Raw genomic sequence first — 57,671 nt, 5'->3', positions numbered from 1 at the left:
TAAACCTGCAGGGCCAGCACCAATAACAGCAACACGTTTGTTCACTTTTACTACGTCTGATAAGTCAGGTTTCCACCCTTGTGCAAAGGCAGTGTCGGTAATATATTTTTCGATATTACCAATAGTAACCGCACCAAAATCTTCGTTTAATGTACAGGCAGACTCACAGAGTCTATCTTGTGGACAAACACGGCCACACATTTCTGGTAAGCTATTTGTTTGATGACATAAGTCAGCAGCTTCAAAGATCTTACCTTCGGTAACCAACTCTAACCATTGTGGAATATAATTGTGAACAGGGCATTGCCACTCACAATAAGGATTACCACAATCTAAACAACGATCTGCTTGGCCAGCACTTTGGTCAGTACTCAATGGCTGATAGATTTCAACAAAATTTATTTTACGTTGTTCAATCGCTTTTTTAGGCGGATCGATGCGTTTAACATCGATAAACTGATAAACATTTTTACTCATACTGTTTTCCCTTAATTCGCATTCTCGACACGACTACTGTGCTTGAACGCGAAGTTCAGCAGATGAACGACTACGATGACCTAATAAGGTTTTAACATCGGTTGCCGTAGGTTTAACTAATTTAAATCGTGGTGCGTAAGCATCAAAGTCAGCTAATATTTCTTGAGCGCGTGCACTACCTGTTTCATCAAAATGTTGGTTAATAATACCGCGTAAATGTTCTTGATGAATAGTCAGATCACTTATTGGTAATAATTCGATAGATTCGCTATTTAAGCGGACATCTAAATCACCTGATTCATCAAACACATAAGCAAAACCACCTGTCATACCGGCACCAAAGTTTACACCAACTTGCCCAAGAATGGTCACTATGCCACCCGTCATGTATTCACAAGCATGATCACCAGTGCCTTCAATTACAGCATGAGCACCCGAGTTACGCACCGCAAAGCGCTCACCCGCACGGCCACAGCCATAAAGTCTGCCACCGGTTGCGCCATATAAACAAGTATTACCCATAATCATGGTTTTATGACTTAAATACTCAACACCTTTAGGTGGCTTGATGGTTAGCTTACCGCCAGTCATTCCTTTACCAACGTAATCATTGGCATCACCGGTCAGGGTCATTTCTAAGCCACCGGCATTCCAAACACCAAAACTTTGGCCAGCTGTGCCATTAAGATAAATTTTAATAGGAGATGACGCCATCCCTTGGTCACCATGATGACGAGCAATTTCACCCGATAATGATGCACCGACAGAACGATCAGTGTTTTGTATAGAAAAGCGGAACTCACCGCCTGCGCTATGCGAAACAGCATCAGTACAAGCCGCCAATATTTCTTTATTTAATACGCCTTTGTCAAAGGGCTCATTTCCTTCTGTTTGATAAAGAGCCGTATCAGCACCTGCTACAACAGGCGCAATAATAGGTGATAAATCTAATTTTTGCTGCTTAGCTGTTAAACCTGTCAATTGAACGAGTAGGTCGGTTCGACCAATTATCGCTGTTAAGCTTTCGACTCCTAAACGGGCTAAAATTTCACGTACCTCTTGGGCAATAAACTTAAAGTAGTTCATTACTTGCTCAGGTAAACCTTTAAAGAATTTTTCACGTAAAACATCGTCTTGTGTTGCAACACCTGTAGCACAATTATTTAAATGACAGATACGTAAGAATTTACAGCCCAGAGTGACCATAGGCGCGGTACCAAAACCAAAGCTTTCTGCGCCTAAAATTGCCGCTTTAACAATATCGATACCAGTTTTTAATCCGCCGTCAACTTGTAAACGTACTTTATGACGCAAACCGTTAGTCACTAATGACTGGTGTGCTTCGGCTAAACCTAACTCCCATGGACAACCGGCATACTTAACCGAACTCAATGGACTAGCTGCAGTACCGCCGTCGTAACCTGAAATGGTAATAAAATCGGCGTAAGCTTTAGCAACACCAGAAGCAATAGTGCCAACACCAGGTCCTGAAACCAGTTTTACTGAAATAACCGCTTTAGGGTTAACTTGTTTTAAATCGAAAATAAGCTGAGCTAAATCTTCAATTGAATAAATATCATGATGTGGTGGTGGAGAAATCAAGGTCACACCGGGTACTGAAAAGCGCAACTTAGCAATTAACGGTGAAACCTTATCACCGGGTAATTGACCACCTTCGCCGGGTTTTGCACCTTGAGCGACTTTTATTTGTAGTACATCGGCATTAACTAAGTAATGCGGTGTCACCCCAAATCGGCCAGAAGCAATTTGTTTGATACGTGAATTTTTTACGGTACCAAAGCGGCGTTCGTCTTCACCTCCTTCACCTGAATTTGAATAACCGCCTAAACGATTCATGGCAATTGCCAATGCTTCATGAGCTTCAGGGCTTAATGCACCAATAGACATAGCGGCACTATCAAAGCGTTTAAACATTTCAGTATCAGGTTCTACTTTGCTGATATCTATGGCTTGGGTATCTTCTTTAAAGCCCAATAAATCACGTAACGTTGCCACTGGGCGATTATTTACTTGATCGGCAAACAGGCGGTAATCTGCATAATCGCCAGATTGAACTGCTTTTTGTAAGTAAGTTACGACATCAGGGTTATAAGCGTGGTATTCACCGCCATGTACATACTTAAGTAAGCCGCCGTGATTGACTTTTTGATGAGCTAAAAAGGCTTTACGAGCAAGATTAATATTGTCTTGTTCTATGTCTGAAAAATCAGCGCCTTGAATACGACTTGGTAAATCAGGGAAGCATATTTGCATGATATTTTGATGCAAACCAATCACTTCAAACAAACCTGCACAACGGTAGCTGGCGATTGTTGAAATACCCATCTTAGATAATATTTTCAACAAGCCTTTATTAATGCCATCACGATAGTTCATTACAGCTTGACGCGCCGTTAACTCAATTTGTCCTTGTTCAACTAATTGCTCAATTGTCTCAAAAGCAAGGTAAGGATAAACAGCGGTAGCGCCTAAACCTAGTAACACAGCAAAGTGATGTGAATCTCTTGCCGATGCCGTTTCAACAATTATATTTGAGTCACAACGTAATTGTGTTTCAACTAAGCGTTGTTGTACTGCGCCAACTGCCATCGCTGCAGGTATAGGTAAAAACCCTTTATCAATTTGACGGTCTGAAAGTATTAAAATAACGGTGTTTTTATCACGAACTAATGTTTCGGCTTCATCACATAAACGAATAATAGCCGCTTCTAAACCTTCTTCTGTGCGGTAATTTAAGTTCAGAGTGTCGCTGCGGTAATGCTCTGGGGCAAGTTCACGTAGCTGCTTTAATCCGGTATACATTAAGATAGGTGTTGCAAACAAAATTCTGTCGGCATGGCCTGTTGTTTCGTTAAAAACATTATGTTCACGACCAATGCAGGTACCCAGCGACATAACATAGCGTTCACGTAATGGATCTATGGGGGGATTTGTTACCTGAGCAAATTGCTGGCGGAAATAATCATAAATTGTACGAGGTTGGCTTGAAAGTACTGCCATAGGGGTGTCATCGCCCATAGAACCCGTTGCTTCCATGCCATTTTCAGCCAATGTTTTTACAATTTGATGAATTTCTTCGTAACTGTAATTAAACATTTTATGGTATTGCGATAGGCCTTTATCATCAAAAATACGCTTACCAATAAGTTCGGCATCGAGTTGATGAAAGGGCACTAAACGGCGGATGTTTTTATCCAACCATTCACGGTAAGGGTGGCGAACTTTTAGTTCTTCATCAATATCGGTAGAAGTGAATATTTTGCCGGTGTAAGTATCAATGGCAAGCATTTCACCTGGGCCAACACGACCTTTTTCGACCACTTCATCTTCACCGTAATCCCAAATACCTACTTCAGAGGCAAGGGTGATAAAGCCATCACGAGTAATAACATAACGAGCAGGACGTAAGCCGTTTCTGTCTAAATTACAGGCAACATGGCGACCATTGGTAACTACAACGCCGGCTGGGCCGTCCCATGGTTCCATATGCATAGAATTAAATTCGTAAAACGCTTTTAAGTCTTCATCCATTAACGGACTATTTTGCCAAGCAGGTGGCATTAACAAACGCATACCTCGGTATAAATCCATACCGCCAGCAAGGAATAATTCAAGCATGTTATCTAGTGATGATGAGTCAGAACCACTTTCATTAACAAAAGGCGCAGCATCTTGAAGATCGGGTAATAAAGGTGATTTAAAGATGTGGGTACGGGCACGACTCCACTGTCGGTTACCTTTAATTGTATTAATTTCACCGTTATGAGCCAAATAACGAAAAGGCTGTGCTAAATGCCATTGTGGAGAAGTATTGGTTGAAAAACGTTGATGAAAAACACAAATGGCCGTTTGCATGCGAATATCAGCAAGGTCTAAATAAAAGTTAGGTAAGTCTACCGGCATCATTAAGCCTTTATAGATAGTTACCAAGCACGACAAACTTGCCACATAAAAAACGCTATCTTCAATGCGTTTTTCTGCACGACGACGTGCCATAAATAAACGGCGTTCTAAATCTCGATTTCTCCAGCCCGGAGGAGCATCAACAAAAACCTGCTCTATTTGCGGCATGTTATTGACAGCGGTCTCACCTAGCATAGAAGTATCAGTAGGCACTATGCGCCAGCCAATAAGTGTTAGGGTTTCACGCGCTAACTCTTCTTCAAGAATCTTTTTACTTAAAGCGGCTTGAATAGGGTCAGGATTGAGGAAAATCATACCTACAGCGTATTTTTTGCCAAGCTTCCAGTTGTTTTCTTCGGCAATAGCTCGAAAGAAGGTATCAGGTTTTTGCATCAACAAGCCACAACCGTCACCTGTTTTACCATCAGCAGCAATACCGCCACGATGTTGCATGCGATCAAGGGCATGAATTGCCGTTTTTACTAGTTTATGACTTGCTTCACCTTGTTGGTGAGCAATTAAGCCGAATCCGCAGTTGTCTTTTTGAACGCTGTGATCGTAAAGCATGATGTTATTTTCTCCTCAGGAAATAACCACTTGAGCACAGAGAACATGTTAAAGGAATAAAGTTATACAAATAATGCATAAATACTCTGTTTTCACTCAGGTGGAACCCTTCACATTAAACACTTATCGATAAAAGGTCAATCAAAATAGAGTATTTGCTCGTAGTTTTTGTACATTAGTGTAACTATATGTTTTTATTGGTTATTGCTTGTGTAGGTTGGTTTTGTTGATTTAATCGCCTATTTTTTAAGCTGTTATCAATAGCTTTTAGCGAGTTGAGAATGATTTTTGTTTACTTTGTTGTAATTTAATTACATTTTTATTTTTATGACGAGATATGACGAGATATGCTAATTTTAGCTGTTATTCATCTTTTATTCATTGATGTATGTACAAGATGGTGGAGAATACGGTGAAAATTCATCAATAAAAAAGCCAGTAATTACTGGCTTTAATACTAACTTACTTTTTGTAATTGAATATCAATAGCTTAGGGTTGGTAGCCACCCTCAATGCCTTTAGTCGTAATACTTACCGCATCGTGGGCATGTAAAGATTCAAGGTGGTTGATACGTAGCCAAAAGTCGTCATATCCAGCAGTATTATTCATTGCGTGTTGTAAACGACGAGCGGCGTCTTCACAAAACATTAAGTTTTGACCATTCAGTAGCGCAAATTCTTGTTCATCTTCTCTTTTTACTGCGGCTTGAACGGGTGTCTTTAAACAGCCTTCAATAATATCGACTAATGCAGTAATAGGGAATTCACTAATGTTGGCATTTAACTTTACTTTTAATTCAGCAACTGAGCGTTGACTATGAGGTGTAGCAACAATACCTTCAGTTGTACCCAGCCACTCATGAATTGAGTCTAAATCGGCTTCTTGGCCATTAAACTTCTCTTTAAAAGCTTTTTGGATTAACTGTCGAGCAAGGGCGGCAGAACAAGGACAAGTTGATGAATATCTAACATCAACTGCTAGCTCTATATCGAGTTTACCTTTATTTAAGCGACCGGTTAATGTTACTGGGTATGCTTTCCAGCCTTGCTTACCACTGATTAATGATTTTCTTCTTAAGTGATAGTCGAAGCGGAACTGCACTTTAGCATTATCGCTAAGATCGTGGTGACTACTGATAAAACCACTGAGTAAAGTGACCAAGCTTTGAAAGTCTAAAGTATTACTGGTTGAAAGTTCATCAAGCAGTAAATACAAGCGAGACATATGAATGCCTTTTGCTTGTGGTTCTTTTAAGTTTACAAACGCGTCAATAAAAGTAGAAACCATTCGCTCATTCTCACCTTGCGAAGCAACCATCATCGGCATTTCTATATTACTCATTCCAACCCAATCTAGGGTACCTTCGGTTTGAGCTGTGGTGTGGTTGGCGATATCAGGCATTAATGTGGACATTTCTACTCCAGTATTTCTAACACGCTATGTAAAGGGCTTTTTGAAACTTCAGTACATAACAAACTTATTAAGGGCGCGTATTCTAACGTATATTTCCTTGTAGATATAGCGACAGTTCTTTTTTAAGTTACTGAGCAAGATAACTTATTGAAACGCTCTGTATTCATATGGTTTTATGCTTTTAAAATGACTTTGAAGTAATCTAGATGAAAGGCATTTGTTTAATGACATCGGCGTTGATATTGTTACAATGAAGAAAATTACGCCACGATAATTATAATTTAAGGTAGGTTTTGTGAATTATACCGAACAGTTAGATGTTAATTTATTAGATGGATACTTGGATAGCTTAGGACAAGATATTGTGCAACAGATGTTGGACTTATATATTGAGCAATCAAAGACCTATATTGAAGACATTATCGATTCGATTGCACAAGAGTCACAAGTATTATGGCAAGAACGTTGCCATAAAATGAAAGGTGCAACTGGCAGTGTTGGTTTGTTAACCGCTCATGCTAAGTTGGTGGCAATTGAAAAATTACCCGGGCAATGGCCAGAAAAATCAGCCTTTATCTCTGAGTTGAATGAGATAAATAAAAATGCCGTTACTGCTTTTAAAGTATGGTTAGACTCAAAATAACCATGATTTAAGACAATTAAAAAAGGGGAAGCAATTATTGCTTCCCCTTTTTTAATTATTTATTGTTAAAGCGCGCTTAATCTACAGAGCCAATAAAACGATATCCTTCACCGTGAATGGTATTAATTAATTCAGCAGCGTCAGGTACCGATTCAAAATGTTTGCGTAAACGCCTAATCGTTACATCAACGGTACGGTCATTTGAGCGAAGGTCACGCCCGGTCATTTCTTTAATCAATTGCTGGCGAGTAACAATTTGGCCCGTGTTTTCAATTAATAAACGTAGAGCGCGATATTCGCCGCGAGGTATAGATAAAACTTGCCCGTCAGGTGCGGTCATTTTTCTTGAATTACCATCGAGTGACCATTTATTGAAAGTGATCACTGCTTTTTCAATTTCATTCTTTGTCTGACCAATTCGGTTAAGAATGTTTCGAGCTCGAATTGTTAATTCACGTGGATTAAATGGTTTTGTTAAATAGTCATCAGCACCAATTTCTAAACCAAGTATCTTATCTATATCACTATCACGACCGGTAAGAAATATTAACCCTAGCTCGTTGTTGCTGGTTAATTCTCTTGCCAATAATAAGCCATTTTTACCCGGAAGGTTAATATCCATGATGACTAAATTAATGGTGTTTTTTTGTAATTGAGTATCCATGCTCTCACCGTCTGTAGCCTCTGATACTTGATAGCCTTCTGCTTCAAACAAGTTACGTAGGTTAAAGCGTGTAACATCTTCGTCTTCTACGATAAGTATGTGAGGTTTTTGCATGTTTTTTTTTCCATTCTTTATGTATTTAGCAATAATGTTTACGGTATGTTAGTTATAGCTGAAAATTATATTAACGCTATGTTACTAATGCTTATTTTGTTAATTATTTATACAATTATTAGTATGGTATAGAACCACTAACTAAAAAACAATCAAGTTTGTTAGTTTCTTCTTATTCAACAAATATTTATCAGCACAGCTTTAATCTTCTTTAATGACTTGTGTTGGGATAATAATTTTGAAATTAACCCCTTTTTCAATTTCACTAATAAAGGATATTTTTCCACCTAGTGCTTGTGTGACTAAATTATACACCAGATGTAAGCCCAAGCCACTGCCACCCGAACCCCTTTTTGTGGTGGTGAAAGGCTCAAAAATTTTATTCATAATAGAAGGCTCAATACCCCTACCGTCGTCCTGATAGTCAATAGTAAGCATATCGCTAGAAATACTAGTCTGTATGGTAATTACACCATGGTCTCTGTCATCAAAGCCATGATTAATAGAATTTTGTATTAAATTAATAATTATTTGATTGATAGGACCGGGTTTGCTTTTTATGACGAGTTCGCTTGGACAGTCCACATTAATAATAAAAGGTAACTTTTTAATTTGTGGGGCTAACGTTAATAATATGTCGTCAAACAAATTTTTGATATTGAATGTTCGTGCTTCTTCACTTGATTGGTCAACAGCAACTTTTTTGAAACTGGCAATTAATTCTGCAGCGCGCTTCAAGTTACGGTAAATAATTGCGGTATTTTCTTCACCTTCAACAAGAAACTTTTTCAATTGACTTGATTTTAAGGTTTTATCATCAAAAGCTTTTTTTATTTCTAATAAGCGATCCGATAATAATGTTGAAGCTGTAACGCCTAAACCTATCGGTGTATTTACTTCATGAGCAACACCGGCAACCATATCGCCTAACGAAGCCATTTTCTCACTTTCAACAAGTTGCCCTTGAAACTGATGCAATTTTTCTAATGTTGAAAGTAATTCATTATTGGAATCCTTCAAGGCTTGGGTACGTTTATTGACTTTATTTTCAAGATCTTTGTTTTGCTGATAAGTGAGTTGCTTGGCATCGGAGAGTTTAGCAAGTTGTGTTTCAGCTCTATTGAGTACGATGTTTATGTTGCGCGCTAGAATATCGAGCTCTTTAAAAGGCATTTGTTCAATGCGTAAATTGAACTGTTTATGTTTCGAAATATCTTGTACTTTATTTGCCATATCTGACATAGGAATGGTAATAAAGCGGTTGAGTATTATTGTTATTAAAAGCGTCACTAAAATAAGCATGAAAATAATGACGCTATAACGCAAGAACATGTTGTTTGTTATACGTTTAATATAGTCAGTACCAACTTGTATATAAACGTAGCCAACTTTTTTATCTTGCTGGGTAATGGGTACCATAAGCTCTATAATATAAGTACTTATCTTTACCGAAGATAACTCCATTATTCTATCTGTTTTTTCAAGTATAGGTGAGCTCATACTTTTATTATAGTTCGCAAAAAACACTATGCCTTCAGGCTCAGGGGATACTTTATAAATATGAACGTGATTAATATAAGGGACAGATTTAAGCATGGATAAATAATGATCAGTTAACAGCGTTTTATCATTAACAAGATTGGTGCTGCTGGCATTAGCGATAAGCTCGGCCCAATATTTTGTATTAGTCGCTGCGTCTTCTTTTGTATCTTCAATAAATGAATTAGCGATGATAAAAGAAGAAAGAGTAACAAACAATACAATGAAACCGATGATCATAATCATCAGTTTTTTCTTTAATGAGTGAATGCGTTTCATTTTTTCCATATATTTATAGTAACTTAAATTTTATATTGAGCAATTAAATTGAACAATGATAAAGAGAAAAGCCCTTTTGCTTAGCTAAAACTTGTGTTCTTCCAATCGCCTCTTCCATGATGGGTTGATAACGGAGAAAACTATTTGCCACCACAGTGACTTGTCCTTTCGGTTTTAAATGGGGTTTTATTTTTGAAAGGAATGTCTCTGTTGCTTGATAATTGGTTTTAAGGCCCTGATGAAAGGGTGGATTTGAAATAACGTAATCGTACTTACCTTTTACATCTGACAAGCTATCTGATGGAAAAACGTGACCAGTTAAATTATTTAATTTCAATGTTGCTTGCGCTGAATATAATGCTAAGGCACTGACATCAAGTAAGTGTAACTTAATCTCAGGAAAAACTTTACCCAAGTAACTGGCTATGACTCCGGCACCACAGCCAAAATCGAGTAGCTCGCCGGTAATTTTCTTTGGTAAATTTTCCAACAATACCTGAGTGCCAATGTCGAGGCCGTTTTGACTGAATACACCAGGCAAGGCAACCACATCTACACTTGTGTCTTTAATCATAAAAGAATATGGCTTTAGCCAGTTGTCTAAGATAAAAGACTCTTGCGTCGCAAGTATATTGCTTGCGAATAATAAGCAATGGCGAGCAGCATCAATTTTTGCACAATCGCCAAGCTGTTGTTCGGTCAACTTTGCTAATGACTTAATACCGCTTTTATTCTCACCGACAACCAAAACTAAACATTCATTTGCTATCGAGTCTTTTATCATCGCGAGCATAAAAGTTAACTCGGCCTTACTTTTAGGAAACTGAATAATCACTAAGTCGTGGGCAGTCTTACTTTGATAATAGACATTAAATACCGCAGTCATTTGAGTGAGGTCTAATCGTTTGGCTTGTAAATGTGATTGATAATTCGTGTTATAACATGTCATCACTGCTTGAGGGTGAAGTGCATGGTATTCTTCAAAAAAATCGTCAATAGGTAAGTTGATAAATAATGGCGCTTTTGCTTTTAGTAAATCGGGATTACGCAGCAATAATTGATTGATGTTATCTAACAAAGTTATTCTCAAATAATTGGGTTATGGCATTCATAAATATATAACTTATACCCTAAATTAATTAACGGTATTTTATACGCTTAACGAAAAGATATGTTTATAATAGCCGCTATTCTACGTGAATATTATTATCATGTCAGAAAGGCGAATAATAAATTTGCAAATCACCATATAAAATTCAGGGAGTGGGTTATTTTTACTAAATTTTTTACTTGGTTTAAAGTGAAACTAATACGCAGTGATAAGCGTGCATGGTTATTAAAATTTCGCTATTTTACCGTCCCTAACTGGTTTAGAAAAACACCTGTCGCTGAAGTTTACTTAGCACTTAATGACCCTTATAGCTTTATGCTGATTCAAGTGTTACCAGAGCTAGAGCAACGTTTCAATATTCAATTTAAATTGTTCTTAGTCTATGAAAGTGTTCCAGGGGTAACTATCGATCCCAAATTAATGCGCACTTGGGCAATAAAAGATGCCAACTTTATTGCTGATCAATATCAATTGAAAAAAATAACGCAACGACCGACTCAAGAATCACTCTTTACTGGTCAGCAAATGTGGCAGTTGCGACCTAAAACACTCGATAATGCTTGGCAACTCTTTCAACAGACTTGGTCGAATGATTTTGATTACTACTATCATGCTTCTACACCGGTAATAAATTATCAAATTAAAAATTTAATACGTTTAGTTAAACAAGGGCATTACTTACCTTCGTCTATTTTTATTGCGGGGCAATGGTTTGTTGGTATTGATAGGCTTGAGCATCTAGAAAAACGTTTGGCTGACTTTGGTTTAGCAAAAGATGACAGTGTTGCTGTTTATCAAAAAAATAAATTAGTCTTTGCTGAGCAACAAGTGAAAGATAATGCAGCTGACATCGCTGACATCGCTGACACGAAAATATTAGAAGCCTTTATTTCATTACGAAGCCCTTATTCTTACATTGGTTTATTACAAGCAGAAAAGTTAAGTCAGCATTATCAGATCCCTTTAAAGATAAAGCCGTTATTACCTTTGATTATGCGGGGGTTAACCACGACAGAAAATAAAGAACGTTATGCTGTTTTTGATGCCAGTCGTGAAGCTAAAAAACTTAATATTCCTTTTACCGGTATTGCAGATCCTTTAGGGCAAGGTATTTTTAATGCTTTTCAAATTTTTTCGTATGCAGAACAACAAAATAAAGAACTCGATTTTATTAAGTCTGCGTTTAAGGCCATTTATGTTGACGGTTTAGACTTATCAAATAAATCGGTAATCGAATCTTTATGTCAGCAGCATAAAATCAATTATCTACAAGCGTTAGAATATAATAATGAACATGACTGGCAACAATGGTCTGATACCAACCAAAGTACTTTAGATGGCATGGGGTTATGGGGAGCGCCTTGTTTTCGATTTCAAAATGTTATTTGTTGGGGGCAAGACCGCTTGGCACAAATTGAACAAGCGATCATTGTTTCATAAGATATAATATATCCGTATTATCTTCATTTAGAGCACTATTGACTCAACATTAGAATAAATGTTCTAATGTTGTTGTCCTGAATTCAATAAAGTTTTGTTTTTTCAAACAAGCGAAACTTATGATAAAGGGCCAGAAGAGGAGCATTAACCAGGTAGTTATCATAAAGAGATCAAGCTCTAATGATTGGTAACGAGGGGGATTAATGCCGAGGTAAGTAATTTTTTGATAATTTACTTATCGGTTGTTTGGGTTGAATCCTAACAATTGTCACCAACTTGGTGGGGAGCTTCTGGCCTTTGTAAAGCCTAATGCTCTTCACATAAGTGATTGTTATCTTGGTTATTACAAACGCCTAAAAGTTCTCCGAACGAACAGAGTTCGAGAGAAATGAATCAAATAAAACTATCAAAAAAAATTAGCTTAACAGCTAACCCAACGCTTCATCATACTATTTTATGGACCGCATTAATTACGCCATTACTTGATGATGGTCAAATCGATTTTCCAAGCCTCAAACAATTAGCTATTAGTCAGTCTGACGCCGGTAATGGTATTGTCTTGCTAGGTAGTACAGGAGAGGGCCTGGCCTTAACATCGCAAGAGCAAGTTAAGATTGTTGAATTCGTTTGCCAATTATCACTAAGCGCACCTTTAATGGTTGCTGTTGGCGGTTATCAGTTAACCGAGCAAATTAATTGGATAACAGCTTGTAATAAATTACCTATTTCAGCCTACTTACTTGGTAGTCCCATTTACGCAAAGCCGGGTGTGATAGGTCAAACGCAATGGTTTAGTGCTTTACTTGATGCCGCCAACTTCCCCTGTATGTTATATAACGTCCCCTCTCGTAGCGGTGTTTCTATTGCTATTGAAACTTTACAGGCGGTGCAAAATCATCAGCATTGTTGGGCGTTAAAAGAAGCCAGTGGCGATTTAAATCAGGTACTCGCCTATCGCCAGTATTGTCCAGATATAGCCCTATATAGTGGTGAAGACGCCATGATGCCTTACTTAGCACAAGCAGGTGTAAAAGGGTTAGTTTCGGTTTGTAGTAATGTCTGGCCGGCAGCGACTCATCAATACGTCGAGCTATCACTAGCTGGTGAGACTCAAGGTTTATTTCCACTTTGGCAAAATGCGGTCGATGAGCTTTTTCAGGTGGCAAGTCCCATACCCGTAAAAGTATTAATGCACCAAAATAAAATGATCAACACTCCCTTTTTACGTGCGCCGTTAACCCATTTAGAACTTAACGACTGCAACTCGCTGTTAGCATCAGATAAATTAATTAATCAATGGCTTGAAACTCAAGCTAAGTGATCCCTTTAAGTATTAACATGAGAATTTAAAATGAATTGGCAAGAAACATTAACACAATTAGAAGCAGGTACTGTTCGTGCGGCAAATCAAGATGAAGCAGGAAATTGGCAGGCCAATGTAGCCGTAAAAGAAGCTATATTATCAGCATTTAAAGCGGGCGAAAACATTGCTTTTGATGGCATTTATAAGGGGTTTGTCGATAAACATAATTTACCTGCGCGTGAGTTTACCGCTGACGATAAAGTGCGATTAGTACCGGGTGGTTCTTCAGTTCGCCGTGGTGCGCATGTTGCTCCTGGTGTCATTATTATGCCACCCGCTTACATTAATGTTGGGGCTTTTGTTGATACAGGTACTATGATTGATAGCCATGCATTAATTGGCTCGTGCGCCCAAATAGGTAAAAATGTTCATGTTTCTGCCGCTGTTCAAATTGGTGGTGTTTTAGAACCGGTTGGTGCAAGCCCTGTTATTATCGAAGATGGTGCCTTTCTAAGTGCTGGTGTGGTCATTGTCGAAGGTATTGTTGTTAAAAAAGGGGCTGTTTTAGCGCCAGGTGTCTCACTTTCAGCGTCAGTGCCTGTTTACGATTGTGTGAATGAAGTGATGCTTGAAAAAGGTGCTGATATTCCTGAACGTGCTGTAGTGGTGCCAGGAACACGTCCGGTTTCAGGGGCGTGGGCGAAAACGCACGGTTTAAATATGGCTTGTGCATTAATCGTTAAATATCGCGATGAAAAAAGTAATGCCTCGTTAGAGCTCGAGTCTATTTTACGTTAAGCCCTCTAAGGTAAAGCAGGAATATCATGTCTGAGTTAGTAAATACTACCTATTGTTTTGATTCTCCTTCGGCGCTTGAATTAAGCGCTGAGTTAACAAAGCAACAACCTGAAAGTAGCCAGCAAGAAGGTTACTTTGTTTATCATCTTGATGCGCTTAAAGCCCATTTAGCCGAACTACAACGCCAAGACGTCATTAAGTTATGGTTTGCGGTAAAAGCGAACCCGTTATCTAACATCATTAAAACCTTAGACGATGCGGGTTTTAATTTTGATGTGGCGAGCAGTGGCGAATTAAATCAAGTCTTAAAGCAAGGTATTACACCCGAACGTATCTTAAATACCGGTCCGGCAAAATCAAAAGCACAAATAACGTCGTTCATTAAACAAGGGGTTAATATTTTTGTTGCTGAAAGTTTGAATCAATTAACTTGGTTAAATGAAGCAGCTATTGAGCATGATGTTAAGCCAAGAGTGCTGTTGCGGGTTCAGTTGCAATGGCCAGAGGGTGAAAAAAACCCTTTAGGGGGAAATTGCCTAACACCATTTGGTTTGTCGATAGAGCAGTGGCAAAGCATTAAAGTCGTTAACTTTCCTGGTATTGAGTTGTGTGGTTTACATATTTTTCAATGGGGCAATATGCTCAGTAATGAAAAAATGTTCTCGCTGTGGTCACAAATGGTTGCACCATTAAAAGGTTTAGCTGATGACATAGGTATGCCATTAAAAATCTTAGATTTAGGTGGCGGTTTAGGTATTGATTATTTACAGCAAGGCAAAACACTTTCTTGGCAGAAAATTATTGCTGATCTGGCGATCATAAAGCAGCAGGCAGGTGCCGAAGAGTTATGGTTAGAATTGGGCCGTTTTGCGGTTGCTGAGTGTGGTTATTATGTGGTCCCCGTTGTTGATAGAAAAATGAATTATGGTCAAGAGCAGTTAGTCTTAGCCGCAGGTATTAATCATTTGTTAAGACCGGCGATAACCGAACAGCCTTTTCCTGTCAATTTACTACGAGAGTCTACACGCGAAAAACAGTTGTTTGATATTCATGGTCCGCTATGTACCAGTATGGACAAATTGGGTAAGTTGCCTTTGCCTGATGACGTATCTGTTGGCGATCAACTGGTATTTGGCTATTGCGGTGCTTACGGTTTTACTGAAAGTATGCCATTTTTTCTTTGTCACCATATCGCTGCTGAATACGTGTTTAGTCAAGGGACGTTGGTTGAAGTCAGAGCAGCACAACCAGCGGATTGGTATTTAAGATAGCGATAAATACTTCAGCTTAATGTTTAAGATAAAGTGAACAAAATGAATGAAATAAAAAAAGAAGTTATGCATGTTGGTGAAATGGCGAGCGGCGCAGCACTTACCGTTCCTGTTTATCGTATAAAAGGACGTACTGATGCACCCAGTGTTTATATTCAAGCGAATATGCATGGCGCTGAAGTGCAAGGTAATGCGGTTATTTTTCAACTATTAGAATTATTGAAAAACACAAAAATAAATGGCGATATTACCTTAGTACCTTATGCCAACCCTGTGGGGTGTAATCATAAAAATGGTGAATATACCCTTGGCAGATTTGATCCTATCACCGGAGTGAATTGGAATCGGATGTATCACTTTGATGAAAGCATCATCAAGCCGTTTGTTCGTGAATGTATTGGCAAAAAAAATCAAGTTATTGAAGCCAATTTTAAAAAGCTAATGATTGAAAGTATTGAAGAAAAACTTAACCATAATATTTATGGGCTAACGACCGGACAACGCATTGCTTATCAATTACAGCGCTTGGCTCATCAAGCTGACTACGTTTTAGACTTACATACCGGGCCTATTTCAAGTAAACATTTATACTGCCCTGAATATGCGCAAGAAAGCGCTCAGTACTTTGATATTCCACATACATTATTAATTCCTAATGACTTTGATGGTGCCTTAGATGAAGCAACCTTCTGCCCTTGGTGGTCATTACAAGACGCTTTTGCTGAATTAGGTATCGAGTTTTCGATTAGTTCAGCGTCTATTAACAAAGAAAGCTTTACCGTTGAATTAGGCTCGCAAGAACAGATTGATCTTGATGTAGCCTTAGAAGATGCTAAAAGTATTATGAATTATTTACAGCATAAAAACGTCATCAACACCACTGAATACCGACCTAAAACGATGACACGTTATGGATGTTATTTAAAAAACTACAAAGCCTTTTATTCGCCAATGGGAGGGATGGTCGATTACTTGGCTGAATTTGGTCAACCATTAGCTGCAGGTGAACCGCTGGCGAGAATTTTACGCATGGATAATTATGGTGACGGCGATCCATTGCACTATATTTCACTGGATAAAAAAGTCATTCCTATTTTACATTTTGCCTCGGCGAGTGTGAATCAAGGTACAGAATTATATAAAGTGTTTAGTGAGTATTTTGAGTTTTAATACTGTGTGAATTAGCCTTGATTTATAAATAAGGTATTGACAATACTACTGTTGCCAATACCTTTGAACTACTTGTTTGTTTGCTCTTTTTGGCGAGATTGTTCGATACTCGCGCTAAGTTCTTTGGCTAAAGATTGGACTTCGGGTATAAAATCTTGCATTAACTGTTGTGAAAGTATGATTGAGTCTTGAATAATTAAAGGCATTTTTTTCGTCATACTTCTGCCAATATCTGAACGATAAAATGTTATTAACCCTTGTATTTCTGCTTCGGTAAAATTGCGGCTGTAAATGTCTATCATTGGCTCTTTAAAGCTATGCCAATTCATTTTCTCATGAAGAAGGGCATTTACTTTATCCATATATTTATCAAAATGAACTTTCTCTTTGTTCGAAATATTCATTTTTTTCGACATACCTTCAAACATTAGCGTAACTTGACTTTGCATACTCTCTATCATTTTTGAAACTTCAGTTAATTCCATTAATTTTTCAATCGATGCCCTTGATGATAAGTCGTTAGCTTTACTAGTAAAACTAAGCATAAGTACCAATAGCAGCATGGTGATTCTTCTCATTATTATTCCTTTAATTTTTAATAGAGTGAGTATTGATCATAATACTTGTTGATTATATTGCAACATTTTCATTACATTTGTAGCAACAAAATGATGAGTCGTAGAGTGACTGAAAATCATCACTAGATTACCATCGACTTCTGATTATGGTTAAAATTGGAAGGTAATAAATTTGATTTAACGCATTTATGAAGCATAGGAATCAAATTAGTCATTAAATCGTCACTTAGTAAGCCATAAGCATATTTATTAAAGACAATTTTGTGGTATAAATAATGCTCTTAATAAATTCTAAACGATTAATAAAGGACTAATGGTGAATTTTAAACGGATGTTTTTCTACTATATTATACTCGTTGTTTTTTTGCCTCTTACTATACAAGCGGCTGAAAAAAAATGGGTTTATACCGTTGTAGAAGGCGATAGCTTATGGAGTATCAGCCAAGAATATCTTGAAGAAACAGCTTTTTATCAAAAACTTCAAAAACTTAATGGAATCACATATCCTAAAAAATTACAGCCCAATACCTTAATAGAAGTACCTATGTCGTGGATAAAAAGCTATCCAACCTATGCGACAATAACGGCTATTTCGGGCAAAAGTACCTTCTTTAAACAAGGTGAAACGCAAGTCACTAAACTCGGCTCAATATTGAGCTTTGGTGATATATTAACTGTTGATGCTAATTCTAGTGTCAGCCTCACGCTTGTTGATGGCTCTGTGCTTACTCTTCTTGAAAAAAGTAAATTGTCTTTTGAGTCTTTAATAAGTTATGGCAAAACAGGAATGGCGGATACGCAACTAAAACTTCACCAAGGTAAAGTTGAAACACAGGCAAAAAAATCAAAGGGACCAGGGTCTCGTTTAGATATATCTACAGCTTCAGCCATAAGCTCAGTGCGAGGCACGGTTTATAGAGTTGCACATTCCTCGCAAGATCATAATTCACTTATTGAGGTATTAGAGGGCGAGGTCGAAGTTAACGCACAAATGCAAAGTGAATATATAGCGAAAGGGTTTGCCAGTAAAGTAGCGAAAGGACAGGTTCCTAGTAAACCGATAATGCTATTGAATGCCCCACGTTTTATCAGCACAAAAAACCGCTTTGAAGGTGAGGAGGTAAATTTTGACTGGGAAAATGTTAAGGATGCAATAGCATACAAAGTGCAAATTTCATCTAATAATACTTTTACAGATATTGTTTGGCAGCAACATCAATCTCAAACAGTTGCTACGCTCGCAAAAATCGTAGATGGCGATTACTTTATTAGAGTTAGTGCGCTTAGTCTTTCAAATATAGAAGGGTTCGCTCGAAGTACTTCATTTTCTGTTAATAATAAGCCATTACCTCCAGCCATTAGTGAAGTAGATAGCTTTTTTGATGCTGGTACTCGTGAACTTACTTGGGCTTATGCGAAAGAATTATCAGGTTCGCTTTTACAAATCGCCTCGGATAGTAATTTTGACAATGTTATTATTTTAACAAATTTGTCTGAAAGCTCATTTATTATTCCTAATACACTTCCTTTTGGGAAATACTATTGGCGGGTGGCTGGCGTTGATCATAAAGGTCGAGGACCTTTTTCGAAGGGCAATGATTTTTTATGGCAGGCATTATTATCTCCTGTGCAATGGAGTTATCAGCATAAAACTGATCAGTTAGTCGTTGATTGGTCAGCACTTAAGGTCGATGAGTCAGTACAGATACAGGTTGCTGATGAGTCTGATTTTATGGCTAATACCCAGGTTCTTGAATCGGTAGTAAAAACGCTTTCAATACCTATACCCAACGACAGAGATATCTATATACGTTCGCGTGTTATCAATAAAAAATTAAATGTTCATGGAGAGTGGAGCGACGTGAAGACTATCAGTAATAATGATGATAACGCGCTTATATCGTTTGCTTTTTTAGCGCTTTTTATTCTTTTGTAATAGGTCATGATTAGCATTATGTTTAGGCTACTATTTAAAGACAAAAATTTAATGGCAATGCTGCTCATTAGCTTCCTTTTCATATTTTTTTATACGCCAGAAAATGTGTTAAACACCTTGTTTTATGATGTTGTGCTTAAGCAAAAGCAAGTTAAAGAAAATCATGCTGTTATTATTGCTATCGATGATAAAAGTATTCAAACAATAGGCCGTTGGCCTTGGCCACGTAAAGTTCACGCTCAACTAGTCGATAAATTAGCGTCTGCAAAACCTGCCGCTATTGGTTTTGATATCTTATTTGTCGATCCGGACCTAGCCGAGCCAACATCAGATGTCACATTTGCTAAAGCTATCGCCAATACGGCTAATATTGTTTTGCCTTTATCCCCTAATTTTGAAGAAAATGCTAGCGCTCATGAGCTTTTGCCATCGACGATTTTTTTAACAAACAAGGTAGTATTAGGTCACAATGATTTTGAATTAGACACCGATGGTGTTATGCGCAAAGTCTATTTATATGCCGGTTGGCAGCAGGCTAAATGGCCTAGTTTTGCATTATCTCTTGCTCAAATTATGCAGCCTAATAAATTTATTGCTCCCGATAAAGTTTCAAAAGGAAACTTTTGGACAAGACAAAAACCAATAAATATCGCTTTTAATAGCATAGATATCCCCACTTTATCTTATAGCGATGTGCTCAGTGGTGATGTTGACAACACTATATTTAACCATAAAGTTATATTGATTGGAGTTACCGCATCAGGACTTGGAGAGCGCTTTACTACACCGACATCTATGTCTCACCAACGACTTTCTGGTGTTGAAATTAATGGACATATTGTTAATGCTCTACTCTCAGATGCAACGATTACTTTAATACCAAACCTTGGTCAGTATGCTTTTGCAGCGATAATCGTTTTACTCGCGATTCTCTGTTTATCTTTATTGAACTCTGCTTTTGTCTTAACAAGTCTAGCCGGACTAATTATTGCTACCTTTGTTATCGCAACAGGGAGCTTGCTCGTCTATAACCTATGGCTAGATCCGCTGTTGCCCATTGGCTTACTTTTGTTAATTATTTTGTATTTATTGTTTTTTAAAGTGAAATTTTATAAAAATAATTTGCTACAACTCAATCAAAAAATATATACGGATAACGCAACACAACTACCTAACGCTGAAAAAGTAAATTTAATTATAAATGAGCTGATTTTATCAGCACAGCTTGAAAAGAAGCCTTTCCCGGTCATTATTATCAATATAGGTAAATTTAACGCAGTAAATGATCTGGTTGGCTTTAGTGAAGGCAATAACTTATTAAAATTAATCACCAAACGAATACAGTACTTTATTGATGAGCAGCAGGTGATAGCTCGACACACAGGAACAGAATTTATTGTTACTGGGTTAGGTCGTCATAAAGAAGACGATATTAAGCTTATGTGTAATAACATTAATGTTAATTTATCTAAAATATTATCTATTCAAAATGAATCGTTTACTTTGCCGATCAGTATTGGTGTTAGTACTTACCCACACGATGGCTTATCCGCAGAAACCCTGATTAATTGTGCAACTTCAGCAATGCAAAGGGCTAAAGAAAGATCTGGCAGAGGCGTTTGCTTTTATCATAAACACATTAATCAAGAAACTTTAGAGCGACATCACTTCGAAAATGATTTAGCACACGCGTTAGAGAAAAACGAAATTGAAGTTTATTATCAACCACAAGTTAATGCTCAAACAAGTGAGATAGTTGGTGTAGAGGCCCTTGCTCGTTGGCTTCACCCCGTAAAAGGTTATATACCGCCAACTGAATTTATACCCATTGCCGAATCAACGGGGCTGATTAATGAAATAGGAGAGTGGATATTAACAACGGCCTGTCAGCAAATTAAAATATGTCAATTAACCTATGGTATACCAATAAAGTTGGGCGTTAATGTCTCTGCGATTCAATTTAATGAGGAGTTATTAATAAAAAACATTGAAAAAATTCTTAATGATACTGGCTTTAATGCGCAGTATTTAGAATTAGAATTAACGGAGAGCTGTCTCATCGACAATATGGGGAATACCGAAAATATATTGTCTCAATTAAAAAAATTGAATATTAACTTGTCGATTGATGATTTTGGTACCGGTTATTCGTCTTTAAGTTACTTAAAAAGTTTTCCTATTGATCGCATTAAAATCGATCGCTCATTCATTAAAGATATTAATGACAGTGATGATGCAAATAAAATTGTTTTAGCGATTATATCTATGGCTCAGAGTTTAAATATGTCGACTATTGCAGAAGGTATAGAATTAATAGAACAGCAAAAATTCTTGCAAAAACATCATTGTGATGAGCTACAAGGCTATTTATTTAGTAAGCCTTTATCTTATAAAGATCTTGAATCATTACTTAAAAAAGGTAGGTTTTTGTAACTTTATTTGCTGTGGTTTTACTATTTATTATCATATTATTTGTTGTATAACACCGCTAATGCTTATATTTTTTAGCAAGACTTACCTATATTAAGGCCTCTTAACATTCATTAAGAGGCCTTGTTTTTTTATCAGATAATTTTTTTATTTTAACCGCTACAGCTTTAAGTGTGTATTGAAGTAATTAGTCATCATGGTTTTAATGTGTAACGTTGTGCCACTGCCTTCGTACAAGCCATGGCTTCGATTCGGGTAAGACATGAAGTCAAACTGACGGTTGTGCTTAACTAATTCATTAATTAGGCGTTCAGAGCCTTGGTAATGAACATTATCGTCGCCTGTGCCATGAATAAGCAGTAACTTACCTTGCAAGTTTTTAGCATGGGTAATAGGTGAACCTTGCTTGTAACCTTCGGCAAAGTCAGCTAATAAACCCGAATAGCGTTCTTGGTAAATAGAATCGTATAAACGTTGATCAGGCACAGGTGCTAAAGAAATACCTACATGATATTGCTCAGGGTAACGGAACATCATATTTAAGGTCATCGAACCACCGCCAGAATGCCCCCAAATAGCAACATGGTCAGTATCAATATAGTCCCAACGATTTGCCATTGCTGTTAATGCATCAGATTGGTCACGTGAAGAAAGTACACCGACTGCGCCGTAAATTGATTTGCGCCACTCTCTGCCTTTTGGTGTGCGTGTACCGCGATTATCAATAGAGGCTATTATGTAACCCTGTTCAGTTAACATTTGATCCCACATAGCTGCACTGCCACGCCAGCTATCAGTAACCGTTTGTCCCCAAGACTCTCCATAAACATAAAAAATGATAGGATATTTTTTCTTAGGATCAAAATCCGCAGGGCGAATAATATAACCGTCTAAAACGACACCATCTTGTGCTTTTACTTGAAAAAACTCATGATCTGTTTTTGGCAACTCAGCTAATTTATCGATTAATACCTTGTTGTCCATCATCATGTGTTTGGTTTGATGACCTTCAATTTTCACTAAACGTTTCTGCGTTGGTTGGCTAAATGTCGAGTGTGAATGAATCGCCCATTGCCCGTCTGCCGACATTTGGTAACTGTTAGTACCAGCAAATTCTTCAGGAGTGACCCGTTGATTACTTAAACTTCCATCAAGCTTGCTGCGATATAAGTAACGCTGTGCAACATTTTCAGGTGAAGCTATGTAGTACAACCAACCGTTTTCTTCGTCGATGGTTTGAATGCTTATTACATCAAAGTCACCTTCCGTTAAGTTTAAAGCGGTTTTTCCGTCACGTGTTATGTTGAAAATATGGCGCCAACCACTGCGTTCACTAGTCCATAAAAAGCTGTTGCCTTGGTTTAACCAGCGAGCATCGTCAAAGAAATCAAGAAAGGTCTCTTCTTGCTCTGTCATCACAGTTGTGACATCACCGGTATTAGCGTTAGCTAAATAAAGAATATTAGTGTCTTGTTTGCGGTTGACATGCTGTACCAATATTTGTTGACTGTTACCTGACCAATTCATGCGTGGAATATACATGTTGCGTGAGTTGTTGGGTAGATTGGCCCAGATAGTTTTTGTTGTCGCTAAATTTACTACGCCAACTTTTGGTAATGCATTTGTTTCACCCACTTTAGGGTAAGGGAATTTTGTGATGGTCGGGTAAAGTTCGTCAGTATTATTAATCATAATGAAGTCTTTACTACCACTGGTGTCTAACTGCCAGTAGGCAATTTTTTCACCGTCAGGGCTCCAGCGAAAACCATCCTTAATGGTAAACTCTTCTTCGTAAACCCAGTCAAATAAACCATTGATTTTTCCATCGCCAGCGTCAAATGTTAATTGAGACACCTTATTATTTGCTAAGTTTTCTACATAAATATTGTCTGCAACCACGTAAGCGACTTTACTTGCATTAGGTGAAAATTTTGCAAACATTAATGAGCTTGCTAAGGGATTTTTGCCACCAAGTTGCATTAATTTATTGGTTTTTATATCTAATAACCAATAATCACCTCGACTGTTTGAACGCCATACTTTTTTACTATTAGTATAAATAAGCAATTTTTGACGGTCGTCTGACCAAGTGTAATTATCTATATCTAATGGCTTTTCAGTGCCTTTAGGTGTCAGTTGTTGTGCCGAAATCAATACCGAACGCTGTAAGGTTTCAGGGTTATAAACAACGATGTCACGACCTATGCTGACTTCTTTGCCTTTTTCATCTGTTTTTGTTTTTGCTGATTTTTCAACGATGGTGTAACCACTACCGTCGGCTAACCAACGTAGGCGAGAAATATAATCTGAGCTAAATTCACCCTCTTTGTAAATACGTTCAACGGTTAACGGCGTTGATTTTTTAAGGTTAATGTTAGTATTTGTGGTATTTTCTGTGGTGATGTTTTGACAAGCAGCTAATGATACTGCAATAGCAGTGGTCAATGCGGTTGAGCATAGCCAACGAGTTATTTTTATTTTAGGCATAATATTTCCTTAATTTGCGTACAATCACTTTAAATTGTATACAATTAATTGGCAATGCTGTTGGTCGACTATTTTGTCACTTTTACCGTATTTAAATGATCGCTTAGCGGTTGAAAAAAGTAAATTTGACCTCACCTATTGCACATCAAAAAACAAAAGGTTGAACCATGGATAACGCACTAGAAATTTCTGGCTTAAAAAAAGTTTATAAAGGTGGTTTTACTGCACTTAAAGGTATCGATCTTACGGTTAAACAAGGTGATTTTTTTGCTTTACTTGGTCCTAATGGCGCAGGTAAGTCGACAACCATAGGTATCATCACCTCTTTGGTTAATAAAACCGCAGGTAGTGTTAAGGTTTTTGGCCATGATATCGATAAAGAACTTGAACAAGCCAAGAGCTATTTAGGTCTAGTCCCACAAGAGTTTAACTTTAATCAATTCGAAACCTTGTTAACTATTTTAGTTAATCAAGCCGGTTACTATGGTGTTGAACGTTCTTTAGCATTTAAACGCGCTGAAAAGTACCTGAAAAAACTCGATCTATGGGACAAGCGTAACGATGCAGGTCGTATGCTTTCAGGAGGAATGAAACGTCGCCTGATGATTGCAAGAGCGCTAATGCATGAACCGCAGGTACTTATTCTTGATGAACCTACTGCTGGTGTTGATATTGAACTTCGTCGCTCAATGTGGATTTTCTTACGTGAATTAAACAAGCAGGGTATTACGATCATTTTAACGACCCATTATTTGGAAGAAGCTGAAATGCTTTGTCGAAATATTGCCATTATTGACTCAGGTGTGATCGTTGAAGATACTGATATGAAATCTTTGCTGTCAAAATTAGACCAAGAAACAATCGTCTTTGATATCGACTCCGTAACTAATGCGCCAGAGCTTGATGCCTTCACTTGTCGGTTGATTGACGACCACACCTTAGAAGTTGATGTGAAAAAGTCGCAACTTATTAATGATATTTTTAGCCAGCTTAACGGACAAAATATTAATGTTCGTAGTATGCGCAATAAAAGTAATCGCCTAGAAGAGTTATTCGTCAGTCTCGTGGGTAGTGGGCAAAAAGTTAAACAGGAGAATAAATAGTATGTCATCAAAAAGTAATTTTATTGCTCTGAAAAGCATCTTATATAAAGAAATCAATCGTTTTACGCGTATATGGGTACAAACATTGGTCCCTCCGGCTATTACCATTAGCTTATACTTTGTTATTTTTGGTGAACTTATTGGTTCGCGCATTGGACAAATGGGCGGGTTTGATTATATGTCGTTCATTGTGCCTGGCTTAATCATGATGAGTGTCATTACCAATTCATATTCAAATGTCGCCTCGTCATTTTTTAGTGCTAAATGGCAACGTAATGTTGAAGAAATGCTGGTTGCACCGGTACCAAATTGGGTGATTGTTGCCGGTTATGTCGGTGGCGGTATGGCACGTGGTATGTTGGTGGGTACGATAGTGACTTTAGTCTCTTTATTGTTTGTTGATATTCAAATTCATAATATTTGGGTGATTATTGCCACGGTTAGTTTAACGTCAGCCACGTTTGCCTTAGGCGGTTTGATTAACGCTATTTTCGCTGGTAGTTTCGATGATATATCCATTATACCAACGTTTATTTTAACGCCATTAACGTATCTTGGTGGTGTATTTTATTCAATCAGTTTACTCCCTGATTTTTGGCAAGGTGTTTCACAATTAAATCCTATCGTTTATATGGTCAATGCTTTTAGGTACGGATTTTTAGGCATCAGTGATGTGAGTCTAACATTAGCATTCTCTGTATTAGGGGCATTTATTATTACCTTATATGCGATTGCCATGACACTTATCACCAAAGGAATAGGGCTACGTAGCTAATGACTATCAATATCGATAAAGAGGATGTCAGCGTGACGGGTGATTCAAGAGTTATCATCACTAATCAACCTGGCATTCATGAAAAACTTGAAGAAATTGTTGAAAAACATTTACAGCACCGCTCACAAAAGCCTTTTCAAGCACATACCGAGCAAGCGTTTGCCGAAATGGATGTTTTAGTGAAGGCCCATCAAGGGGATATTATTTTAGACTCGTGCTGTGGTGTTGGGCAAAGTACACGTATTTTAGCCAAACAAAATCCGCAGGCTTTAGTGATTGGTGTAGATAAGTCAGCGCATCGCATTAATCGTAATGTTGATGAACTTCTCCATGACGATGGCTCTAAAATTGAGAATTTCCATTTAGTTAGAGCAAATTTGAATGATTTTTATCGTTTAGTTGACCAAGCGAATTGGCCAGTAAATAAACATTATATTTTGTATCCCAATCCTTGGCCTAAATCTAAACATATTCAAAGGCGTTGGCATGGTAGTGCGGTATTCCCACAAATTATTAATATTGGTGAACAAATTATTCTGCGCAGTAACTGGCGATTATACTTAGAAGAGTTTCAATTTGCTGCCGATGTAGCGGGTATTTTAGGTGATATTAGTGCGATTACTAATGAAGAGCCTTTAACGCCATTTGAAGCAAAATATAAAGCGAGTGGTCAACCTTGCTGGCAGTTATTGCTCAATCGTGAATATCTACCTTTTATTTAATTTTATTAACTATGCTGCTTAGCAAAATTGACAATAAGTTAGTGAAACTCGCTAATTTATTTAATGAGCAGTAAATAATGATTTGAAATTAAATTTTATTTTCATTAAAAATCAACTCTTTAACGTATATGGCTTAGATCTTGATTACTTTTTGATTAATGAGTAATAATACTCAATCAAAAAGGATATTGAAGATGAATAATTTAATTAAAAAGAATGTATTAATGATGGCGTTGAGTACTTTAGCACTTGTAGAATTAGCGCTAGTTTACGCAGCAACCATTATGTAGTGACTTTATTGCTGGACTTTTCTCTGGTAGATAAAAATAAAGTACAAGACATTTCAGTCATTTTTTATTAAAGTGCCGTTTTATGTTTACTTACCAACATGGTTACAGCGGCAAGGTATGACGACGAATAAGCGCACAGCAAAAGCGACTCAAGAGTCTTTACACAGTATTTTTACAATTCCGGAAGCACCTGATTCGACGTTGGGGCTAATCGAAAAAGAAATATCAGAAAATCTTGCTGGTTTTTTAGGTAATCATATTGCTGCTAAAGAACGTGCCTTAAGCGAAATTGAAAAAGATTTCGCTAGCTCTGCAATTCCCGAAGAACCTAGTTTTGTTTCTGATCATACTCGTCATATTTTAGATAAAGTTGTTGCACAATCAGTGCATACATCAAGCCCAAGTTTTATTGGTCATATGACTTCAGCTTTACCTTACTTTATTTTACCGCTTTCTAAATTGATGGTGGGTTTAAATCAGAATTTAGTCAAAATTGAAACATCAAAAGCATTTACCCCACTTGAACGTCAAGTGTTAGGTATGATGCATCGTTTGGTTTATAAAGATAATGACCATTTTTATGAGCAATGGATGCACAGTGCTAACCATTCATTAGGTGCCTTCTGTTCTGGTGGCACTGTCGCCAATTTAACGGCCTTTTGGGTCGCGCGTAATAATTTGTTGAAAGCTGATGGTGATTTCAAAGGTATTGCACGAGAAGGCTTATTTAACGCATTAAAACATTATAAATATGATGGCTTAGTGATTTTAGTGTCTGACCGTGGCCATTATTCATTAAAGAAGTCTGCTGATATCCTAGGGATTGGTCAGGACAGCGTGATATCAATTCCTACCGATGGCAATAACCGCATTGATTGCCAGAAATTGCGTGAAAAATGTCTTGAGTTGAAACAAAGAAACATCCGCGTATTAAGTATTGTTGGCGTTGCTGGTACGACAGAAACAGGTAACATTGATCCATTAGATAAAATGGCTGATATTGCTGAAGAGTTTCAAACACACTTTCATGTCGATGCTGCATGGGGTGGTGCGACGTTATTATCAAATAAATATCGTCCACTGCTTAAGGGTATCGAACGCGCTGATTCAGTAACTATCGATGCTCACAAGCAAATGTATGTGCCTATGGGGGCAGGCCTGGTGGTGTTTAAAAATCCGGCTTCTGTGGCTTCTATTGAACACCATGCAGAATATATTTTACGTAAAGGTTCAAAAGATTTAGGCTCACATACCTTGGAGGGTTCAAGACCCGGTATGGCGATGTTGGTTTATGCAAGCTTACATATTATCAGTCGACCTGGTTATGAAATGTTGATTAACCAAGGAATTGACAGAGCACGGTATTTTGCAGAACGCATTAATCAGCATGCTGACTTTGAGTTAATAACTGAACCAGAGTTATGTTTATTAACCTATCGCTACAATCCAAAAGCGGTGCAAAACTTATTAGCAAATAGTTCAGCAGAACAACAAGATAAGATTAATTATTTACTCGATGACCTGACTAAATTTATTCAAAAACGTCAACGTGAAAATGGTAAATCATTTGTTTCACGCACGCGTATTGAAGTGCAGCGTTATCAAGGTCGTAAAACTGTGGTTTTTCGTGTTGTATTGGCGAATCCATTAACCTCCAATGAAATTCTTAATGATGTGCTAGTCGAGCAACTTGAATTGGCTCAAGAAAGTGAAACCTTTCTACCTGATTTGTTGTCTTTAACTTAGCTTATATTTTGTAATTCTGCTTGAAATGTTTTACTTATACTTTCGTTGTGTAAGTTATTTCTTTCGTTTTATTATTTATCTTTCTAAAAAACATTATCTAACTCACTGTTAAGTAAGGATATATATATTTTTAATGAATTTTTGTTCTATAAAGTTTCATTTAGATCTATAAATGTTATTTTCTTTATGAAAGTTGTTGTGTAATAATTCATGCACGATTACATTTTGTGGTGGTAATAATTATGGAATACGACATGAGAAAAACTCCAGTAGAAGTATCTGAACACAATCACGCTGACATTTCATCGGTTCAACAAGCCTTAATTGAAGCGCAAAAAGAAATTTTAGAATTGCAATCGCAAATTCAATGGTTAGAACGCTCATACGAATAAATTTTTGTCGCGTTTTAGCACAGTAAATACTAAAAAGCCGAACGTTATGAAAATAACATTCGGCTTTTTTGATCTTTATTGATTAATACGAGCAGTAAATAATTATTACAGGAAAACTTGTAAATTATCGATTAACCTTGCTTTACCACAATGGGCAGCGGCGAGGATCACTAATTCTTTATCATCTTTATTGGCGGGTTGCAGTGTTCTTGCATGACAAATATCAATATAGTCAGTCTTCATACCGGCATTATTAATCAAATGTGTGGCTTGTTTGATCAGACCACTAAAGTCGTGATCAGACTTTATTTGCTGTGCTAGCCATTGAATGCTTTTTGCAAGTGCTGGTGCGATTGCAAGTTGTTCCGGCGTTAAATAACCGTTTCTCGAACTCATTGCTAAGCCACTTTTTTCGCGAACCGTATCGACAGCAATTATATCAATAGCCATTGAAAGGTCTTCAACCATAGTTTTTATCACTTGGACTTGCTGATAGTCTTTTAACCCAAAACACGCGATGTCTGGTTGTACTAAATTAAACAGTTTACACACAACCGTCGCAACACCACGAAAGTGTCCTGGGCGGCTTTCTCCACAGTAACCAACAGATACATTGGGTACATCAACATAAGTCTGCTTATCTAGCCCTTTAGGATAAATCATTTGAGCTGATGGAATAAAGAGTAAATCAGTATTAGCAGAGACTAATTGCTGTTGATCGTTGTCGAGCGTGCGCGGGTAATTGTCAATATCTTCATTGGCGCCAAATTGCATAGGATTAACAAATATACTGGCAACCACTTTGTCGGCGTGACGATGAGCCTCTGTTACTAAAGCTATATGCCCAGCGTGTAAATTGCCCATGGTAGGGACAAACGCTATTTTTAAACCTTGTTTACGCCATTTAGTGACTTGTTGGCGTAATTCGATAATCTCATTTACTATTTTCATATAGGGTATTTTACAATCTATTTAACAAAAATATGTTCGTCACCAGGGAAATTTCCATCGGAGACTTCGCTAATGTATAACTCAATGGCTTTTTTAATGTCACCAGTATCGATCAAAAAATTACGTGAAAACTTCGGCATATAGCTACAGGAAATACCCAAAGCATCGTGCATCACCAAGATTTGACCATCGGTATCTTTACCTGCACCAATACCAATAGTTGGGATTGAAACAGCAGTAGAAATCGCTTTACCTAAATCACAAGGTATACATTCTAAAACTAACAATTGCGCGCCAGCCGCTTCAAGTAACTTAGCGTCGGCGATCATTTTATCTGCTTGTGATTTTTCACGGCCTTGTACTTTAAACCCACCAAATACATTAACAGATTGTGGTGTTAAGCCCAAGTGAGCACAGACTGGAATACCGCGCTCTACTAGGCCTTTAATTGTATCAACTAGCCATTCACCACCTTCCATCTTTACCATGCTTGCACCGGCTTGCATAAGTTTTGCCGCGTTAGTGAAAGCTTGCTCTTTAGTGGCATATGTCATAAAAGGCATATCACTAATGATGAGGGTGTCAGTAACACCACGCTTTACCGATTGTGTATGATAAGCCATATGGTCTATATCAACAGGTAATGTGTCATCTTGGCCTTGTAAAACCATACCCAATGAGTCGCCAATTAAAATAGCGTGAATACCCGCTTGATCGAATAGTTTTGCAAAACTTGCATCATATGCGGTGATGGTAGAAATTTTTTCACCTTGCTGTTTCATTTTTAGCAAAGTTGATGTGGTTATCTTAGCCATATTTAGTCCAAAATTTTTAAGGTTTGAGTAAATACTCAGAGAGCGTATTTGAGTGGGCGTACTTTCGCATAATTGTTAAATTAGCGCAACTTGCTATGAATTTTTAACCCGTTTGTCGAAATTGCTTGGCTTAATGCTAAAACAGGCTTGCCATTGGGGAGTGTTAGCTTAGGTGATAACTCTGCAAGTGGTAGCAAGACAAACTCACGAAGCTCTAAGCCATAATGAGGCACGGTTAAGCGTTCGTGGTTAATGGTTTCATTATCGAATAAAAGCATATCTAAATCGAGAATACGTGCTCCCCAGCGATTATCTTTTCGAACACGACCGGCATTATTTTCGATGGCTTGTAATTCGTTGAGTAAATCTAAAGGATTTAGGTCAGTTCTTAACAAGGCAACAGCATTCATATAATCAGGTTGGTCTTGTGGTCCCATTGGGCGGCTAAAATACAGCGAAGAAACACCGTCGAGTGTGGTGTTTTTTATTTGTGTTAAGGACGCAACTGCAAGTTCTATTTGTTTTTGAGGATTAGACAAGTTACTGCCTAATCCTACATAGACTAACGCCATTAATCAGTACTGCTCGATTTGTCTTCGCGAACAACTCGACGTTTTCTAGGACTTCTTCGGCTGCTAGTTCGTGATTGGGCAATACTTTTTATCATCAATTCTTGCGTGTTGTGGTCATTCACTTGAAAGTCAGTCCACCACTTTGCTAACTCTTCTAATGCTGGGTTTTCAGGTGTTGCTTCTATTTGGGCTCTCAGTAAAAGAAAATCATATCCCGCACGGAATTTCTGATGTTCTAACGCCTTATAAGCACGTTTACCATCTCTACGACTTAGCTTATCTTGCAGGATCCATATGTCTTTCATTACTGCCTGAAAACGTTTAGGGATACCTATACTGCGCTGTTGTTCAGACATTATTTCGCTTAAAGCAGCAAAAAATACATCTTGGGGTGACAGCTGTGGTTGTGCACTACGTAAACGCTCAACATGACTTTGCAGTGGATACCAAAGCATAGCGGCAAATAAGAATGCTGGGGTGACGCGTTGTTCATTATTAATGCGGCTATCGGTATTTTCCAGTGCTTGAACGATAAAACGTTCAATATGTGGATGATTGCCTTTACTTAGCATTTGGTCAGTTGCTGGGAAAAAATAGCGAAATAAATCATACTTTCTTAACTGCTGAAAAGTAAGTTGCGCTTTGCCGGCAATAAATAACTTTAAAAATTCTTCGAACATTCTTGCCGGAGGTATGTTTGCCATTAAAGGAGCTAATTCAGCAATTGGCGCTTCTGTTTCTGGGCTAATGGTCATATCTAGCTTAGTTGCAAATCTAATTGCACGTAGCATACGAACCGGATCTTCACGATATCGTGTTTCAGGATCACCAATCAAACGGATTAATTTAGCGTTAATGTCGCCAATACCGTTAGCAAAATCATGAACTTTAAAATCTTTTGCACTGTAGTAAAGTGCGTTAATGGTAAAGTCACGACGTTCAGCATCTTCTTCGATAGAGCCATAAATATTATCACGCAGTAACATGCCGTCTTCACTTTGTTTTGAAGTCTTTTGGCAACTTTGCTCTTTCTCTGGCGCATTTTCATGGTGGCCACGGAATGTTGCTACTTCAATAATTTCACGGCCAAAAACAATATGAGCTAACCGGAAACGGCGACCTATTAATCGACAATTGCGAAATAAATCTTTAATTTGTTCAGGAGTCGCATTGGTCGCTATATCAAAGTCTTTTGGCTCTAAACCCAATAATAAATCACGTACACCACCACCGACTAAATAGGCGTCATAGCCACCACTATTTAAGCGGTAAAGCACTTTTAAAGCGTTGTTGCTCATTTTCTTACGAGAAACATTATGCTGGTCGCGTGTTAAAACAGTAGAGCCTGAGGTCGGCTGAATTTTAGTTGAGCTTTTAGCCATTTTTTTTGAGGCTTTACCTAATACTCTTTTACACAAGTTGATAACACTTTTGATAATACTGGCCTTGATTGGATAATGTGGGAAGTTGAAACATCTTGTAATGCTACGTTTCACTTTTTTATTGGCTACAATAATATATCACGGGGCAATAAAAGAGAATATAAAACGTTTGAAAATTCAACAAACACCCGTTTTACTTGAATATTACTGACAAAATGCTATTTCTTGCTGCTTAGGGATCGCATCTGTAGACCAGTTTTCTATCGCCCACTCTATTATTTGCGTGGCAGAATAAGCATAAAGGTCTTTGGGTGGATGTTGCCCTAGAAAATTAAGGGCTGCGATTAAGGAGGGGGTTGGATTGTTATTATCAATGGCAGGAGCTTTGTTTTGTTTACTGAGTTTAAAACCAGTAGCATCAACGGCTAATGGAATATGGCCAAATTGTGGCGCTTGATAACCTAATTGTTGATAAAAACTTAACTGCCTTACTGTCGGATCAAGTAAATCACAGCCTCGAATAACATGGCTAATATTTTGATAAATATCATCGACCACAACAGCAAGTTGATAAGCAAATAGCCCATCTTTTCTGGCTAAAATAAAGTCTTCTTTGGCAAGCTGTTGCGGACAAAAATAATCACCTTGTATTAAATCATGATAGTGATAAATACCGTGGAGATTACATAACCGCGTAGCACTATTTGTTTGCGGATGATTTTTATTTCTGCACTGACCTTGATAAACCCCGCCCTGGGCCTTGATTTCAGCGCGTGTACATTGGCAGTGGTAAGTGAGTTTTTGCTCTGCTAATTGTTTTAAAACGTCACGATATAAATCGCTTTGCTGACTTTGATATAAAACAGGTTCGTCCCAGTGGAGTCCATAAGCATCCAGTGTTGTTAAAATTGCAGCACTGGCGCCGAGCATTTCACGGGGTGGGTCTATATCTTCAATACGAACTAACCATAAACCTTGCTGATTTTTTGCATGTAAATAGCTGGCGAGTGCGGCGATTAAAGAGCCAAAATGAAGGAAGCCCGAAGGGGATGGAGCAAAACGGCCACGATATTGAGTCGTAGATTTACTCAAATATTGTGGCCGCGTAATATTAATTTTGTCGTGATTCATATAATGAATACGTTAACGTAATATCATTTAATCAAGCAACTAACCTGCTAATTGGCGTTCTTTAATCTCAGCAAGTGTTTTACATTCAATACATAAATCAGCAGTTGGGCGCGCTTCTAGACGACGAATGCCAATTTCAATACCACATGAATCACAGAAGCCAAATTCATCTTCTTCAATCAATTGTAATGTTTTTTCAATTTTTTTAATGAGTTTACGTTCACGATCTCGTGTGCGTAGCTCTAAACTGAACTCTTCTTCTTGAGCTGCTCGGTCAACCGGATCAGGGAAGTTTGCTGCTTCGTCTTGCATATGCATAACTGTGCGGTCAACTTCTTCGCGAAGCTGCACTCGCCAAGCATCAAGAATTTTCTTGAAATGCTCTAATTGAGCAGCGTTCATGTACTCTTCGTTGGCTTTCTCTGCGTACGGCGATACGCCCGCTAATGCTAAAATACCTAGTACTTTTTTGGCTGGCATGCTTATTCTCCTAAATGCTACATCGACCTACATGGCGAAGTTGTTGCTCTTTCATTAAAAGCTACACCCGTGGTTGCAATTGCCAATAATAAATAGACCTGAAATACCCAGTCTATATTGCGTTGCACGAATCATAATTCAAGGCTTTCGTTACAATTAACTTAAAAAATAATTATTCTTCTTTTAAATCAAACGGTTATGGGTTCGTTCGGAAAAGTGGAAATATTTTTGTATACTATTTTTTAACAATTTATTTTTGAGCAAGCTTTTTTAACAATTTTTGTTAGGGTGAGTCAATGTATTTAACTCTTTTTTTTGGTTAATCCGTTACATTTTCCGCTAATTTTACCGGCAAGGCGTCGACCAAAGTCATTTGAATGTTGCTGATATCTTGCTTAAAGCTTACTTTGTAAGCAATAACCTCAACACCCTGCTCCTTAGCCTGTGATAGAAGTTCTGCATATTTAGCGTCAATATGCTGTGCGGCCATAACGCTTTCAATCCCACTATGAAGTACAGCAAATAACAAAATAGCTCGATGACCTTGTTGTTTCATTTGCATGAGTTCACGTAAATGCTTCTGGCCACGAAGCGTGACTGCATCAGGAAAGTAGCCTTGCTTACTTATAGAGCCATCACCTAGCAGGGTAACACTTTTAACTTCTATATAAGTTAACACATCGTTTTCGTCAGTAAGTAAGAAGTCGATTTTACTATTTTCATCACCGTATTTTACTTCTCGTTTTAACGTTTTATAGTTGTGCAGTTCACTAATTGTTCTATTAGTCAGTGCTTCTTCAACTAATTGGTTGGCACGTAGGGTATTTACACATATAAAATGATCATTCTGTGTTTGAGTGATTTCCCAACTGTAAGGATACTTACGTTTTTTATTATCGGAAGTACTATACCAGACAGTATCTTTTTCTGTAGCACAACCGGTCATAGCACCTGTATTGGCGACATGAAGTGTTGTTTCAGTGCCATCTTCTAATATGATATCTGCAAGGAAACGTTTATAACGTTTGATTAAAATCGCTTTTTTAAGATTTATGTTCATTGGAAAAATAAATGATAAGTTTTATTAATGTTACGTTATGTACTGACAAACCGCTAACTTTTGTTAGTGGTACTTAATTGGCCAACAATACTCGCTAAAATTATTGCAAAGTTAGCCGTTTTGATAAAATATTTCTTAGATGTTTTGGTGCTGTCGTTAAAAAGTACAACAAGAAAATCGCAGTATTATACCGTTAAATAATCCATTTTCCCTGCTGAACGCCCTCGTTTAAAGCTGAGGTTTGGCTAGGTTTACATTAATTAAATAACTACTTTTCAAAAAATATCGGCTTTGCTTGATGATGAGTATAAACTAAGTCGTATTAATTTATGATCTTCAGGATAGTTTATGACCCAAGTAACAAATATTCATTTATCAAAGCAAAGTAGTAGTAATAATTGGCAAAGTGACAACCTTGTTCAGTATGTTGATAACGAACTTCATATCTGTTTGAAAGATTCAAGTGGTAGCCCCTTAAGACAGATTCAAAAAGCAGCACGTAGCATTGAGAAACTTGGCGTTAAGCATGCACGTTTATCTGGTGATAACTGGCAAGCTAATACTCAATGGAGTTTTGCACTCGGTTTTACTTGTGTCGGAAAATTAACTAACGTTGAATTTACCGGTAGCAGCGAATGTATCAACAGTTTGAACGACAAATTAGCTGTTTTTGCCTGGAGCCGTGATTTAATTAATCAAACACCTTCTGAGCTATATCCGCTTAAATTGGCTGAGTTAGCAGCAGATTATATTAATGCTCAAGCACCTGCTTATGTCACCAGCAATATTATCTCTGGCGATGAATTGCAACAGCAAGGCTGGGTGGGCATTTATAATGTTGGTAAAGGCAGTATTAATCCGCCGTGTTTATTAGAAGTTGATTTTAACCCAACAGGCGATCCTGATGCGGCTGTATCTGCTTGTTTAGTCGGTAAAGGTATCACTTTTGACAGTGGCGGTTACAGCTTAAAGTCAAACGCAGGAATGTTTGACATGAAATGTGATATGGGCGGTGCTGCAGTGGTTGCGGGAGCTATGGCATTAGCCATTAGACAAGGTCTAAATAAACGCGTTAAGTTATTTTTATGTTGTGCTGAAAATATGGTCAGTAACGATGCTTATAAGTTGGGCGATATTTTAACTTATAAAAACGGTGTAACGATGGAAGTCGCTAACACCGACGCTGAAGGTCGCATAGTACTGGCTGACGGTTTATTAGCAGCAAGCGAAACTAAGGCGCCTCTTATTATTGACGCAGCAACACTAACAGGTGCGGCGGTAATGGCTACTGGTGGTGAATACAATGCTTTATTTACTTTAGACAACCAAGCTGCAGAGCAAGCGAAAAAAGCCGCAGAGCAAGTGAATGAGCCAATATGGCAATTTCCTTTAGCCGTTTGGCATCAAGATAAATGTCCATCTGAATTTGCAGATACGGCAAACAGTCGACCTGTACCGGGTGGCGGTGCTGGCGGTGCAAGTAATGCTGCGGGATTTTTATCTAGATTTGTCGACAATGAAGGAGCAGGTTGGTTACATTTCGATTTAGCGACGGCTTATAATGGCAGTAGCACTAGCCTGTTTAGTGCCGGAGGGACTGGCTTAGGTATTGCCACGATCGCTGAGTTAATTAAGTAATTTTTAATGTGACGTGTTAATCGATATAAAGCACAATAATGAACATTATTGTGCTTTTTTTTAGGCATTTATATATTTACATTCTTAGCGGTTATTTACCTGTTTTAGGCTGGCGAACGAAATATAACAATATGGCTTGAAACGTTTGTGATAGAGTGACCATCAGCTTGTTACCCGACCCTATTTCATAAAATTAAAATGTCTGTTTCTCCATTACCCATAGAAAACATCAAAGCGGAATTTCTTGATGCATTAACTCAGCATCAAACTCTTGTACTATCTGCTCCGCCAGGCGCGGGTAAATCAACAGGCCTACCGTTATGGCTATTAGCACTTGGCCAATTTAAAGGTAAAAAAATATACTTACTTCAACCTCGTCGTTTAGCGGCTAAAACAGTTGCTTGTTTTTTAGCGAAGCAGATAGGTCAGCCGGTCGGGAAAACAGTCGGTTATCGGTTGAAAAATGAAAGTAGGGTATCTGAAAATACTCAATTGGAGGTCATCACTGAAGGTATATTCACCCAAATTATTCAGCATGACCCTGAGCTTGAAAATTGTGCTTTAGTGATCTTTGATGAGTTTCATGAAAGGTCACTTCATGCAGATTTAGCTTTTGCATTAGCACGAGATACACAACAAGGGTTACGAGACGATTTAAAAATATTATTAATGTCAGCAACGTTAGCGACTGCTGAATTACTCAAGCAATTACCCGACGCCGTTTCTCTTGCTAGTGAAGGTCGAAGTTTCCCTATTGATGTTAGTTATTCGCCAGTAAAAAATAGCCGATTATGGCGTGAACACGCGGTTAATATTTGTAAGAATGCAATAAACTCGCACCAAGGTTCAATATTGGTTTTTTTACCCGGTATCGCTGACATTCGTTTTCTTGCTGAAAAGTTAGGTGAGTTATTACCCAAGCATTTTTTATTATGTCCATTATATGGCAACTTAACGCTTGCGGAGCAACAACAGGCAATTTCGCCTACCGAGCAAGGGCTTCATAAAATTGTTCTAGCAACTAATATTGCAGAAACGAGTTTAACTATTGAAGGAATTGATTTAGTTATAGACTGTGGTTTAGAAAAAGTCGCCATCTACGACCGGCAAACGCTGACAAATCAGTTACAGCAGCGTAATATTTCTAAGGCCTCTGCAATACAGCGTATGGGACGTGCGGGTCGAATGATGGCAGGTAAATGTATTCGACTTTACAGCGACGAAGATTTTCAGCGCAGGAACGAACAAAGTGCCAGTGAAATTCAACAAGCTGACTTACTTCCTATGGTTATAGAGGTTGCACGCTGGGGTGTTAAGCAATTTAATGAACTACCTCTGATAGAACTTCCGGCAAAACTACTCGAAACTCAAGCATGGCAAGAATTACAAAAGCTGCAGATACTTGACGATAAAAGAAACTTAACTCCACTTGGCAAAAATGTTGCTGGTTTTGCTTGTCATCCACGTTTTGCTAAAATGATTGTGAGAGCCTCAGCATTAGAAAAAAAACATCAATACTTAGGATTAACAAACCTCGCCGCATTGTTAGCGTCATTGCTTGAAGACCGAGATATATTTCGTGGTGAACGTGCATTTACCGATTGTGACTTACGTCACCGTTTGAGTGAGTTAATTCAGCAATCAAACAGCAAAAAATATCAGTCATTTTTCCTACAAACAAAAAAACACTTACAAAGAATTAATGAAGTTTCAGTATCGAATTTATCAAGCTTACCAGTGGAATTAACCGGATTATTACTTGCTTTAGCTTATCCCGAGCGTATTGCTAAACAACGGGCACAATACGGCCATTTTTTAGCTGAAAATGGTAAAGGTCTTATGATCAATGAGCAAGATGCGCTGGCGAGTGAAGATTATATTGTGGCTGCTAATTTAGCTGAATACCAACAAAAATTACAAGTAAGACTTGCTGCACCGGTTGATATTAAAAAGCTTATTAATTTGGGAATTATCGCTGAAAAAAAAATAAAACAACTTAATTACGATTCGAAAACCCAACGTATAAGTGCTAAGCAGCAAACAGTATTTGGTGCTATTGTCTTGTCAGAAAAGCCCAGTAATGAACAAATAAGTGATGAAGCACTAGCTACTTTATGGCAACAACAAATTGAGCGAAATGGTCTGTCCTATCTTCATTGGCGCGAAGCTGATCAAAAATTACTCAGTCGTTGGCGTTGGGTTAATCAAACTCAGCCGCATTTAAATTTTCCTAATGTTGAGGAAAGTGATTTATTACAACACTTAGCGTTATGGTTAGTTCCTTTTATTGGTGCGATTAAAAATAAAAACCAGCTAGATAAAGTAAATTTATCATCGGCATTACTATCGTTACTTGATTATAACCAGCAAAAAACCTTCGCTCGTATTGCCCCTGAGTATTTTGTTGGCCCAACAGGAAGACGTTGCCCAATTCGATATAGTGTCGAGCAAGCGCCAATTGTTTCAATGCCTATGCAAGAGCTTTATGGCGTGAGTGTTACCCCTAAGGTTGGCGATGATCAACATAACAGCGATGTTTCCTTGATTATTGAGCTGCTATCGCCGGCAAAGAGACCTATTCAAGTGACACAAGATCTCATTGCTTTTTGGCAAGGAAGCTACAAGGAAGTACAAAAAGAGATGAAAGCAAAATACCCTAAGCACTTTTGGCCGAATGATCCCGCTAATGCAAAGGCGACTAACCGCGTTAAAAAATATATGTAATGAAGCATTAGCTTTATTAACGGATGAAAATACTATTTAAAATGACTAATAATGTGAAAAAAGAAACCAAAGAAAAGAGTTCTACCAGAGCCTCTCGGGTAAGTTGGTGCTGGCATACTGCTTTGAAATTGTTCATCACCTTTATATTTTTATTTAGCTTTTATGCGGTTTACCTCGACAGTAAAGTGAAAGATAAATTTGAGGGGCAACGGTGGAACATTCCCGTGCAAGTTTATGGCAAAGTTGACAGTTTCAAAGTTGGCGATAATGCTTCACTTGCTCAACTAAAGCAAAATTTACTTTTGTCTGGTTATCAGAGAAAGCAACAGGCGCTCAACCCGGGAGAATTTGCTTTATCAAAGACGACGCTGATTGTTTATCGTCGCGCTTTTGATTTTGGCAACGGTAATACGCACGTAGAGCGTTTCACTATTAATATTGCCGGTAACAAAATACTTTCTTTGTTTAATGAGCAAGGAGCTATTGAAAGTTTTTCATTTGAACCTTACTCACTGGGACGATTAGTTCCTGAAAACAAAGAAGATAGGGTGATAGTCTCACTACAAAGAGTACCAGAGCAACTTATTGATACCTTACTATTAGTTGAAGACCGTGATTTCTATTTTCATGCGGGTGTTTCCCCATTAGGAATTTTTCGAGCTTTAGTGGCTAATATTCAAGCAGGGAGAACGGTTCAGGGAGGGAGTACCTTAACACAGCAACTGGTTAAAAATATGTTTTTAACCCGTGATAAAACACTCTGGCGTAAAGTTAACGAAGCGGTTATGTCGATTATTTTGGAGCTTAGATATAGCAAAGATCAGCTACTTGAAGCCTATATAAATGAAGTCTATTTAGGACAACACTATGCTAATGGTATTTATGGTTTTGGCTTAGCAGCTAAATTTTATTTTGGTCAGCCGATCCAATCTTTAACGATTGAACAAATGGCCATGCTTGTTGGGCAGGTCAAGGGGCCTAGTTATTATGATCCTTGGCGTCATCCTAAAAATGCTAAAAAGCGACGAGATCTTGTTTTACGGTTGATGTATCAAAATGAACTGATCTCACAAAAAAACTATCAAGCGGCAGTCGTATCACCTTTATCTATTCGTAAAACTCGCCGTTTAGCCAATAAAAAGTTTCCTGCTTATTTACAATTGGTCAAAAAAGAACTTTCTGAAAAGCTTTCAGCGTTCCAACAACAAGCGGGTGTTCGAGTTTTTACAGGCTTTTCAATAACAGCACAAATGAATGCAGAACAAACGATAGCTAAGCATATCCCTGAGCTAACAATACTAAACAAAGGCGAGTCCTTACAACTTGCCATGGTGGTTACCGATATCAAGTCAGGTGAAGTAAAAGCCTTAGTTGGCGATAAAAAAGCGGGTTATGCCGGATTTAACCGAGCATTAGATGCTAAACGTCCCATCGGTTCATTAGTAAAACCCGCAATATACTTGGCCGCTCTAGAGCGTTATCAACAATATAACTTTGCAACCTTATTGAACGACGAACCTATTGTACTTATCAGCGATGGGGGCAAAGAATGGCGTCCAAATAATTATAATGGAAAATTTGAAGGCAAGGTAAGCCTACATGATGCTTTAGTTAGGTCGTTAAACGTGCCAACAGTGAATTTAGGTATGCAACTCGGCTTAGAAAATATTGCCAATATCTTTCACTTGCTAGGTTATCCCGAAGATATCGTCACTCGCCCTAGTATGTTATTGGGCTCTTTAAGTTTATCACCATATGAAATTAATCAGCTTTATTTATCTATAGCCAATCAAGGATTTAAGAGTAATAGTCATGCGATTGACCGTATTATCTCGGCACAGGGCGAAACTTTATGGCAATTTGAAGCGCCAGACGAGCAGTTGTTCTCAACTCAAGCTATGTATTTACTTGACCATGCTTTATCACAAGTAACCGAAGTGGGAACGGCTAAGTCGCTTACTTGGCGTTTAGATGGGGCAGCAGTAGCAGGGAAAACGGGTACCACCAATGATCAAAGAGACAGTTGGTTTATTGGTTATGATAACCAAAACTTAGTGACGACTTGGCTAGGTCGTGACGACAACAAACCGACCAACCTAACAGGCAGTAGCGGCGCTTTAGTGCTATTTGCACAGTTTATGAATAAAAACGGTGTGGTTAACAAAAGTCGTTTAATGCCTGAAAATATTGCATTAACTAATTTTGAATCTTCCAGTGGTATCGCCGTCAGTATCGAGTGTGCTGAAATGATTAGTTATCCGGCAATAACGACAGGTCTTTTAATAGAGCCGCATTGTTTAGGAAAAAAGCTGACAGAAAAGAAGAAAAAGTTATCTTGGTTCGAACAACTTTTTACTGATTAGCATGACAGGTTTACTAATGTATCTTGTTTTTTTATCATGCCTTTTCTTGCATGTTTATTATACAGATACTATTGTATAAAAAATTAGCTGGCTCATAGGATTGCTTGTTAATCATAAGGGATTGATATCACGTATAAAATTAATACGCTGGATCTGATATGAAGCATCGTTTAAGTTTTGGCTTTTATAATATATTTGCAAATAATATTATTGAAGTAACCGCTGATGAAGGCGTCGAAATGACACTTGAAATGGTTGAGGAATGCCATGAATTTGTGCATGAGAACGTAGAAGGGGATTTTGCCTTGTTAATCAACCGCATTAATAACTACACCTATACTTATGAGGCGAAACTTTCAGTCGCATCTTATGAAGGTTTAAAAGCGCTTGCCTTTGTTTGCTATTCTGAAAAAAGTGTCTTAGTGACGAAGAAACTGCAGGCAAGTCGTTCATTTGATCAATGGAAATATCCGGTATTTTCAGGTTTAGAATTAGGTTGGCAACAAGCTTATCATTGGCTTGAAAATGAATTACTGGCCGTTAAAGTAAATTAGCGTCACCGTTAATAAAAAGGGATAGCCATCGGCTATCCCTTTTTATTTTAAGGATGGTCTTGTTAAAAAATGAGCATCCTTGTGCGTCAACGGGCGTGGTTTAGTCGCTAAACCACGCTAATTTTTACATTATAGTTGAGCAAAGCACTTATCAGCAGCGGCTAACGTTAATTCAATCTCTTTATCGGTATGAGCCATAGATAAAAAGCCAGCTTCATAAGCTGAAGGTGCCAAGTAGATGCCGTTTTCTAGCATTAAGTGGAAGAAACGTCTGAACTTATCTGTATCGCAAGCGGTTGCTTGTTCAAAAGTAGTGACAGGCTCTGGTGAATCAGTAAAGAAAAAACCAAACATTGCACCAGCATAGTTAATGCTTAATGACACGCCATTGCGCTCGGCTGCTGCTTTTAAACCCATAGCAAGCTTTTCAGTTGATGCACTCAATTGCTCGTGTTTATCACCGATGCTTAATTCATTTAATGCCGCTAAACCGGCAGCCATAGCGATAGGGTTACCCGATAAGGTACCTGCGTGGTAAACAGGGCCAATAGGTGCAATATAATCCATAATCTCTTTTTTACCGCCAAACGCACCGACAGGCATACCACCACCAATAACTTTACCTAACGTCGTTAAATCAGGAACAATATTGTAATGTGCTTGAGCCCCACCTAATGCAATACGAAAGCCGGTCATTACTTCATCAAAAATCAATACACTTTTATGTTCATCACAAACGTCACGTAGACCTTCAAGGAAACCTTCTACCGGAAGAACACAGTTCATGTTTCCAGCAACAGGTTCGACAATAATACAGGCGATTTCATCTTTATATTTAGCAAAGATTTGTCTAACTTCGTCAATATTATTAAAACTAACGGTTAATGTGTGCTTGGCAACATCAGCAGGAATACCAGGTGAATTTGGCACCCCCATGGTTAGTGCACCTGAGCCTGCTTTTACTAATAGCGAATCAGCATGACCATGGTAGCAACCTTCAAACTTTAAGATTTTATCACGTCCAGTGTAGCCACGAGCTAACCGAATTGCGCTCATGGTAGCTTCTGTACCTGAGCTGGTCATTCGAATGCGTTCCATTGACGGTACTAGTTCACGTACCTTCTCTGCCATAGTGATTTCTAGCTCGGTAGGTGCGCCAAAACTTAAGCCATTTTGAGCAGTTTCAATAACTGCTGCTAAAATAGCCGGGTGGTTATGGCCTAAAATCATTGGTCCCCAAGAACCGACATAATCAATATAAGCTTTATCATCGGCGTCATAAATATATGCACCTTCAGCGCGTTTAATAAAACAAGGCGTACCGCCAACACCATTAAATGCACGAACAGGCGAGTTTACGCCACCGGGAATAATTTGTTTTGCGCTGTTAAAAAGTTGTTCTGAATGGTTCATAAATTGCCTACTTTGTTAATTATAATACGACTAACATTAAATAAACTGTTGTCGCTTATATACTTAAGAATTATTTATTTGTTGGTGTACCAAGTCACTGGTTTTTCAAATTGGCTGAGCTTATTTTCAACACCCAGTGTTAAGGCAAATAATGCCATACGTACCAGTACACCATTTTGGGCTTGTCTAAAAATAGCTAGGTTGTCTAAATCATTTAAATCACTATCAAGCTCGTTTGCTTCAGGGCGAGAATCGCGTGGTAAGGGATGCATTATCACAGTATGTTGCTGGCAAAACTGCTGATAAACTTCTCTATTTAAGCTGAAATGACCACGGTACAAATTAGCTTCGTCTTTACTGGCAAAGCGCTCTTGCTGAATGCGCGTTTGATAGATGATATCGCACGATAAATTATGGTCAATTTTATCGGTAACCACAACTTGATGTCCGGCATTGGTTAAGGATGAGATTATACTGTCGGGCATGTTAAGTGCGTCAGGAGATATCATCGTTACTTTCATGTTTTTATATAAGCTGAGTAATTTTGATAATGAATGTACGGTTCTCCCGTGTTTGAGATCACCCATTAAGACAATATTTAAACCGTCTAAAGTTTTGTTATGTGGCGCCATTTCAGATTGCATGGTAAACAAATCAAGTAAGGCTTGTGTTGGGTGTTCATTAGCTCCATCTCCGCCGTTAATAACCGGTACACTACTGCCTTTTGAAAACTCTTCAACTGAATACATCGTGGGATGTCGCATCGCAATAATATCAGAGTAGCCGCTAATAACACGTGCCGTGTCAAAGAGAGATTCACCTTTACTCAACGATGAATTTTCTTGTCCAACGGTCTCACGAACAGCACCACCGAGAAGGTTAAAAGCCGCACCAAAACTGACCCGAGTACGGGTACTGGGCTCGAAGAAAAGATTGTTGAGAATTGCGCCATCCAACACATGACAACGCTTCTTACGCATAGCATAAGGGGCCATTAGTGATGAAACTTCTAAAATACGAGAGATAGCATCGCGATTAAGCTGCGAGACAGAAAGGATATGACTTCCTTCAAACTTCATCATAAAAAGTTACCTAAAATTATAAGACTGCGACTATTTTTGATGCAGGAATATAGCACAATTCAGAAATGTTGAGAATAGATTATCGCTGTTATTCAATTTCTGTGTGTCTAAATCAAAGCGTTCAAATTAATTAATGAAAGCTTCTTATGGGCTATAAACCAGAATATGAGCAAAGATAAGCCATTAGAAAGGTTTTAAATACACCAAATATAATATGGCGAGCAATATAAGGACGGGAAATTCATTAAAAATTCGATAAAATTTTCCTGAACGTACATTTTTATCTTCTTTAAAATCTTTAACTAACTTAAAACAATAACCATGGTAAGCGAGCAGTAAAATCACTAAAGTTATTTTTAAGTGCAACCATTTTGAAGCAATAAACCAAGCGTACCCGTAATAATAAATCAAGGCTATGCCTAAAGACACGGTTAACACAGCGAAAGGTGTTACAAAATATAACAAACGTTTTTCCATCCCCTTTAAATGCTCGGCGACTTCAATACTAGAGGTTTCAGCATGATTAACAAACAGGCGTGGTAAATAAAAAACACCAGCAAACCAAGCGACCATAAAAAAAACATGGCAAGCTTTTAACCATAAAAGAGTTGTCATACTGTTGTTTTTCCTTCTAATAAATAACTTCTGATCTGTTCAAAAGTAATAATACCTAAGATCTCATTAGGATCATTATCATAAATATAAACACCACCATCTCGCTGTTCAATCAGGGCTAAATAGGCTTCAGCTAAAGTTGATTGGCTTTGCAAAGGTAGTAGCTGTAATTGTACTATTTCAACGCGCTTAGTGCCTGGCTCGTGTTTTATTTTTAACCATGAAAATGTTGAGTAAGGACTAAGACTTTCTGTTTCAGGTGCTACTTCAATAATAACATGATTTAACAATTCAACATTCTTCAATGCCCTGAAAACTTCCAAAGAACATTCTTGTTGATAAACGCTAATATTTTCCTGTAAAACGCCTAATACACCGATACGTTGCAATGATTTCTCGATGGGAGATTTTCGATATTTGAGACCCTGCTGCTCAAGTTGCATAACAAATACCGATCGGTTGTTGAAAAACTGCCCTGAAAAGACACAGGCAGTGGTGATAACTATCATTGCTGGCACAACAACCTCTAACTGATTTGACAACTCGACTACCGTTAATAATGCGGCAAGGGGAGCGTTTAGTGTTGCTGCTAAGAACCCCGCCATACCCATTAAGGCATAATCACCAGCAAAATTTTCTCCGGGTAGATAACCCGTAGCTAATACTGAAACACAGGTGCCTACAATAGCACCAATACCAATAATAGGACCGATAATACCACCAGGAATACCTAGGCCTAAAGCGGTAATGGTCATCAAGATTTTAGCGAATAAAACCCCAAGTAATAATTGTAAAGGAATATTATTTTCTAAGGCAAACGTTATTACACTTAAGTCTGTGCCCATAGCAAAGGGTACAAAGAAGCCAAGTATGCCAGTAATTAATGCTGCTAACATAATGCGTGGCACAATATGAATCGAGCTCGAATATTTTATAATAAGGACTAAGTATCGGTTAAAGCCATAGGCTAATAACCCAAGTATTAACCCTAATATAATCAAAACAGGGTAATGATGAAAACTTAGGGATATTTTACTAAAATATCCAAATTCATGGGCAGGCCCCAAAAGGCTTCGGGTGATCATTGACCCCGTAATAGAAGCGATCATTACAGGAATAAAAATATGCACTTTGTATTCGCGTAAAATAACTTCCATAACAAATATAACAGCGGCAATGGGGGTATTAAAACAAGCGGAAATACCTGCGGCAATGCCACATGCACAAAGTGTGCGTATGGTATTAAAAGGTAGATTTAACTTGTTACCTAAATAACTGCTACAAGCGGCTCCTAAATGTATAGCAGGTCCTTCTTTTCCAACTGAGAAGCCTGAGGCTAATGCAATCACACTGCCGAAAAATTGATTTAACGTATTGCGAAATGGAATAATGCCATTAGCTACTTTTAGGCGATGTAATACAAAAGGAATGCCGGTGCGTAAATACTGGTAGCCGGTTAGCCAAGCAAAAAATAAAATGACTAATCCGCCTACGATAGGCAAATGGAAACGACTTAAAGCATCTAAGCTGGTATAATTATCTTTTTGGACTAAATAAAAGCTTTGAACTGTCTCAATGCTGTAGGAGAATAGCACAACTAAAAGTGCTGATGCAGTGCCACCTAAAGCGGCTAACAAACAAAGTTGCCAGGAAGTTCTCGGTAAGGCTAAACGTTTTCTAAGTAAAGAGAGCGATATCATAATAATGAAAGGGTGCACCTTTTATTGTTTGAGCCTAAAAATATTTATTAACTCGTTGGATATCATAATACTTTTCAAATGAATTGGTTAGCAAAAATAAATCTAAATACGGTTGTTGTGCGTTTAGGCGCATTTCGTTCCGCCCTTTTACTTCTTCTCGTGATTGTTATCTGTCTTTACAGTGGCTATCGTGTTGGGAATTTTTATCATGGTTATCAAGTTAAAACGTTAGCACAACAGCAAACGCGATTGAGTAAACTTTATGAAAAGAATGTTCAGCAAAATAGTCAGATTAATACCCTTGAAGTAGAGTTAGAAGTTGAACGTATGGCTAATCAGCACTCCCAAGAGCTTTTAAAAAGCATGGAGTCTGAGCATTATGAAGTAAAAAAAGAATTAGCTTTTTATGAAAAAGTGATGGCACCAGAAAAAACCGCTGATGGATTGGCGATTGATCGAATGATGATCCACCCAACAGCCAGTCCACATCATTTTCGTTTTCAAATTGTTTTAATGCAACAGCAAGTACGTAAGCGTTTTGCTAAAGGCTATGTCGATTTTACTTTATTGGGGAGCTTAGATAATAAGCCAAGCGAATTAAAGTTAAGTAATATATCGGTATCTACAAAGAAAGATTTATCTTTTAGTTTTCAATACTTTCAAATTGTTGAAGGTGAGTTCACTCTTCCTGCAAACTTTTTACCCGAAAAATTAGCGTTAGCTGCTATTTTACCAAAAAATAGATGGCAAAAATATCAGCGAATAGACCAGAGCTATATCTGGAATGATTTATTAAAAAACACTCAATAATGACAAGTGTTTTTTAATTATTCACGCTATTCCTCAGTAAGCTTTTCCATAAGTGCTATAGCAGCAGCTCTGTTAGGAAGTGTACTTTCATTTTCTAACGCAGCCTTTAGATATTTCTTTGCTTCACCCTTGCGATCTAATTGATATAAAGTAACAGCTAAGTGATACTTTATTTCAGCATTGTTGAAATCTTTAACAATAACTTGTCTAAATATAGGTAGTGCCAAATCTGCTTGTTTATTTAGGGTATAAGACCAAGCAAGTGTATCCATTATTGCGACATTATCAGGTAATATCTTGTCTGCTTTTTTTGCATACGTTAATGCCTGAGGGAACTGCTCCAGTTTAATGAATACTTGTGCGGCATTATTCAACAAAATTGGCAGTTCAGAAAACACCTCAATTAAATCTTGGTATTTTTTAGCAGCACTCTGCAGTTGATTTGTTGCGACTAGTGTATCCGCGATTGCTATTTGAGAGGTAATGTCTCTTGGATTTTCTTTAACCCAAAGGGTCAATAAATCAAGCGCCTTTGAAAATTGTTCTTGTTGTTTGTATACACGATATAAACCATAAACGGCGGGTCGGTTTTGACTTTTTTTCAAGGAAGCTAGAAATATTTTTTCTGCTTCGGCTAGTTTTCCTAATTGTAAGTATAAGTTACCCTCAAGGTTGTTTAAAAATATAATATTAGTACTTTTTTTGGCTATACGCTTTAAAATATCGAGCGCTAACGTTTCGTTTTTTTGTTGCAGATAAATATCAAACAACTTTAAATGGGAGTCAAGATTTTCAGCATTCCATGAAATAGATCGTTTTAAGCTGAGTGTAGCGCCTTCAAAATCTGATCGTGACAATTGTGCATCAGCAAAAATATTATAAACATTTGATTTATCATTACTATTTTTAACCGCCAATTCGAAAGTACTAAACGCTTTTTGGTATTCTTTATCTGCCATGTATAAATTAGCCAGTGCTAGATAAATACTTCCTGCTTTGTTGTTTTTGTTTAAAAACTCACTGGTTAAGGTTATCGCTTCTTTCAATTGGCCAAGCATGACTTGTATTTCAATAATATTTATTAATGCATTGGGGTTAGTATTATCAACACTGTAGGCTTTTTTGTAGGCTGATAACGCTTCATTATTATTGTTGGTTAGGCGATGTATATTACCTAGCTCAATCAGTAAAAATGAATTGGGTTCTGTTAGTTCAACGATTTTCTTATTTATTTTTGCTATCGCTTTTTCTGGCTGTTGTTCTATAACATCGATTCTTGATAAATGGACAAGTGTCCTAAGGTTGTTAGGGTTTAACTTTAGTGATTGTTCTAGTGATTCTTTTGCTAGTAGGTGCTGTTCTAATTGACCTAATAAAATACCTTTTTTTAAGTGCAAAACGCTATCATCACTTTGTAAAATTAACGCAAGGTCTAATTGCTCTAGTGCCTGTTCAAACTGATTGTTTTGTTGGAAGGCCTCTGCGAGCAGCACAATAAAACTTATATTAGCATCTATTGATTTTGCTAATTGAAGGTGAGTAATAGCTTGTGGGAACTTTCCTGTTAAAATTTCTAACTTTGCTAACTCAAATAAAGGTTGGGGATTTTCTTTATCACTGTCAATAACATCTTTGAGGTAATCTTCAGCAAGTTGTAGTTCTCCTAATACGGTATAGGTCTGACCAAGAAGCGACCATGTTTCAACGTCGTCAGGGGCTACTAGCTTAGATTTTACTAATAATGTTTTTGCACGAAAGGGATTATTTAATGCGAGTTCAATTTGAGCGGCTAACTTTAACGCTCTTATATCGTCACTAATAATAGCGATATATTTTTGCAAAAAATCTTGAGCCTTTAAGTTTTCTTGTTGCTGAAAACTAATCACACCCGCTAAATAAAGATACACGGGATTCTGTTTCATTATATCTTCGGGTAATCCCATTAATACGGTATTGATATGAGCGGTTGTTTTATTAACTTCTTCAGTATTACCTAAGGCACTGTTTGCAATTATCTTTAAATAATTTGCTTTCGGCTCATTGGGGATTTCTGTGATGATTATACCAAGGTCGTTTAAAGCAAGTTGAAAATCACCCAGTTCAATATATAAACTGGCTCGTGTAAGTAACGCAGGAAAATCTTTATTGTTTAGCTCAATAACTTGTGAAATTATTTTTAACGATTCAATCCGATTGCCAGCTTGCTGTTCTATATTAGCAAGCATTGTCAAAGCGACACTGTTTGTTGGCGATAAAGAGAGTGCTTTATCAATATAGGCTCTTGCTTGGAGCATATTTCCATTAAGCAGTTCTACTTGTGCTATGCCTAATTGGGCTTTGATACTACTAGGCATATACTCTAAAGCTTCTTGGAATAAAACTTTTGCTTGCGCTAAGTTATTCATCGCTATAAAAGCACGTCCTTGCAATACGGCAACTTTACTCAGTTGTTGTTTTTGAGTTATAGAAGCCATTGGCGCATTAATTACTTTTTTATATTTTTGCTGTAAAAGATAAGCTTCAAGCATTAACGGCAGTATTTTACTTTCATCAGCATTCTTTTCTTGAGCGTTTTCTAGTTGATTTTCTGCCGAAGCGCCATCACCCATAGCAATATATACTTCGGCGAGTAACACCATAGAAGGTAAATGTTCAGGATCATTTTTTAAGGCATTCTTTAAATGAATAATTGCCGCATTGAGTTCAGAAAGGTAAAAGCTTGCTAGGGCATCTTCATAAGGTTTATCTGCGTTTTGATCGGGCAAAGCCAGAGCATGCGAACTCAGCAATAAAATTGTGCCGGAGAGTAAGGCTAAAGTCGTTTTTACCAAAGAGGCCATTTAATTATTTCTCTTATGAAAATCAATTGCTAAGGATACTAGGAGTCATTATGAATATCTAGCAGATCTTTAATTGTTTAAGTTGTACCGTTAATAGTTGTCGATATTTTTTACACTTTTAGGTAAAATAACCGATATATCAAATAATATAATCCTATGCACTTAAAAATAAAGGGCTTTTTAATCTTGGCTTGAATATTGAGTTGTGTGGGGTCAATAAGTAAATAAAATTTATACATAGTCTTGTGTTTTTATTACACATGTTATTTATGCCAGTATTTAGAAGTAGGTTTAAAATATGAAATGTTTAAAATGGATTGCAATCGCTGCACTTTCAGTATCAAGTATTAACGGGTTTGCTGTGGATATCCCGGCGGAAACGATCATGGATAAATATATTGGTGCAGGTTACGATGGCGATATTAATGGTAGTAAGTATAGATATGACATTGATAAGATGGTGGTTTCTCGAGTTGGAACAATACTAAATGTTAATATTTTCACATCATTTTACAATAACATTGGCGATAATGATATTGAGTTAGGTGATTTGTTTATGGCCGCGGACAAAGACCTTAATAACAGCGGAACATCTCCTTGGAATCCAGACGGTGCTCTGCCAAACACGGGTGATAGATATTCTAAAACGGATACTAATACGGGTACAAACTGGAACTATGTTTATGACCTTGGCAGTTCACGTAATAATAAATCAGGTACAGGTGACTTGAGAACAGGGTTTTCTAACAACAACTTAATCGTTTCATCAGATGAACATCGAAATGCCCGTTACAATCAAGCTGTTCGGTCTGGTAATGATGGTACAACTATTACATCTTCAGATTGGTCTGTTGGCGGTCGTTCTTATAAAATAGGAAATGTTGGTTATGGTAAAGTTAGTTTTTCGTTTGATGTTGCCAATACTGCATTAGCGACAGCTAATCAAATTGCCTTTCGCTGGGCAATGACCTGTGCTAACGACATTATTGAAGGTGTAGCTTCTTTTGCTCCTCCTAAAGATACTATTGCAGTGCCAGAGCCACAAACATTTGTATTAATGTTACTTGCTATGTTTGGTCTTATTTACCGTAGAAAAATAACTCACTAATTGACCGTTAGCTACTGACCCGTTAGTGGTTTAATTAATGCGCTATATTTAATTATATAGCGCATTTTTTGTATATATTTAAGATGAAATTTTTCTTCTTGCTGATAAATTTTACTATCTCAGACAATACTTGACTAAATTAGTCAAGTTTAAGATAATACACGCGAGACACTCCCGTAACATCTTTGTAAGTAGAGCAATATGTCAACTCCCGAATTACCAATAAAATTTTCCGATGCCGCCGCAAATAAAGTATTATCTTTGATCACAGAAGAAGAAAATCCGGAATTGAAATTACGTGTTTATGTAACAGGTGGTGGTTGCTCAGGGTTTTCATATGGATTTACTTTTGATGAAAAAGTAAATGACGGTGACATGACTATTGTGAAAAAAGGCGTCACTATGGTTATTGATCCTATGAGTTTACAATATTTAGTTGACGGCGAAGTTGACTATATTGAAGGTTTAGAAGGTAGTAGATTTTTAGTACATAACCCAAACGCTTCATCAACCTGTGGTTGTGGATCTTCTTTCTCAATCTAATTCTCTTTAGTTACATTGCGATTAACAAAAAGCCAGCGAAATATCACTGGCTTTTTTGTGCTTTTTTTTCAGCTACGGCCATTCTTTTATTTAAAAAGTTTTTTAAATTAGGCATGCTATTACACCTGATACTGCCGCCAAGCAAGGTTGACATCGCTTTTAGCGCACTATTAAATTTACTGCTATTACAATCTACCTCTTTAATTTTTGCTTTCGCTGGGGCTAACTGATCATACGTTGTGATGGATTGGCCAACGGTACTCTTCTCGGTTAGGTATTTAGTTAAGCTGTTGTTTGCAGCGTTTTCACGGGCTTGGTTATCTAAACGTTGCTTAAGCTTCTCCAGTGACGTTTGACTCATTTTTTTACTTGATGTTTTACTCTCCAACACGTTTTTATCAATTGGCTGTTTAGATAACTTTGCAGGCTGTATCTTCCTATTATTGGTTTTTTCTAACCATTCATTACTTCTTTTTTTTCATCTGTTGGCATGGTTTCTTTAATGGCTAGCGGTTCCTTGCTGGAAGTAAGAATCGCTTTTTTCCTTAACCGTAAAGGAAAATATAGGCGAGCTTGAATAATAGGGTTAACCGAATCGTTATTTTTTACTGCGCTAAGTGGAACTGTTGATAACCCTTGTGTAAAAATGATCAGTACAGCTATATGCAAGATAATTGAGAAGGTCAGTCCTTTGCTTAATTTATTCAAATGCAATCCTCCTTGTTTACTTTATATTTAGCGCTGTAGTATTGAGCTATAAATCTTTTAAAAGTTCAGTATTCGCTTAATTAGGGCTCAATGGTTTTAATAAAGATAGTTTGCCACTTTTTTAAGGCGAACCTATTTGCATGTCGGCGCAAGATTCTTGATACTGAATTAATTCTACAATCAATAATATCTATAAAAGGGAATATAATGCTTAAAGTGCCTTTTCAATCTGTAATAAAAACGCTTGTTTTCAGTAGTACTTTGTTAGCTTTATCAAGTTCAGCGGCAACACTGACTGAATCAGAAACTAAGCAACTGACACAATTAAAAAATACCGCTCTGCAATCTAATTTGTCCTATCAAGTCTTAGAATCTTTAACCACGGAAGTGGGGCATCGATTAATGGGTTCAGAAGGTGATAGAAAAGCTGTCATTTGGGCGCAAGCTAAAATGAACGCTTTAGGCTTTGATAAAGTGTGGACAGAAGAAGTCACGGGTACTTTTTGGCAACGTGGTGAAGCACAAGCGAAAATAATCTCGCCTTATCCTCATAAGGTCGTCGCCATTGCTCTTGGTGGCAGTATTGCTACCAGTGAAGAAGGGTTGATTGGAAATGTTGCACATTTTGAAACCTTAGCTGACTTAATCGCGGCACCAGATAACAGTTTAGATGGAAAAATTGCATTTGTTTCTTATCAAATGGAAGAGCATATCGACGGTAACGGCTATGGTCCAGCCGTAGGTACGCGTGTGGGTGGGGCAGTTGTAGCCGCTAAAAAAGGGGCATCAGCATTAATTATGCGTTCTGTAGGTACAGACAATAACCGTATAGCTCATACCGGCATTATGCGTTATGAGGCTGGCGTGAAAAAAATTCCTGCGGCTGCGCTTTCAAATCCTGACGCAGACTTACTTGTTAATCAATTAAAGCGTAATAAACCGGTTAGCTTTTATCTAAAATTAACCAACCATACAGATGCTAAGATAACAGCTGTTTCTGCCAATGTCATTGGTGAAATAACCGGTAGCGAATTTCCTGATGAAATTGTCTCAATTGGAGCCCACCTTGACAGCTGGGATGTCGGTACGGGTGCATTAGATGATGGTATGGGTGTTGCTATGATGCTTGCCTCTGCTCACCATATTGCTCAATTACCTATACGTCCAAAGCGCACTATACGCGTCATTCTTTTTGCAGCTGAAGAAGTAGGTTTATTAGGTGCAAAAAAATATATGGAGGTCCATGAAAAAAATATGGATAATCATATCATTGGCGCTGAATGGGACTTTGGTGTTGGTCAAATTTATAAAATGACTTCGGGTGTTGGTAAAGAGTCATTAACGGCAATTAACGACCTTGCTAAGCATCTTGCGCCATTAGGCGTTGAATTATCAAACGATAATAATGCACAAGCACAATCAGATATGAGTGTGATGAGCGCTGCGGGTATGCCAAGCATGAATTTTGCACCTGATGGTACCAAGTACTTTGATTATCACCACACAGAGAACGATACCTTGGACAAGGTGAACCCTGAAGACTTAAAGCAAGCAACAGCGGTTTACACCCTATTTGCTTATTTTTCAGCCCAGTCAGGAATTAACTTTAGAAAATAATATGAGGAGTCGTGAAAAGTTAAGGCTGATTTTTCGCGACTCATTATTCATCACTTCGTAAATATAATCCCTTATTCTTTTTATTTAGCTCACGACACTTGCTCTTCTATTCGTACAAGTATAAGAAACATTTATTGTTTTCTTGATTTTATTAGAACTATAAACTTAACTTTTAATAAATATACTTACTCATAGTCAACAGAAGAAGTTCTCTAAAGTGCTCCACGAGAGTAAATGAATAGTACCTTCACTGTGCCTTATTTTCAGTTTTATTAAAAAAGGTGAATTAATCTTTGGTGTTTACTCGCGTTAATGCTGGTAAAGTAATAGGTGGCTACAGCCATTTATCATGAGATTACTAAAAACGTATCCAGCTAATCACCTTATGATTTATAATAAGTTGAACTTAGCCTAGCGATTGAATAACAACAGACTTTCTTGTGGAGTGTATGCTTGATAAGCACTTCTAGCAGATTTAGAGCATTGTGTAGAACGGAGTCTAGTCATTGAGTTTCATGTAAGCTCAACTTAAGAAAATGCTAATGTAAAAGTAGTTAAAAATTTTTGAAGGCCCGAAGGGCTTATTATTTGAGTATTTTAACAATGTACGGTGCATCGTACGCCATTTACGATTAGGATAAATATGAAGTTTTTTAAAGAATTACCTATATTTCATAAAATATTAGCAATACTAGCGATTGCAATTTTGAGCTTTGTTATTAATTTACTTATTAACATTACTGCCATCTCTAAAAACCAAATATTATTACAAAAAATTCAAAATACTACGATTCATTTGGTTAACTTAACCAGTGAAAATGTCAGTACTTGGCAACGTGTAGATGAGCTCTACAACCAGAGTGTCTCTTTTGGTGATGAAGAGTTAGTTGATCAAGCTAGTCAGTTCGTTACGGTGTTAACCGGTAATTTAACGCGTATTGATTCACTTGAACCCGCATTTTCCGATACTTCTACTCTGGTCTCATTAAGCAACGAGTATAATGACATCGCGCGAAATATTTCAGTAGGATTTATCAAGGAAGAAATCGATTTTCAATTGGCCTCAACAAAGACCAGTATTGATAATAAAGCAGATATTTACCAAAAGGTTACTGACCGCTTAGCCCAGGAAAAAGAAAAGGCGGCTAAAGTATTTAATACCTTGGTTGAAGAAACAGTGGCTAACTCTAGTGACTCAAGAGATTTAAGTATTTTAGTAGGTATTTTACTTTTGGTTATGATGTCACTATTGAGTATCGTCATCGCACGTTCAATTAGTCATTCAGTATTAAATATTGATGCTTCTTTAAAAGAACTGGCAGAAGGTGATGGTGATTTAACCAACCAGATTGAAGTCATGAGTCAGGATGAATTAGGCAGTGTTGTTAAGAACTTTAATGCTTTTACTCAATTGCTAAGAGGTATTGTTTCAGATGTCATTGATGTTGTGCCACCCCTTACCAAAAGTGCTGAACAATTGGCTGAAAAGGTACGTGATGTTGATGCTAATGTACAAAGCCAAGCAGAAGTGGCTGAAATAACAAAACAATCTATGGTTGAAATGCAATTTAGTGTTACTGATATTGCTAAGTCTGCCGCAGAAGCCGCAAATGCTGCAGGTTCTGGAGAAGCAGAAGTTAATCGAGGCATGGAGAATGTTCAGCGTTCTTTACTTATCTCAGGTGAATTAGTCCACGAAATTGGTAATGCAGCTGATGTGGTTGATAGGCTCGCTAAAGACTCACAGAACATGAATAAAATTCTTGATGTTATTAATGGAATCGCCGAACAGACAAATTTATTAGCGTTAAATGCTGCCATTGAAGCGGCTCGAGCGGGCGAGCAAGGCCGAGGCTTTGCTGTAGTTGCCGATGAAGTTAGAAGTTTAGCTTCAAGAACAGCGTTATCTACTACTGAGATTCGTGGTTTACTAGATAAGCTCATTTCAGCGGCTGACCAGTCGGTAAGTACCATGGGATTAGCGCGAGAAAAAGCAAATACCAATGAGGAAATATCACTTGCCGTTGATAAATCTTTAACAAATATAAAAGAACAAATCGGTCATATTAGTTCAATGAACAGCCAAATTGCTACGGCAACAGAAGAGCAATCTTGCGTTGCTGAGACCGTTGTTAATAATATAGAGCAGATGTATAACAGTTTTGGAGCGACTCAAACGGCGATCGAAGAGATTGGTAATGTGGCTCATTTAGTTGATAAAAATGCCATTCAATTACAGAAGGCAACATCGAAGTTTAAGGTTTAAGACCTTTACCCTTCCATTAAAAGAAATTCGATGATTTTGTTCATATCTAGATCAAAATCATCGGCTCTTACCCCTCGAACAATAAAGTCTTCATTGTCGGATAAATTTATATCTTCAGCCATTACG

At 37.6% G+C, this 57,671-nt stretch carries 45 protein-coding genes and 1 riboswitch (2 of these 46 cut by a window edge); of the genes, 22 read left to right on the top strand and 23 right to left on the bottom strand.

Annotated features, from left to right (window positions below):
* From H4J62_RS02035 to folE2, 3 genes are all read right to left on the bottom strand, one after another.
* Positions 1-477, bottom strand: partial view of an FAD-dependent oxidoreductase gene (locus H4J62_RS02035; RefSeq protein WP_182214432.1) — the 5' portion only. 939 nt of this gene lie to the left of the window's left edge; only the first 477 of its 1,416 coding nucleotides appear in the window; it begins with the start codon at positions 475-477; its stop codon lies off the left edge, out of view.
* Between the two features lie 33 nt (positions 478-510).
* Entirely contained in the window at positions 511-4,971 is a 4,461-nt protein-coding gene (gene gltB, locus H4J62_RS02030) for a glutamate synthase large subunit (protein ID WP_182214605.1), read from the bottom strand.
* Between the two features lie 487 nt (positions 4,972-5,458).
* Entirely contained in the window at positions 5,459-6,382 is a 924-nt protein-coding gene (folE2, locus tag H4J62_RS02025; protein WP_070375512.1) for a GTP cyclohydrolase FolE2, read from the bottom strand.
* 295 nt (positions 6,383-6,677) lie between these two features.
* Between folE2 and H4J62_RS02020 the strand changes: the two genes are divergently transcribed.
* Positions 6,678-7,025, top strand: coding sequence for an Hpt domain-containing protein (locus H4J62_RS02020; protein WP_070375513.1), 348 nt, complete (start codon positions 6,678-6,680; stop codon positions 7,023-7,025).
* A 76-nt stretch (positions 7,026-7,101) separates the two neighbouring features.
* Here H4J62_RS02020 and arcA read toward each other — a convergent pair whose 3' ends face one another.
* The 3 genes from arcA to H4J62_RS02005 form a co-directional block, all read right to left on the bottom strand.
* On the bottom strand, positions 7,102-7,803 hold the full coding sequence (gene arcA / locus H4J62_RS02015; protein WP_070375514.1) for a two-component system response regulator ArcA: 702 nt from the start codon (positions 7,801-7,803) through the stop codon (positions 7,102-7,104).
* A gap of 201 nt (positions 7,804-8,004) precedes the next feature.
* Positions 8,005-9,621, bottom strand: coding sequence for a sensor histidine kinase (locus tag H4J62_RS02010; protein ID WP_182214430.1), 1,617 nt, complete (start codon positions 9,619-9,621; stop codon positions 8,005-8,007).
* Between the two features lie 43 nt (positions 9,622-9,664).
* Complete coding sequence (locus H4J62_RS02005) at positions 9,665-10,699, bottom strand: methyltransferase (RefSeq protein WP_259366488.1); 1,035 nt, start codon at positions 10,697-10,699, stop codon at positions 9,665-9,667.
* A 222-nt stretch (positions 10,700-10,921) separates the two neighbouring features.
* Here H4J62_RS02005 and H4J62_RS02000 point away from each other — a divergent pair, with 222 nt between their 5' ends.
* The 5 genes from H4J62_RS02000 to H4J62_RS01980 all read left to right on the top strand — a co-directional run bounded on the left by H4J62_RS02000 (position 10,922) and on the right by H4J62_RS01980 (position 16,714).
* Positions 10,922-12,172: a DsbA family protein gene (locus H4J62_RS02000; RefSeq protein ID WP_182175349.1), complete on the top strand. Its 1,251-nt coding sequence runs from the start codon at positions 10,922-10,924 to the stop codon at positions 12,170-12,172.
* A 126-nt stretch (positions 12,173-12,298) separates the two neighbouring features.
* Positions 12,299-12,470: riboswitch (Lysine riboswitch) on the top strand.
* Positions 12,471-12,560: 90 nt separating this feature from the next.
* On the top strand, positions 12,561-13,493 hold the full coding sequence (gene dapA, locus H4J62_RS01995) for a 4-hydroxy-tetrahydrodipicolinate synthase (RefSeq protein WP_182215620.1): 933 nt from the start codon (positions 12,561-12,563) through the stop codon (positions 13,491-13,493).
* A gap of 30 nt (positions 13,494-13,523) precedes the next feature.
* Positions 13,524-14,273 carry a 2,3,4,5-tetrahydropyridine-2,6-dicarboxylate N-succinyltransferase gene (locus H4J62_RS01990; protein WP_182215618.1) on the top strand — a complete coding sequence of 250 codons (750 nt, stop codon included), beginning with the start codon at positions 13,524-13,526 and terminating at the stop codon, positions 14,271-14,273.
* Positions 14,274-14,299: 26 nt separating this feature from the next.
* The gene (locus tag H4J62_RS01985; protein WP_182215616.1) at positions 14,300-15,544 is read left to right on the top strand and encodes a PLP-dependent decarboxylase; all 1,245 of its coding nucleotides are present in this window, start codon (positions 14,300-14,302) and stop codon (positions 15,542-15,544) included.
* A gap of 33 nt (positions 15,545-15,577) precedes the next feature.
* Entirely contained in the window at positions 15,578-16,714 is a 1,137-nt protein-coding gene (locus H4J62_RS01980) for a succinylglutamate desuccinylase/aspartoacylase family protein (protein ID WP_404842398.1), read from the top strand.
* Between the two features lie 68 nt (positions 16,715-16,782).
* Here the strand turns inward: H4J62_RS01980 and H4J62_RS01975 are convergent, their stop codons facing one another.
* A complete protein-coding gene (locus tag H4J62_RS01975; protein ID WP_182215612.1) occupies positions 16,783-17,292 on the bottom strand; it encodes a DUF2059 domain-containing protein in 510 nt (169 codons plus the stop codon).
* 313 nt (positions 17,293-17,605) lie between these two features.
* Here H4J62_RS01975 and H4J62_RS01970 point away from each other — a divergent pair, with 313 nt between their 5' ends.
* On the top strand, positions 17,606-19,228 hold the full coding sequence (locus H4J62_RS01970; protein WP_182215610.1) for a FecR domain-containing protein: 1,623 nt from the start codon (positions 17,606-17,608) through the stop codon (positions 19,226-19,228).
* An 18-nt stretch (positions 19,229-19,246) separates the two neighbouring features.
* Positions 19,247-21,661, top strand: coding sequence for an EAL domain-containing protein (locus tag H4J62_RS01965; RefSeq protein ID WP_182215609.1), 2,415 nt, complete (start codon positions 19,247-19,249; stop codon positions 21,659-21,661).
* 156 nt (positions 21,662-21,817) lie between these two features.
* On the opposite strand, the gene H4J62_RS01960 is transcribed toward H4J62_RS01965, so the two are convergent.
* Positions 21,818-24,145, bottom strand: a complete 2,328-nt coding sequence (locus H4J62_RS01960) for a S9 family peptidase (RefSeq protein WP_182215607.1) — start codon at positions 24,143-24,145, stop codon at positions 21,818-21,820.
* A 167-nt stretch (positions 24,146-24,312) separates the two neighbouring features.
* Here H4J62_RS01960 and H4J62_RS01955 point away from each other — a divergent pair, with 167 nt between their 5' ends.
* The 5 genes from H4J62_RS01955 (at position 24,313) to H4J62_RS01935 (ending at position 29,173) form a co-directional block, all read left to right on the top strand.
* The gene (locus tag H4J62_RS01955) at positions 24,313-25,248 is read left to right on the top strand and encodes an ABC transporter ATP-binding protein (RefSeq protein WP_182215606.1); all 936 of its coding nucleotides are present in this window, start codon (positions 24,313-24,315) and stop codon (positions 25,246-25,248) included.
* 1 nt (position 25,249) lies between these two features.
* The gene (locus tag H4J62_RS01950; RefSeq protein WP_182215604.1) at positions 25,250-26,023 is read left to right on the top strand and encodes an ABC transporter permease; all 774 of its coding nucleotides are present in this window, start codon (positions 25,250-25,252) and stop codon (positions 26,021-26,023) included.
* Positions 26,023-26,745: a tRNA (guanosine(46)-N(7))-methyltransferase TrmB gene (locus H4J62_RS01945; RefSeq protein ID WP_182215602.1), complete on the top strand. Its 723-nt coding sequence runs from the start codon at positions 26,023-26,025 to the stop codon at positions 26,743-26,745. The genes H4J62_RS01950 and H4J62_RS01945 overlap by 1 nt, the downstream gene beginning before the upstream one ends.
* A gap of 407 nt (positions 26,746-27,152) precedes the next feature.
* A complete protein-coding gene (gene panP, locus H4J62_RS01940) occupies positions 27,153-28,781 on the top strand; it encodes a pyridoxal-dependent aspartate 1-decarboxylase PanP (RefSeq protein ID WP_182215601.1) in 1,629 nt (542 codons plus the stop codon).
* A gap of 254 nt (positions 28,782-29,035) precedes the next feature.
* Positions 29,036-29,173: a hypothetical protein gene (locus H4J62_RS01935; RefSeq protein ID WP_157470960.1), complete on the top strand. Its 138-nt coding sequence runs from the start codon at positions 29,036-29,038 to the stop codon at positions 29,171-29,173.
* A gap of 105 nt (positions 29,174-29,278) precedes the next feature.
* Here the strand turns inward: H4J62_RS01935 and panC are convergent, their stop codons facing one another.
* The 7 genes from panC to sfsA all read right to left on the bottom strand — a co-directional run bounded on the left by panC (position 29,279) and on the right by sfsA (position 35,564).
* Positions 29,279-30,124: a pantoate--beta-alanine ligase gene (panC, locus tag H4J62_RS01930; RefSeq protein ID WP_182215599.1), complete on the bottom strand. Its 846-nt coding sequence runs from the start codon at positions 30,122-30,124 to the stop codon at positions 29,279-29,281.
* Positions 30,125-30,141: 17 nt separating this feature from the next.
* Positions 30,142-30,939, bottom strand: a complete 798-nt coding sequence (gene panB / locus H4J62_RS01925; RefSeq protein WP_182215597.1) for a 3-methyl-2-oxobutanoate hydroxymethyltransferase — start codon at positions 30,937-30,939, stop codon at positions 30,142-30,144.
* A gap of 80 nt (positions 30,940-31,019) precedes the next feature.
* A complete protein-coding gene (gene folK, locus H4J62_RS01920; RefSeq protein ID WP_182215595.1) occupies positions 31,020-31,511 on the bottom strand; it encodes a 2-amino-4-hydroxy-6-hydroxymethyldihydropteridine diphosphokinase in 492 nt (163 codons plus the stop codon).
* On the bottom strand, positions 31,511-32,893 hold the full coding sequence (gene pcnB / locus H4J62_RS01915) for a polynucleotide adenylyltransferase PcnB (protein ID WP_182215628.1): 1,383 nt from the start codon (positions 32,891-32,893) through the stop codon (positions 31,511-31,513). Before pcnB ends, folK begins: the two co-directional genes overlap by 1 nt.
* Positions 32,894-33,097: 204 nt before the next feature.
* A complete protein-coding gene (gene gluQRS, locus H4J62_RS01910; protein ID WP_182215593.1) occupies positions 33,098-34,024 on the bottom strand; it encodes a tRNA glutamyl-Q(34) synthetase GluQRS in 927 nt (308 codons plus the stop codon).
* Positions 34,025-34,063: 39 nt separating this feature from the next.
* On the bottom strand, positions 34,064-34,504 hold the full coding sequence (gene dksA / locus H4J62_RS01905; RefSeq protein ID WP_182175389.1) for an RNA polymerase-binding protein DksA: 441 nt from the start codon (positions 34,502-34,504) through the stop codon (positions 34,064-34,066).
* Positions 34,505-34,823: 319 nt separating this feature from the next.
* A complete protein-coding gene (sfsA, locus tag H4J62_RS01900) occupies positions 34,824-35,564 on the bottom strand; it encodes a DNA/RNA nuclease SfsA (RefSeq protein WP_182215592.1) in 741 nt (246 codons plus the stop codon).
* Positions 35,565-35,912: 348 nt separating this feature from the next.
* Between sfsA and pepB the strand changes: the two genes are divergently transcribed.
* From pepB to H4J62_RS01880, 4 genes are all read left to right on the top strand, one after another.
* The gene (gene pepB / locus H4J62_RS01895; RefSeq protein ID WP_182175393.1) at positions 35,913-37,202 is read left to right on the top strand and encodes an aminopeptidase PepB; all 1,290 of its coding nucleotides are present in this window, start codon (positions 35,913-35,915) and stop codon (positions 37,200-37,202) included.
* A gap of 198 nt (positions 37,203-37,400) precedes the next feature.
* A complete protein-coding gene (gene hrpB / locus H4J62_RS01890) occupies positions 37,401-39,926 on the top strand; it encodes an ATP-dependent helicase HrpB (RefSeq protein ID WP_182215590.1) in 2,526 nt (841 codons plus the stop codon).
* Between the two features lie 53 nt (positions 39,927-39,979).
* Complete coding sequence (mrcB, locus tag H4J62_RS01885; protein ID WP_182215588.1) at positions 39,980-42,289, top strand: penicillin-binding protein 1B; 2,310 nt, start codon at positions 39,980-39,982, stop codon at positions 42,287-42,289.
* A 158-nt stretch (positions 42,290-42,447) separates the two neighbouring features.
* On the top strand, positions 42,448-42,843 hold the full coding sequence (locus H4J62_RS01880; RefSeq protein WP_182215586.1) for a hypothetical protein: 396 nt from the start codon (positions 42,448-42,450) through the stop codon (positions 42,841-42,843).
* A 129-nt stretch (positions 42,844-42,972) separates the two neighbouring features.
* Here H4J62_RS01880 and hemL read toward each other — a convergent pair whose 3' ends face one another.
* The 4 genes from hemL to H4J62_RS01860 form a co-directional block, all read right to left on the bottom strand.
* Positions 42,973-44,256, bottom strand: coding sequence for a glutamate-1-semialdehyde 2,1-aminomutase (gene hemL, locus H4J62_RS01875; protein WP_182215584.1), 1,284 nt, complete (start codon positions 44,254-44,256; stop codon positions 42,973-42,975).
* A 74-nt stretch (positions 44,257-44,330) separates the two neighbouring features.
* Positions 44,331-45,338, bottom strand: a complete 1,008-nt coding sequence (locus tag H4J62_RS01870) for an aspartate carbamoyltransferase (RefSeq protein WP_197517584.1) — start codon at positions 45,336-45,338, stop codon at positions 44,331-44,333.
* Positions 45,339-45,521: 183 nt separating this feature from the next.
* Entirely contained in the window at positions 45,522-45,953 is a 432-nt protein-coding gene (locus H4J62_RS01865; protein ID WP_182215583.1) for a CopD family protein, read from the bottom strand.
* Entirely contained in the window at positions 45,950-47,653 is a 1,704-nt protein-coding gene (locus tag H4J62_RS01860; protein ID WP_182215581.1) for a chloride channel protein, read from the bottom strand. The genes H4J62_RS01865 and H4J62_RS01860 overlap by 4 nt, the downstream gene beginning before the upstream one ends.
* 78 nt (positions 47,654-47,731) lie before the next feature.
* Here H4J62_RS01860 and H4J62_RS01855 point away from each other — a divergent pair, with 78 nt between their 5' ends.
* Entirely contained in the window at positions 47,732-48,463 is a 732-nt protein-coding gene (locus tag H4J62_RS01855; protein WP_182215579.1) for a DUF6776 family protein, read from the top strand.
* Positions 48,464-48,489: 26 nt separating this feature from the next.
* On the opposite strand, the gene prsT is transcribed toward H4J62_RS01855, so the two are convergent.
* Positions 48,490-51,303: an XrtA/PEP-CTERM system TPR-repeat protein PrsT gene (gene prsT, locus H4J62_RS01850; RefSeq protein ID WP_182215578.1), complete on the bottom strand. Its 2,814-nt coding sequence runs from the start codon at positions 51,301-51,303 to the stop codon at positions 48,490-48,492.
* Positions 51,304-51,601: 298 nt separating this feature from the next.
* Here prsT and H4J62_RS01845 point away from each other — a divergent pair, with 298 nt between their 5' ends.
* Together H4J62_RS01845 and erpA are read left to right on the top strand one after the other, a co-directional pair.
* On the top strand, positions 51,602-52,411 hold the full coding sequence (locus tag H4J62_RS01845; RefSeq protein WP_182215576.1) for a PEP-CTERM sorting domain-containing protein: 810 nt from the start codon (positions 51,602-51,604) through the stop codon (positions 52,409-52,411).
* Between the two features lie 201 nt (positions 52,412-52,612).
* Positions 52,613-52,954: an iron-sulfur cluster insertion protein ErpA gene (gene erpA, locus H4J62_RS01840; protein ID WP_070375537.1), complete on the top strand. Its 342-nt coding sequence runs from the start codon at positions 52,613-52,615 to the stop codon at positions 52,952-52,954.
* A gap of 43 nt (positions 52,955-52,997) precedes the next feature.
* On the opposite strand, the gene H4J62_RS01835 is transcribed toward erpA, so the two are convergent.
* Positions 52,998-53,315 carry a hypothetical protein gene (locus H4J62_RS01835; protein WP_182215574.1) on the bottom strand — a complete coding sequence of 106 codons (318 nt, stop codon included), beginning with the start codon at positions 53,313-53,315 and terminating at the stop codon, positions 52,998-53,000.
* Positions 53,316-53,407: 92 nt separating this feature from the next.
* On the bottom strand, positions 53,408-53,662 hold the full coding sequence (locus H4J62_RS01830) for a hypothetical protein (protein ID WP_182215573.1): 255 nt from the start codon (positions 53,660-53,662) through the stop codon (positions 53,408-53,410).
* Positions 53,663-53,869: 207 nt separating this feature from the next.
* On the opposite strand from H4J62_RS01830, the gene H4J62_RS01825 reads away from it, so the two are divergent.
* Positions 53,870-55,279, top strand: a complete 1,410-nt coding sequence (locus H4J62_RS01825) for a M20/M25/M40 family metallo-hydrolase (protein ID WP_220470080.1) — start codon at positions 53,870-53,872, stop codon at positions 55,277-55,279.
* Positions 55,280-55,922: 643 nt separating this feature from the next.
* Positions 55,923-57,545 carry a methyl-accepting chemotaxis protein gene (locus H4J62_RS01820; protein WP_182215571.1) on the top strand — a complete coding sequence of 541 codons (1,623 nt, stop codon included), beginning with the start codon at positions 55,923-55,925 and terminating at the stop codon, positions 57,543-57,545.
* A 5-nt stretch (positions 57,546-57,550) separates the two neighbouring features.
* Here the strand turns inward: H4J62_RS01820 and H4J62_RS01815 are convergent, their stop codons facing one another.
* A protein-coding gene (locus H4J62_RS01815) for an HD-GYP domain-containing protein (protein ID WP_182215569.1) crosses the window boundary here: on the bottom strand, positions 57,551-57,671 show its 3' portion. It continues 1,070 nt past the right edge of the window; 121 of the gene's 1,191 nt are visible here — the last part of the coding sequence; its start codon lies beyond the right edge, outside the window — the gene reads right to left on this strand; its stop codon occupies positions 57,551-57,553.

The organism is Colwellia sp. BRX8-5, assembly GCF_014077325.1.
GTDB lineage: Bacteria > Pseudomonadota > Gammaproteobacteria > Enterobacterales > Alteromonadaceae > Colwellia_A.
The sequence above is the reverse complement of the archived record's forward strand: the minus strand, read 5'-3'. Positions and strand labels throughout refer to the sequence as shown.

Bases quoted from the DNA above. Each gene is read 5' to 3' on its own strand.
- H4J62_RS01950 (WP_182215604.1), top strand. From the start codon at position 25,250: ATGTCATCAAAAAGTAATTTTATTGCTCTGAAAAGCATCTTATATAAA.
- gluQRS (WP_182215593.1), bottom strand. From the start codon at position 34,024: ATGAATCACGACAAAATTAATATTACGCGGCCACAATATTTGAGTAAA.
- H4J62_RS02010 (WP_182214430.1), bottom strand. From the start codon at position 9,621: ATGAAACGCATTCACTCATTAAAGAAAAAACTGATGATTATGATCATC.
- sfsA (WP_182215592.1), bottom strand. From the start codon at position 35,564: ATGAACATAAATCTTAAAAAAGCGATTTTAATCAAACGTTATAAACGT.
- H4J62_RS01835 (WP_182215574.1), bottom strand. From the start codon at position 53,315: ATGAGTCAAACGTCACTGGAGAAGCTTAAGCAACGTTTAGATAACCAA.
- panC (WP_182215599.1), bottom strand. From the start codon at position 30,124: ATGAAAATAGTAAATGAGATTATCGAATTACGCCAACAAGTCACTAAA.
- H4J62_RS01865 (WP_182215583.1), bottom strand. From the start codon at position 45,953: ATGACAACTCTTTTATGGTTAAAAGCTTGCCATGTTTTTTTTATGGTC.
- panP (WP_182215601.1), top strand. From the start codon at position 27,153: ATGACGACGAATAAGCGCACAGCAAAAGCGACTCAAGAGTCTTTACAC.
- pcnB (WP_182215628.1), bottom strand. From the start codon at position 32,893: ATGGCTAAAAGCTCAACTAAAATTCAGCCGACCTCAGGCTCTACTGTT.
- H4J62_RS01990 (WP_182215618.1), top strand. From the start codon at position 13,524: ATGAATTGGCAAGAAACATTAACACAATTAGAAGCAGGTACTGTTCGT.
- H4J62_RS01985 (WP_182215616.1), top strand. From the start codon at position 14,300: ATGTCTGAGTTAGTAAATACTACCTATTGTTTTGATTCTCCTTCGGCG.
- pepB (WP_182175393.1), top strand. From the start codon at position 35,913: ATGACCCAAGTAACAAATATTCATTTATCAAAGCAAAGTAGTAGTAAT.
- H4J62_RS01945 (WP_182215602.1), top strand. From the start codon at position 26,023: ATGACTATCAATATCGATAAAGAGGATGTCAGCGTGACGGGTGATTCA.
- H4J62_RS01825 (WP_220470080.1), top strand. From the start codon at position 53,870: ATGCTTAAAGTGCCTTTTCAATCTGTAATAAAAACGCTTGTTTTCAGT.
- H4J62_RS01970 (WP_182215610.1), top strand. From the start codon at position 17,606: ATGGTGAATTTTAAACGGATGTTTTTCTACTATATTATACTCGTTGTT.
- arcA (WP_070375514.1), bottom strand. From the start codon at position 7,803: ATGCAAAAACCTCACATACTTATCGTAGAAGACGAAGATGTTACACGC.
- dapA (WP_182215620.1), top strand. From the start codon at position 12,561: ATGAATCAAATAAAACTATCAAAAAAAATTAGCTTAACAGCTAACCCA.
- H4J62_RS01935 (WP_157470960.1), top strand. From the start codon at position 29,036: ATGAGAAAAACTCCAGTAGAAGTATCTGAACACAATCACGCTGACATT.
- H4J62_RS01870 (WP_197517584.1), bottom strand. From the start codon at position 45,338: ATGATGAAGTTTGAAGGAAGTCATATCCTTTCTGTCTCGCAGCTTAAT.
- H4J62_RS01975 (WP_182215612.1), bottom strand. From the start codon at position 17,292: ATGAGAAGAATCACCATGCTGCTATTGGTACTTATGCTTAGTTTTACT.
- erpA (WP_070375537.1), top strand. From the start codon at position 52,613: ATGTCAACTCCCGAATTACCAATAAAATTTTCCGATGCCGCCGCAAAT.
- dksA (WP_182175389.1), bottom strand. From the start codon at position 34,504: ATGCCAGCCAAAAAAGTACTAGGTATTTTAGCATTAGCGGGCGTATCG.
- hemL (WP_182215584.1), bottom strand. From the start codon at position 44,256: ATGAACCATTCAGAACAACTTTTTAACAGCGCAAAACAAATTATTCCC.
- panB (WP_182215597.1), bottom strand. From the start codon at position 30,939: ATGGCTAAGATAACCACATCAACTTTGCTAAAAATGAAACAGCAAGGT.
- H4J62_RS01860 (WP_182215581.1), bottom strand. From the start codon at position 47,653: ATGATATCGCTCTCTTTACTTAGAAAACGTTTAGCCTTACCGAGAACT.
- prsT (WP_182215578.1), bottom strand. From the start codon at position 51,303: ATGGCCTCTTTGGTAAAAACGACTTTAGCCTTACTCTCCGGCACAATT.
- H4J62_RS01955 (WP_182215606.1), top strand. From the start codon at position 24,313: ATGGATAACGCACTAGAAATTTCTGGCTTAAAAAAAGTTTATAAAGGT.
- H4J62_RS01820 (WP_182215571.1), top strand. From the start codon at position 55,923: ATGAAGTTTTTTAAAGAATTACCTATATTTCATAAAATATTAGCAATA.
- H4J62_RS01880 (WP_182215586.1), top strand. From the start codon at position 42,448: ATGAAGCATCGTTTAAGTTTTGGCTTTTATAATATATTTGCAAATAAT.
- H4J62_RS01855 (WP_182215579.1), top strand. From the start codon at position 47,732: ATGAATTGGTTAGCAAAAATAAATCTAAATACGGTTGTTGTGCGTTTA.
- folK (WP_182215595.1), bottom strand. From the start codon at position 31,511: ATGGCGTTAGTCTATGTAGGATTAGGCAGTAACTTGTCTAATCCTCAA.
- hrpB (WP_182215590.1), top strand. From the start codon at position 37,401: ATGTCTGTTTCTCCATTACCCATAGAAAACATCAAAGCGGAATTTCTT.
- folE2 (WP_070375512.1), bottom strand. From the start codon at position 6,382: ATGTCCACATTAATGCCTGATATCGCCAACCACACCACAGCTCAAACC.
- H4J62_RS01960 (WP_182215607.1), bottom strand. From the start codon at position 24,145: ATGCCTAAAATAAAAATAACTCGTTGGCTATGCTCAACCGCATTGACC.
- H4J62_RS01965 (WP_182215609.1), top strand. From the start codon at position 19,247: ATGTTTAGGCTACTATTTAAAGACAAAAATTTAATGGCAATGCTGCTC.
- H4J62_RS01845 (WP_182215576.1), top strand. From the start codon at position 51,602: ATGAAATGTTTAAAATGGATTGCAATCGCTGCACTTTCAGTATCAAGT.